Here is a 55470-nt window from a genome sequence, read left to right as displayed (position 1 = left end):
CGCAGTAGACCCAGCGTTCGTGTTCGGCGTCGTACAGCCACAGCGACGTCCCGTCCACGACCATCCCCACCCGCAGCCCCCGGGTCCGCCGGTGGAAGGACTCGATGTCGAGGGTGCCTTCGGCGAGTTCCCCGGCGGCGGCCCGGTAGCGGGCGACCGTCTCCTGGGCGCGGGCCAGCAGGGGTCGAGGGTCGGCCGTGTGGGTGGTGGGGCCGCCCGTGTCGGGAGGTTGCTGGGGCACGGCCACGAGGAGCCGGCCGTCGACCCAGGCGGTCCACCCGTTCGCGCACGCCACCCGGCCCCAGTCACCGAGCCGTTCGGTCAGCTGGACGGGCAGCAGCGCGTCCAGCGGTGCGGAGGGCCGGGCGGTGTCGGGAACCTCCCAGGTGGGCAGGCCACCGGGCGGAACGACATGGGTGGGGCGGAACTCGACGGTGGTCACGGGCGGCTCCCCTCGCGGTGCCTCACGGGTCCGGGGCGCCGCGGCGCCCCGACTGGATCACTTGCGCATCACGGCGGGTTCCTGGTGGCGCAGCAGCCGGGAGACGGCGAACAGGAAGACGAGGGACAGCACCACGAGCATCCCCATGTCGAGCAGCCAGGTCCCCGCCGTGTGCTGGAACAGCGCGTCGGCGCTCTGGTCGCCCGGCACGATCCGGGCGAGTCCGATGGTCGACGCCATCGCGGCGAACGCCCACCGGGCCGGCACCAGCCAGGAGAACTGTTGGATGCCCGGCACGGTGAGTTCGAGGAGGGCGCCGCAGAACACCACCTGCACGATGGCGACCAACACCAGGAGCGGCATCGTCACCTCCTCCTTGGGGACCACCGCGGAGATCAGCAGACCGAGCGTCATGGCGGTGAAGGCGAGCAGCGCGACGGCGAGGATGATCTCCACAAGTGGGGGGAGGAGCACTCCCGACCCGCCGGGCGCGTTGAGGTCGACGCCGAGCAGGGCGACCAGGGTCAGCACCACGGCCTGGAGCACGGTGATGGTGCCGAGCACGACGACCTTCGACATCAGGTACGCCGATCGGGACAGGCCGACCGCGCGTTCCCTGCGGTAGATGGCGCGTTCCTTCACGAGTTCCCGCACGGCGTTGGCGGCGCCGGTGAGGACGCCTCCGACGCACAGGATGAGGAGTGCGTCCATGGCGGACTGCGAGGTGAGGCGGCTCCCCGCGAGTGCGCGGGCCATCGCCCCCATGATGAAGGGCAGCGCGATCATGATCGCGAGGAAGGTCCGGTCCGCGCTGAGCGCGGCGCCGTAGCGGTGGACCAGGGTGCCCACCTGGGCCCGCCAGCTCTGCGGCTTGGGCGGCGGTGGAGCGGCGGGCCGGCTCCCGGTGGCGACCGGGGGGCGTGCGGTGGCCTCGGTGATGTAGCGACGGTGGAACGGCGAGGCCCGGTACTCGGTCGCCCAGTCGCGGGAGTGGTCGCTGTCGAACGCCTCGAACGCCTCCGGCCACTGTGTGTGACCGAAGAAGGGGAGGGCGTCGCCCGGTGGACCGAAGTACGCGATCCGGCCGCCGGGCGCGAGGATCAGGAGCCGGTCGCAGACGTCGAGGCTCAGCACGCTGTGGGTGACGACGACGACGGTCCTGCCGTCGTCCGCCAGCCCGCGCAGCATGTGCATCACCGAGCGGTCCATGCCGGGGTCGAGGCCGGAGGTGGGTTCGTCCAGGAACAGCAGGGAGGGTTTGGTGAGCAGTTCGAGGGCGACGCTGACGCGTTTGCGCTGGCCCCCGGAGAGGCTGTGGATGGGCTGACTCGCCCGCGCTTCGAGGCCGAGCTCGTGGAGGACCTCGTCCACCCGGGCCCGGCGTTCGGTTTCGGCGGTGTCCTGCGGGAACCTCAGCCGGGCGGCGTAGCCGAGGGCGCGGCGCACGGTGAGCTGGACGTGCAGGATGTCGTCCTGGGGGACGAGTCCGATGCGGCTGCGCAGTTCGGCGTAGTCCTGGTACAGGTCACGGCCGTCGTACAGCACGGTTCCGCGGTCGGCGGGGCGCAGCCCGGTCAGGGCGTTCAGCAGGGTGGACTTGCCCGCTCCGCTCGGCCCGACGACGGCCAGCAGGCACTTCTCGCCGACCGGGAAGGTCACGTCGTCGAGCAGGGTCTTGCGTCCGTGGTCCACGGTGACGCTCAGGTCCTGGGCGTCCAGGGAGACCTCGCCGGTGTCCACGTACACCTGGAGTTCGTCGCCCACCAGGCAGAACGCCGAGTGTCCGACACCGACGATGTCGCCGGGGAGCACGTCCGCCCGGGTCACCGGTCGACCGTTGAGGTAGGTGCCGTTGTGGCTGCCGAGGTCCACGATCTCGTACGTGGCGTCCGGCCCGGTGCGCAGTTCGGCGTGGTGACGGGAGACGACCAGGTCGTCCACCACGAGGTCGTTGTCCCGGCCGCGGCCGATGCGGACGGTGCGGGCGGGCAGCGGGCGGACGGTGGTGGGTTGTCGGAAGGTGCCGGTGGCGGCGGGACCGTGGACGCTCGAGGGCCGGTCGGGCGGGGCGGGCGCGGATCCGGTCGCGGGCGGTGGCCGACCGGTGTCGTGGTGGTCGGGCGGGGCGGGCGCGCGCGTGGTGCTCACCGGCGGCGCGGGAACCGAGGGCGCGGCGGCCGGGGGCGCGGTCCTGGGCGGGGTCGGAGCAGTGGGTGGGGGGCGGTCCCGGGCGACGAGCAGGGCCCGGGGGCCGTCGGCCGCGCCGCCGAAGCGCAGCACGCTGCCGGGGCCCACGCCCCATTCGTGGATCCGCCGGCCGTCCGCGTAGGTGCCGTTGGTGCTGTTCTCGTCGGCGACGGTCCAGCGGCCGGCTGCGGCGCGCAGGACCGCGTGGTGCCAGGAGACCCGGTCGTCATCGATGACGATGTCGCTCGTGGGGTCCCGTCCGACGTGATAGTCGCGATCGGGTGTCAGCACCGTGGAGCCCGTGTCCGTCTCCACGACGAGCGCGGGCGCAGTCGGCACTCCGGGCCGCTCTGCCATGTCTGAATTCTAGCGATGTACGGCGTTTGCCGCCCCGGCTGGCCCGCCCGGCCCGCCCCGTCCCGCACGCCACCCGCACCCCCGCCGGCCCACGGGCACCTGCACCACGCGTGCCGGCGGGCCACCCCGTGACCGCCTCAGTGTCGCCCGTACGCGGTCAGCCCGACGGGCACCCGGGCGTCCACCTCCTCGATGACGGCCTCCGCCACCTCCGGCCCCGACGCCCCGTAGATCTCGATGAGGGCCAGTCCGGGGCCGAGTTCGCCGGCGACCCGGGCCGCGGCCTTCGCATCGGGCACGGCGACGATCGTGATCGGCCCGCCGTCCGAGGGCTTCTCGTACCGCGCCCGGTCCTGCACGGGGTCAGCGCCCTCGTGGACGACCAGGAACGAGTCGGCCAACGCCTCGCCCGTCCCGAACCGCTCCTTGTAGGCGGCGATCGTGGTCAGCGACTCGAAGCCGTAGTAGACCGCCCCCACCCTGGCCCGGGCGCCCACCTCGCGGGCGATCCGTGCGTGCCAGACGGCACCGAAGCTGCCGCACAGTTCGATGAGGTCGGCGCCTTCGGCGACGAGTCGGGTGGCGAGTTCGACGGCCTGAGCCGGCTCGCCGACGGCACGGACCCGGGTCCGTCCGTGGGAGGTGCTGACCGACAGCAGGTCCACGGCCGGATCTCCGCCCTCCATCTCGTAGATGACGACCCGGTCCTGCGCGTCGATGATCTCGGACATGGCGTTCCCCTCCGTCCGACGGCGCCTGAGCGCGCCGTCGGAGCCATCCTGTGACCTCAACCAAGGTCGAGGTCAACCCGGTTGGGTGCACGGCCCGGGCGCGCACGGTCAGCGTCGCGCCGCCAGCCGCTCCAGTGTGCGCAGAACGGGCCGCACCCCGTCCTCCTCGGCCAGCCGACCGGCGAAGCTCCGGGCCGCCGCCGCGTACGGGGCTCCTTCGGCGGTCGCTCGGACGAGGGCCGCCGACAACTGCCCGGCGGTCAGCTTCCGCAGCGGCACGACGGCCGGGGCGACGCCCAGGGCGCTCAGGCGCGCGGACCAGAACCCGGCGTCGAACTGCACGGGCACCGGAACCGAGGGCACCCCCGAGCGGAGCGCCGCCGCCGTGGTGCCGGCACCCGCGTGGTGGACGATCGCCGCCGTCTGCGGGAAGAGGAGGGTGTGCGGAAGGTCGTCGACGGTGAGCATGTCGTCCCCGCTGACCGCCCCGTCCGCGCCCAGACCGCTCCAGCCGCGTTGGATCACGCCCCGCAGGCCCGCGGCGCGCAGGGCCCGGACCACCGTCGCGCTGAGCCGCACCGGGTCGGGCACGGTGGCGCTGCCGAGTCCCACGTAGACGGGTGGCGGGCCCGCGGCGAGGAACGCGCGCACGTCTTCGGGCAGTCGGGCGTCCGGTGGGTCACGGGGCCACCAGAAGCCGTCGACGGTCAGACCGGGGGGCCAGTCACGGGGGCGGGGCACGACGAGGGGGCTGAAGCCGTGGTGCACGGTCAGGCCGTTGCGCTCCCGGGCGCGCCGGGCGGCGTAGGCCCCCAGCGGCGGGGCCCCGAGTCGGGCCCGTAGGGCGCGGACGGCGTCGGCGAAGAGGTGGTCGAGCCCGGCGTTCATCGCCTGCCCCGCGAGGCGGTTGGCGAACGGCCCGAAGGAGCCGGCGGTGATCAGCGGCGGGGCGAAAACCCGTGTGGGGGCCTGTGGTTGGAGGTGCAGTTCCGCCGCGGGCAGGCCCAGGCCGTCAGCGACGGCGTGTCCGAGCGGGGCGACCGCCGGGGCCAGCAGGAGGACGTCACTGCGTTCGGCGACGTGCAGCAGGTCGTCGGCGAACTCCCCCACCCGGTCCCGCAACATCGCGAACAGTCGGTTCAGTCGGCGGATTCCACTGGTGGTGTGGTGCAGCTCCTGGCCGGCGGCGGAAGCGAGTTCGGCGCGCGGGTCGAACGGCAGTGCGTGGAAGCCGAGTCCGGCGCCGACCGCGAGCGGCGCGAAGCGTTGGTGGGTCACGAGGGTGACCTCGTGCCCGGCCAGCGCCAACCCGTGCCCGAGCCCGGTGAAGGGGGCGACGTCGCCCCGGGAACCCGCCGTCATCACCGCTACCCGCACGCGCCCAGTATGACGGAGCGGACGGCGGGTCACCAGCGGTTCACCGGGGCCGCGCCGGGATTCAGCGGGCGCGTGCGCCGGGATTCAGCGCGGGTAGCGCGCCGGGGCTCAACGCGGATCGTGCGCCGGGGTTCAGCGCGGATCGTGCGCCACGGCCGGCCCGGTCCGCTCCGGCGGCAGCACTCCGGGGAGCCAGAGGACCACGAGGGCGATGCCCGCGAGCGTCAGATTGCGGGCCGCGGCGTCCAGCCCGTTCCACTCGGACGACTGCCACATGGCGAACCACTCCCCACCGATCGCGAGGAACCCGAGGCCGAACAGGAGCAGCACCATCACCAGTCCGAGGGTGCCGGTGCGGCGGGCGCGGGCGACCGCGGCGGGGTCGGGGGCGCGTCGGGTCAGGGCGTGCGCCCACTGCCACCCGGACCACAGCAGGACGAGCGCGGCCAGCGTCTCCCACCCGATGACGGCGACGTACGCGAGGTCCGCGACGGTGTGCGACTCGATGGCGCGCCACATGAGGTCCTCGTCCTTGAACGTGGTGTCCATCGCGAGGACGTGCCGGACGAACTGCTGATTGGTCCCGAAGTCGGTGATGTTGCCGAAGGCGACGAGGGCCATGTAAACGGCGACGGTCACGGTCAACGCGGCTGCCGCCATCGGCAGCCCGCCGAGCCGGTCGATGCGGGCGGCTCCCCCGTCCCGCTCCGCACCCCCGCGGGTGTCAGTCCCCTTGCCCACGTCCGGCATGTCGCCCTCCCCCGTGCGTCCGCCTCCGGTGCGGGCGGTCTCCCTGTGACCATGGCCCGCCCGCGGCGCCGCCAACCGCGCGGCCGGCGGCGGAAGGTGACGGAACGGCGTGCGGTCGACCCGGTACCCGGGCGGCGGGGACACGGCCCACCGCGGAGGAGCGGGTGAAAATCGACCACCGATGGTGAATCCGGCCCACGCGCCCGCACGCCGGTGCGGGCTAGCGTTTTGGCCATGTCGCTACAGCCCTGGTTCCGTGACGCGAAGCTGGGCGTCTTCGTCCACTACGGCGTCTACGCCGTGGACTCGGTCGCCGAGTCGTGGTCCTTCTACACCGGAGAGGTCTCCCACGAGCGGTACATGAGCCAACTCGACCGCTTCACCGCCGTCCGGTACGACCCCGCGGCCTGGGCCGACCTGTTCGCCCGGGCGGGCGCCCGGTACGCCGTGCTGACCGCGCGCCACCACGACGGCGTCGCGCTGTGGGAGTCCGCGCAGGGCGGGCTGGACGTCGTCCGGCACACCCCGGCGGGGCGTGACCTGCTCGCCGGGTACGCGTCGGCGCTGCGCGAGCGCGGGCTCCGGGTGGGGCTCTACTACTCCCACTCGGACTGGAACCACCCCGACTACCCGACGCTGGTCCACCCCGATCCGCCCGCCCACGACGACGTCCTGGCCAGTGCCTACGTGACCCCGCAGGACGGGGTCGAGGACCCGGGGGCGTGGGACCGCTACCTCGCGTACCGGGACGGGCAGGTCGCCGAGCTGATCGACCGGTACCGGCCGGACCTGCTGTGGTTCGACGGGGAGTGGGAACGCACGCCCCGGCAGTGGCGGATGGCGGAACTGGCGACCCTGATCGGGGACGCCGCGCCGGACACCGTGGTCAACGCCCGTCTCACCGGTCACGGTGACTACGCGACGCCGGAGCAGGGGCTACCGGTGCGGGCGCCGGACGGGCCGTGGGAGCTGTGTCTGACGGTCAACGACTCCTGGGGCTACCGCCGCGACGACGACCGCCACAAGTCCGTGCGGCTGTTGGTGCGCTACCTCACGGAGACCGTCGGGATGGGCGGCAACCTGCTGCTGGCGGTGGGCCCGCGGGAGGACGGAACGTTCACCGCCGCGCAGACGGACCGGCTCACCGGGCTCGGCGACTGGGTACGGGTGCACCGGGAGGCGGTGTACGACACGGTGGCGGGGGCGCCGCCGGGGCACCACTACGGCCCGAGCACCCTCGCGGCGGACCGGCGCACGCTCTACCTGGTCTGCTTCGACGTGCCGCGCGAGGCGGTCACCGTCCGCGGGCTGCGCACCCCCGTGCGGCGGGTGACGGTGCTCGGTACGGGAACCGAGCTGGGACACCGGGTGGTCGGCGGACTGCACGAGGTGCCCGGCATGACGGTGATCGACGCACCGGACCCCCGGGACCTGGACCCGTACGCGACGGTCCTGGCGGTGGAGTTAGACGGGGAACTCGACCTCTACCGGGGAACCGGGTTGCGCTGACCCCCGGCCGGGGCCCGCACCGCGCCCGAGGCCGTGCGCAGCGCCCGTGGCGAGTGGCCGAACGCGCGCCGGCACGCCTTGTTGAACGCCTGGAGGTCCGCGATGCCGACGGCGGCGGCCACCGCCGTCACGCTCAGCGTCGACTCACGGAGCAGGTGCCGGGCGCGGGCCATCCGGCGTTCCCTGACGTAGCCGACGACGGTCGTCCCCGTCCGGGCGCGGAACAGCCGGGTCAGGTGGTTGTGCGAGACGCCCGCCACGCGGGCCAGTCGGGGCACGGTGAGCGGGTCGGCGAGGTGCGCTTCGACGTGCGCCATGGCGGCGGCGACCGGGTCGGGCGGCGTGGCGGGACCGCCGGGGAGGCCGAGTTCGGCGATCCGCCACAGGGCCGTCCACAGCTCGGCGGCGGCTCGGGCGGGGTTGCGCGGGGCCACGACGACGGCCCGGTGGAGGAGCGTGCCCAGGGCGGGGGCCTCCGCCCCGGCGTCCTGCATGAGCGGAACGTCAATGGCCTGGCCGGCCGGGCCGGAGCCGGGGAGGGCGAAGTGGGCGTACAGGTGCTCCGAGCGGCCCCGGTAGCGGAACCGCACCTCGGCGCCGGGCGGCACCAGACTGACCCGGCCGGGTCGGATCGCGTACACGGCGGAGTCGACGGTCAGTTCGGCACAGTAGCCGTAGAGGTGGAGCTGCCACAGGTCGGGGAGGCGGAAGACCTCGGTGGCCGCGCCGGTGCCGTGGACGCCGACACCGAGGCTGGCGACCCGGGGCGGGGCGTCGAGCCGGAGGGCCACGGTCGGCGACTGCTCCGGGGTGGTCATGGTGAGAACGTACCAGTGGGGGTGTGCGCAGATGCGGGACTGGCCCGGGCGGGTGAAGCTGAAGACGGAAGAACCCCTCTAGGAGGTGGGCCATGTCCATGATGGACAAGCTCAAGAACATGCTCAAGGGGCATGGGGACCAGACGTCCAAGGGCGTCGACAAGGCGGGTGACTACGTCGACGGCAAGACGCAGAACAAGTACCAGGGCCAGGTCGACAAGGGGCAGGACGCGCTCAAGGACCGGCTCGGCAACCCGGACCAGGGTCAGCAGCCGCCGCAGACCTGACCCGGCGGCGCCGGCCCGGCCGTCCGGGTCGGGCTCCGCCGAGGGGTCCACCTCCGGCGCGGCACCACCGCTCCGACCCGGCCCGCGCGGGCGCCCGGCACCCACGGGCAGCGTGCGGGAGCCGGGAAGGAGCCTGGTCGCGTCTACTTGACGATAAGACCCGACCCCCTTTACCGTCAGACAGACGAAAAGGGGGTTCATCATGGCCGACATCACCCGGCGCCTGGGCTGGCGACACCTGCGGAGCGCGCCCACCGCCCACGTCCGTCACCACCGGGGCGGAAGGCTGGCGCACGAGGGCGCGGGGCTCAGTTTCTGGTACCGCTCGCTGTCCGCCGCGCTCTCCGAGGTCCCGGTGGACGACCGCGAGCTGACCATGGCGTTCCACGCGACGACCGCGGACTTCCAGGACGTCACCGTGCAGGCCACGGTGACGTACCGGATCAGCGACCCGGAGACGGCCGCTGCCCGGATCGACTTCTCGATCGATCCGGACACCGGCCTGTGGCGGGGCGCCCCGCTGGAGCAGTTGTCGACCCTGCTCACCGAGACGGCACAGCAACACGCGCTGGACACGCTGGCGGGCAGCCCCCTGGACGAGGTGCTCCGCTCGGGGGTCGCCGCGGTCCGCGGGCGGATCGACGCCGGGCTGGCGGACGAACCGCGCCTGGCGGCGACCGGGCTCACCGTGGTCGCGGTGCGCGTCGTCGCGATCCGCCCCGAACCCGAGGTCGAACGGGCCCTGCGGACCCCGACCCGCGAACGCATCCAACAGGAGGCGGACCGGGCCACGTACGAACGCCGGGCCGTCGCCGTGGAACGCGAGCGGACGATCGCCGAGAACGAACTCGCCAGCAAGATCGAGTTGGCCCGGCGCGAGGAAGGGCTCGTCGAGCAGCGGGGCACCAACGCACGGCGGCAGGCCGAGGAGTCGGCCGCGGCCGATGCGGTCCGGGCGGAGGCGGAGGCCACGCGCACGGTGCGACTCGCCCGGGCCGAGGCCGAGGCGGCCCGTCAGGTCGGCGAGGGACGTGCCCAGGCGCAGGCGGCCTGGCTGCGGGTGCACGCCGATGCGGAGCCGGCGACCCTGCACGCCCTGGCCCTGACCCGGCTGGCCGAGAACGTGCCGAAGATCGACAGCGTCACCCTCTCCCCCGACGTCGTCACCGGGCTGCTGTCGCGGCTCGGCGGCCCGGCCGGCGGCCACGACCCGGCACCCCGGCCGTGATCCTGAGCCCGCGGGTGGTCCTCGTCCACCGCCGCACGGATTACGAGGAGTTGATCGCCCGTCACGGGACGCACGGCCAGGCGGAGTTCTTCCTCGCCGCGCGCGGGCACGATCTGCGGGAGACCGCCGAGCGACACGAGCGCAGCCGTGCCGCGCTGGCCGAGGCCACGGCCGCGGTGCCGCTGAACTGGCGCCAGGCCCGGGTGGAACGCACCGATCTCGACCGGTTCCTGTTCGGGCCCGAGGACGTGGTCGTGGTGGTCGGGCAGGACGGTTTGGTGGCCAATGCGGCGAAGTACCTGACGGGCCAGCCGGTCATCGGCGTGGACACCGACCCGGGGCGCAACCCCGGTGTGCTGGTGCGCCACCGGGCGGCCCAGGTGGCGAGGCTGTTGCGGGCGACGGCGGCGGACGGCGCCCGGGGCGAGGAACGCACCATGGTGGAGGCGGTCACGGACGACGCCCAGCGACTGCTCGCGCTCAACGAGATCTATGTGGGTCGTCCCGACCACCAGACCTCGCGCTACCGGTTGGGCGCCGACAGCGACTCCGACGCACCGGAGGCACAGGCGTCCTCCGGCCTGGTCGTCGGTACCGGGACCGGGGCGACGGGCTGGCTGCGCTCGCTGTGGTTGACCTCCCGGGCGTCGCTCGCCCTGCCGACCCCGGTGGACCCGGCACTCGCCTGGTTCGTCCGGGAGGCGTGGCCGTCCCCCGTCACCGGCACCGCGCGGGTGTCGGGCACCCTCACCAGTGACGCACGACTGCGGCTGACCGCCGAGTCGGAGCGCCTGGTGGCCTTCGGCGACGGCATGGAGTCCGACGCGCTGGAGGTCACGTACGGGCAGACGATCTGGATCGGGGTCGCCGACACCCGGCTGCGCCTCGCCGGGTGAGGGCGGCCCCGCAGCCGGTCGGGCTCACCAGGGGGACGTGCCCACGGGCACCGCGGGTCCGGCGCCGGTGCGCCGCATCCGGAGGGTGTCCACGGACTCGGCCATCAACTCGTACTCCGTGGTGTCGTCCTGGGCGGCGAACCGCAACAGCCGCCCCTGGGAGAGTTCCTCGGCGGCCCAGCCCTGTCGGTCGGGTTCGCGACACCACTCCCGCAGTGCGGACGGCACGTCCAGGGTGCCTTCGCCGACCGGGATCAGGGCGCCCGCGGGGTAGGCGGAGCCACCGGGGTGGGGGTCGAGGCGGTCCGCGATCCACAGGGCGCGGTCGCGCAGCCACCACAGGGCGAGCGGAAGGGTGGGGGCCCGGTAGGTGCCGAGCGGAACGCCGACCCACCGGCCTCCACAGACACCGTAGGCAGTGACGTGGCACAGGAACTCGTCGTGCACGGTCATCACCTCCGTGGTGACGCGCTTCGGGGGGCCGATGGGCGACGGCGGGAACGAGGGCACTGATGCACCCCCCTTCTCTAGTTCACTCCATGACTGAATGTCACCACGCCGATCCGGCCAGTGTGCGGTGTTTCGAGCCGCCCGTGTTGGCCGAAAGCGGCGCTGAGCCGCTTCGACCTGCCGGCACCCCGAGGCCCGCCCGACGGGAACGTGACGGGAAATCTTCGGTCGGGAACCACAGGAGCCCCGTGGGCCCCACCTCTCGGAGCCCACGGGTCGGGGTGGCGCGCCGGCGGCGAGCGCGCCCCACCCGTGACACCACTCCCGCCGGCGCGCGCCGGCCGCGTACCGTCGGACACGACGCGCCGCGCACACGGCGCGCGGAGCCCGCGCGAGGACGAGGGACTGGGGTAGATGACGACGGACGGCGACGGCTGGCGGCTCGATGCAGCGCAACGGCAACTCGACGCCGAGGTCATCCGGGTCGCACCGGGCGGGGAGTACACCTCGGCGGCCCCGGAGGCCGGCGACCTGTTGCTGTACGTGACGGCCGGGAGCGGGCACCTGGAGTGCGGAAGTCGTCTGGAGGCGGTCGACACGGGCTGTGTCACCTGGGTGCCGCCCGGGGCCCGGCACACCCTGACGGCCGGGGCGGAGGGCCTCGGCTTCCTCGCGGTCCGCGCGCAGCCGACACCGTCAGCGCCGCCGCCCGCGCCCGGGCGGGACGGGGCCGAGCCGCCCGGCGGGGAGCCCGCGTGCCTGCTCCACCGGGTGTGCGCCCGGTGCGGCCGGCTGGCCCCGGGACAGGCGGACCGGTACTGCGCCCAGTGCGGCGACCTACTGCCGTCCTGACCCGGGCCGCCGGGACCCGATCCGGCGAGGCCGCGCCGGCACGCGCCCGGTCGGGCCGCCCGGACCAGGCGCCTCGCATGCCCCGCCCGACGAACGGACATATGGTGCATTTGTGTCCACGGTCGCCGGTGACCGTGCGCTCACGCCGAGGAGGCACGCACCATGTCCGAACTCATCGTCATCGGATACGAGGACCCCACGGTCGCCCACCAGGCGTACGAGCGCGTCCAGACGCTCCAGAAGGACTTCGTCGTGGACCTCGCCGGGCTCGCGGTCGTCACCGTGGACCAGGAGGGCAAGAACCACGTCGAAACGCCCAGCAAGATCGTCGGAGTGTCCGCGGCCTCGGGAGCCCTCTGGGGAATGATCTTCGGGCTGCTCTTCCTCGTCCCCGGATTCGGATTGCTGGCGGGCGCGGCGTTCGGCGGGCTCTTCGGCAAGCTCAGCAAGTCGGGCATCAACGACGAGTTCCGGGGGCAGGTGCAGTCGCTGCTGACGCCCGGCTCGGCAGCCGTGGTGATCATGGCTGCGAAGATCACCGAGGACAAGTTCGCCGACGCCATGCAGCCGTTCGGCGGAACGCTCCTCAAGACCTCGCTGAGCACCGAGGACGAGAAGGAACTCGCCGAGCACCTGGGCACCGGACAGGCGCCGTGACGCCGGACCGCGCGGAGCGGCCGGCGGCGACGTCCTTCGCCCGGGCCACGGACGGACGGCACGGGCCGTACGGACGGCACCGCGCCGGCCGCCGGCCCGCGCCGACGGCCACCGTCCGGAAGCTACTGCCCGTCGTGCGCCCGGCGCAGCGCGGCGATGTCGAACTTCGTCATGGTGAGCATCGCCTCGGTGGTGCGGGCGGCCTTGTGCGGGTCCGGGTCACCGATCAGTGCGGGCAGCTCGGTGGGCACCACCTGCCAGGACACTCCGAACCGGTCCTTCAGCCATCCGCACTGCCCCGGTTCCCCGCCGTCTTGTGCCAACCGGCTCCAGTAGTAGTCGACCTCGTCCTGGTCGGCACAGTGGATCTGGAACGAGACGGCCTCGTTGAAGGTGAAGTACGGCCCCCCGTTCAGGGCGACGAACCGCTGCCCGTTCAAGGTGAAGTCCACCGTCATGGCCGTCCCCGCGGGACCCGGCCCGGCTTCGCCGTACCGCGTGATCGAACCCCGCTCCGAGTCCTTGAAGACGGATAGGTAATGAGTGGCGGCTTCCTCCGCCTTCCCGTCGAACCACAGGCAGGTGGTGAATGCTTCGCTGGTCATGGGTGACGCCTCCCGCTCACGCGATCGCTCCGACGAATGGATCTCACCCGTACGACCGATGCTCCACCGAAAACTCATCGCCCGCGCGCCAAAGGGCGACGGACTCCTCAGGGCGACCCCGGCCGCGTCCCCACCACCAACCGGAGGTACGGGCTGCCGTCCGGCCGTCGCTCCAGGCCCGGCAGGGGCAACGGGTACAGGGCCGTGGCGAACCCGGCCCGGTCCAGGTCAGCGAGCACCCCGGACAGCGGGAAGGTGCGGTAGTACATCACGAACGGCGGGTGCCACAGGGCGTTGCGGACCCGCATCGCCGCATCGAACCCGACCGTCTTCCAGTAGCCGCTCGACCCGGGCACCGGCGGCGCCGCGACCGGGAAGGCGAACCTGCCGCCGGGCCGCAGCACCCGGTACGCCTCGGCGAACAGGGCCGGCCGCTGACCCGGCAGGAAGTGCCCGAAGGCACCGAAGCTGACGGCCAGGTCGAACGCGTCCGTGAAGGGCAGGGCGAGTGCGTCCGCCCGCACCGCGCTCACCGCCGGTCCGCCCGGTGGCACCGCGGCCCGGCCCTCCCTCAACATGCCGGCGCTGACGTCCACCCCGACGACCCGCTCCCGGCACACCGCGCGCAGCACCCGCGTCCCGGCGCCCGTCCCGCAGCACAGGTCGAGCCCGTGGGAGAACGGACCGAGCGGACCGAGGACGCGTTGCGTCGCGTCGAGGACGTCGTCCGGGGTGCGGAAAGGGGTGCGGTCGAACTTCGGCGCCAGCAGGTCGTAACCGTGCTCGACGGAGGACAGCGCCTGGACGGCGAGTTCACGCAGCGTGGGACCTTCGGGACTGAACACCCCGCCCAGCATAGGTCGTGCGGCGCGGGGCCGGCGCGGACGGCGGCACGGTGAACACGGCGCCGCACCGGAAGGACGGGTGGCGCGCCCGGCTCGCCAGCGGTGTGGGCAAGTGGCGCGATCCGGTGGTCGTACAGATCCTGCGGTCCACCGCGGCGGCCACCATCTCGTACGCGGTCGCCCTCCAGCTGAGTGACGTCGCGGCCCCGCTCACCGCCCCGCTCACCGCACTGTTGGTGGTCCAGGTGACCCTCTACGCCACGATCACCACCGGGGTCCGCCGGGTGAACTCGGTGGTGATCGGCGTGCTGATCGCCGTGGGCTTCAGCTCGCTGGTGGGACTGAGCTGGTGGAGCCTCGGCCTCATCATCCTGGCCTCCCTGACGGTCGGCCAGTTCGTGCGGGTGGGCGAGTTCGTGCCCGAGGTGGCGATCAGCGCGATGCTGGTGCTCGGGGTCACCGAGGTGGGGGCCTCGGCCTGGGACCGGGTGCTGGAGACGCTGATCGGCGCCGTGGTGGGGCTCACCTTCAACTTCGTCCTGGCTCCGCCGGTCTGGGTCGACACCGCCGGGGAGTCCATCGAGGGTCTGGCCCGCCGGCTACGACAGCTGTTGCTGCGCGACGCCGAACAGTTGGTGACGCCCACCCCGCCGCGTCTCGCGGATCAACGGCTCCACGAGGCACGCCAGTTGGACGACGACGTGGCGGACGTGGACGCCGCGCTGCGCCAGGCGGAGGACAGCCTCCGGCTCAACCCCCGCGTCCGTGAGGGCCTGCTCAACCGTGTGGTGCTGCGCACCGGACTGGACACCCTGGAGATCTGCACGGTCGTCGTCCGGGTCCTGTCCCGCACGCTCAGCGACCTGAGCAGGGTGCGGGCCGGTGCGCCCCTGCTGCCGCCGGAGCCTGGGGCCGCCCTGCGGGAGACGCTCGTCCACGTCGCCGACGCCCTGGTCAGCTTCGCCGTGCTCGTGACCGCCCAGGCGAGCAGTAGTGCCGACGCGGCCGAGGGCCGGCTCGCGGAGCAGCTGAACGCCGCGACGACCGCCCGGGGCCGCGCCGCCCAACTGCTCCTGGACGACGTCCGGGACGATCCCCGCGGCTGGCAGCTCCAGGGTGCGCTGCTGACCGAGGTGGACCGGATGCTGGCCGAGCTGGACCTGGAGCACCGCACCCGTCGACTGATGGAGGAGCTCGACCGCAGCTCCCGCGAACAACACGAGCGCTTTCCGTGGCTGGCACGACTCCGTTCCCTGTTCCCGGGCGGTCGGACGGGGTCCTGAGGTCCGGCCGCGCTCCCCTCCCGAACGCGCGTGCCCCGCTGCGCGCCCTGCCCCGGCGATCACCGTTGATCTAATCTTCCGATCACACGACGGACCCGTGCGTGGACCGGGACGCCACACGGACCGGCGAGGTCCGGACGGGCCGGCACGGCACGCCAAGGCCCAGCAAGACACAGCAAGGCCCGGCAGGAGGAGCACGTCATGCGCCGAGTGGTGGACGCCCAACCCCTACCGGGGGAGCCCGAGGACCCGCACCTGGTCGACGTGCGCGCATGGCGGACGTACCCGCTCGACGCGCTCCGTTGGCGCGGCGACGACGGCGCCCCCCTGACCGTGTCCGGCCTGCCCGGGCTCACCCCCGCGGACCTCGACCGCACCGCACGCTCGTTGTGGCGCTACCGCGCCGCGCTGCCACCGGACATCGAGCGGCCGATCAGCCTGGGCGAGGGGATGACCCCCCTGGTGGCGGGCGAGTGGTCCGGGACCCCGGTCCGCTTCAAGTTGGAGTGGTTCAACCCGACCGGCAGCTTCAAGGACCGGGGCAGCAGCGTGATGGTCTCCGCGCTCGCCTCGCGCGGGGTGACGGAGGTGATCGAGGACAGTTCCGGCAACGGCGGCTCCTCGGTCGCCGCCTACTGCGCGGCGGCCGGACTGAGCGCCACCGTCCTGGTGCCGGAGGGCACGTCGACCGCCAAGGTCCTCCAGACCCGGGCGTACGGTGCGCGCATCACCCCGGTGCCCGGCGGTCGGGACGCCACCGCCGCCGAGGCCCTGCGCCGCGCGGAGCACATTCCGTACGCCGGTCACAACTGGCACCCGTACTTCCTCCAGGGGACCAAGACCCTGGCGTACGAGCTCTGGGAGGACCTGGGTTTCAGGGCCCCCGACGCGGTGGTCACCGTGGCGGGCGCGGGCAGCCTGGTCCTCGGCTGCGACCTCGGGTTCACGGAACTGTTGGGTGCCGGACTGATCGCCCGGCGGCCCCGGTTGCTGGTGGCCCAGCCCGCCGCCTGCGCTCCGATCGACGCCGCGTTCCACTCGGTCCCGACCCCGGCGTTCGGGCCCACCGTCGCGGAGGGCGCGGCGATCCGGGAACCGGTGCGGCTCGCCGAGGTGATCTCGGCCGTGCGCCGGTCCGGCGGCGACCTCGCCGCGATCCCGGAGGACGACATCGTCAGCGCGGTGCACCGGCTGGCCGCCCGCGGGCTGTACGCGGAGCCGACCAGTGCGGTGGCCGCCGCGGCGGTGGACGTGTTCCGGGCCCGGGGTGCCCTGCGGGACGACGAGACCACCGTCGTCGTCCTGACGGGTTCCGGGCTCAAGGCCACCGGGGCCATGGCCCGTCTGCTGCCGGCCGCCGCGGCCCCGGACAGGCCGCCCGCCGCGGCGCCGGACGCCGAGCCGGACGCGGCGGCCGACGCACCGTGAGAGGCGCCCTGCGCGGGGCCGGGGCGCTGACGGGCTTCACGGAGTCCCGTCCGCCAGCCCGAACAGGGGCAGCGCCGCGTCCAGCCCGGTGACCGCGACCCGGACGGCGCGGCGTTCGTCCCAGGTCCGACGGTCCAACCGCACCCGCCGCAAGGTGCGCGACTCACCGCGGACGGCAACGATCTCCGTGCCGTCGACTCGATTCGCCCGGCCGACCGCTCCGCGCCGCTCCTGCGTCCCGGCTCCACGCGATCCACGCGATCCACGCGATCCACGCGATCCACGCGATCCACGGGGTCTACGGGGTCTACGGGGTCTACGGAAAGCCTCGTGCGACCCGCCGGCAGGGTGTTAGGGTCCGGCCCGGTTTCGCAGATCCGACGAGGAGCGTCCATGGCCAAGGTCACCGTCAGCATCGACGCCGAACTCGTGGTGGAGGTCATGGTCCTCGCCGGCGTCGGATCGCCGCAGGACGCCGTGGAGCTGGTGGTGCGGGACTACATCGCCCGTGGGCACCGCACCGAGGAGCGGACGGAGTCGAAGGGCGAGAGTGCGCGCACCGCGCCCCCCGTCCGGATCGATCCCCAGCAGGGCTGAACCGGAGGCCCACCGTCGGCGCCCGTCTCCCCGCGCCGACCGCACGCCCGCCGCGCAGACGCCGTCGTCGTCGTCACCCCCGCGGTCATGAGCACGGGCCCCGGCCCGGGAGCCCATGGGCCCGCCGCCCTGCTGCGCCGATCCGGACCGTGCTGGGCGGGAGCCCCGTCCGGCACCCTCCAGATGGCGGGAGGGCCGGGCGTACCCGACTGTTGCCCACGCAACCACCCTTCCTCAAAGCCTTGTTGCGCGTGAGTCTGCTGTGCCAGGGTGTGCACCGTTCCCGCACGGACACGACCGGTCACCGAACGGTACGTCGTCTTCCGCCGGCCGCCGGAGGGTGCGTCCTTCCGTGCCCGAACGGCCCGGTGCGGGTCCGCGTACGCCCCGGAAGGAAGACCCTCTGTTGACCCTCCCCCTTCCGCCCCGACCGAACCGAAGACCACACGCGGTCACGGAACCCGACGGGTCCGACGTCGAGCTCATGGCCGCCGTGCGGTCGGCGGACGGCCACGGATCCCGCAGCCGCGCGGCCTTGTTGAGCCGCCACGGGGAAGCCGTCCACGACTACGCCGTCCTCTGCGCCGGGGCGACACCGGGCGGGGCTCCCGCCGTGGTGGCAGCCGCCTTCGACGCGGTGCTCGACGCACCGACCGCCCCCGGGACGTACCGGGCGCTGAGGCCCCGGCTGCTCCTCGCGGTGCGGGAATCGGCGGCCGGGGAACGACCTCACGACGAACCGGATCGACCACGGCCCCTCGCGGACCGGGCGTTCGGCGCCCTGTCGAGCACCGCCCAACACCTGCTCTGGCACACGGAGGTCGAGGGCGAACCGCTGTCCGTTCCGGCGGCCCTGCTGTCCCTCGACCCCGTCGGAGCGGCGCACGAACTGAACGGCGCCCGGCGGGACTTCATGGCGTCGGTCGCCCAGGCGCACCTCGCCCTCACCACCAGCAGGGAGTGCCGTCAGCACCTGCGCCTGCGCGACGTCCTGACCCGCCAGGGCGCCCCGCTCCCCCTGGAGGTCGACGCGCACCTGCGGGAGTGCGGGCACTGCCGGTCGGTCGACGCGCACCTGCGGCGGGCGGCCGAAGAACCCGGCACGCTCCTGGTGGAGTCCGTGCTCTTCGACCACGCCGCCGCCTATCTGTCCCTCCGTCACGGTCGGCACCACCAGCCCACCGCCCCGCCGTTGCCGCCCTCCCGCGCTCCCTTCCCCACCGAGGGGACGAGCGACGCGGCCACCGAGGGCGCACGACCACCGCGCGCGGGTCGCCACCGGGCGCGCGGCAGGGCGCCGAAGCCCGCGGACGGCGCACCGACGGGGGACGGTCCGCCCCCGGCCAGGAGCCTGCTCGCCGGCGCTGCGCTCGGCGGGGCGGTACTGACCGCCGCGCTCCTGACGGCGGCCCTGTGGCCCGGGGGCGGGGGCGGCGCGGTGGGCTCCGCGCTGCCCGGAGCGCCGCCCGCGCGTTCCGTCAGTCCCTCGACGTTGCCCGGGTCGTCCGGACACGGCACCACTCCCTCCACCGACACCGTCCGGCCGGTGGGGGCGTTGCGCGGGGAGCTCCGCAACGTCGCGGCCGGGCTCTGCCTCGACGTGGTCGGCCGGCATCCGCTCGTCGGTGCCCGGGCGACCCTGCTGCCGTGTGCGGACCGACGGACCCAACAGTGGTCGTACGAGGGCGACGGGCTGCTCCGCAGCGGAGCCGACCCGGGCCTGTGTCTCGACTCGCACGCGCAGGAAGGCGTGGCGGCCCTCGGCAACTGCGCCGGTCGCGATCCGGACCACAGCACGGACGTGCGCTACGACCTCACCGTCCAAGGGCAGTTGGTGCCGCGCTGGAAGGACGATCTGGCGCTCACGCCCACGACGCCCGAGGCGGGTGCCGATGTGGTGGTGAAGGTCCGCGACCGTTCGGCGGCCCAGCGCTGGACGGTCGAACCGGGGTCGGCCGAAGTCCGGATCTCGGCGGCCCTGGGAGTCGCTCCGGATTGACCCGACCGGGGGAACGGACGGGATCGTGGGGATGATCCGGTGGACGGACGATGTTGAGGGGGCGGGGGAACCGACCGCAGTCGACCGACAGGACACGGCATGCCGCTGACAGGTGAGTACCAGCCCACTCCGACCGCATGGGTGCGCGACCAGGTGGAGTTGTACGAGAGCTCGGGCGGGACCGAGGGCACGACGATCCAGGGCATGCCCGTGGTCGTGCTCACCACCGTGGGGGCGAAGAGCGGCAAGCTCCGCAAGTCGCCCGTGATGCGGGTGGAGCACGAGGGGCGGTACGCGGCGGTCGGGTCCTACGGCGGCTCCCCCAAGCATCCCGTCTGGTACCACAACCTCCTCGCCGACCCGCGGCTGGAGCTCCAGGACGGGCCCGTGCGCCAGGACATGACCGCCCGGGAGGTCACCGGCGAGGAGAAGGCCCTGTGGTGGGAGCGGGCCGTGGCCGTGTTCCCGCACTACGCCGTCTACCAGGAGCAGACGGAGCGGGACATCCCGGTGTTCGTCATCGAACCCGCCCCGCAGCCCCACTGAGCCCGACCGCCGCGGCCCGCCCGACGGGGGTTGCGCAGGGGACTCGGAGGGAGCCGGGACGGGTCAACTAATCGGATGCCCGTCCCGGCGGGCACTGCCTAGGCTCGACGCATGCACGATCTACCTGCCGATGTGAAGGAAGCCGAACTGCGGGAAGCACTGCTGAGGTGGGGGGTGCGGTCCGTCTCGTTGACGTATGCGCCGGTCGGCTTCGGCGACTACCACTGGAGTGCGCTGGACGACGGGGGACGACGCTGGTTCCTGACCGTGGCGGACCTGACGAACAAGCCGTACTGCGGGGAGGGAACCACCGCCGCCCACGAGGGGTTGCTCGCGGCGATGGACACGGCGGGCGCACTGAGCGCCGCGGGACTCGACCCGGTCCTCGCGCCGCTGCCGACCCTGGACGGTGCCCGCCTGCACCGGCTGGGGGAACGGTACGCCCTGAGCGTGCAGCCCTGGGTGGACGCGCCGTCGGGCGAGTTCGGTCAGCGGCTGACGGCGCAGGAACGGGTCGACGTCATACGGGTGTTGGCGTCCCTGCACCGGTCCGCCCCGCCCGCCCCGGCACCCGTCCTGCCCCCGGGGCTACCGGGGCGCCACCGTCTGGAGGCCGTGCTGCGCGGTGCGGACGACGACTGGGCGGACGGCCCGTTCGCGGACCCCGCCCGGGAGCTGCTTCGGGAGCGGGCGGCGGGACTGCGCGGCCGGTTGGAGGAGTTCGACCGCCGGGTGGCGACCCTTCCCACCGGTGCCGGCGCACTGGTCGTGACCCATGGCGAACCCCATCCGGGGAACCTCCTGTGGGGCCCGGACGGCGGCCTCCGCCTCGTCGACTGGGACACCTGCGGCCTCGCGGTCCCGGAACGCGACCTGTGGCACGTGGCCGTCCGGGAGGACGGCGACTTCGACGCCGCAGCGCTGTCCGTATGGACCGAGGAGAGCGGACGGACCCCCGTCCCGTCCGCCTTGGAGTTGTACCGGCTGCGCTGGGACCTGGACGACCTGTGCGCCTTCCTGGACCTGTTCCGTGCGCCGCACGGCCGTTCGGCCGACACCGAAGCCTCGTGGGGCTGGTTGCGCGACACCGTCGCCCGACTGGTGGACGGCGGGCGCTGATCGGGAGTCGGTGGACGGCGGGCGCTGACCGGGCTGCGCCTCAGGCCGCCAGCGGGCTTCGGGCGGGTTCCACGGCGGTCGCGCGGAGCTCCGGGGTCGTCGGCAGGAGGCGTCCGGGGCGGCGTCGGTTCGCTCCCAGGGCGGGCGTCGGCCCCGGTCGGACGAGCGGGAGGCCTTCCGCCGATTCCACCCTGCGCGAGAACCACACCACCTTGCCGCCGCCGGGGGTCCGCCAGCTGCCCCACCCGTCGCTCAGCGCGGCCACCTTCGCGAGGCCGCCGCGCCGCGCACCGAGCAGGCGTGGCCGGCGGTGGTCCCGGTCGGCCACCGAGGCGATCAGGTGCCGTCCGGTCCAGCAGAGTTCCACCATGGCGGTGGTGTCGTCGGTGTGCTCGACGACATTGGCGAACAGTTCACCGACGCCCCCGCACACCGGCTCCACCTGGTGGTCGAGCGCCCAGTGCGCGAGGTGGGCCGCGAGGATGCGCCGCACATGGGCGCCGCGCTCCGGGCTAGCTTCCACTTCCACGCAGTAGTAGCAGGGTCGGGGGACGGTCATGGTGTCGACTCCTCTACCCGCACCGCTCCCCCACCGTGCCCGTCGCCCGTTCGGCCGAGCACCGGACACGAAGCGTGAGCGGTGGTGTCTGCTGGGTTGCCTCCAGCCTGCGGGCGTTGCTCCACTCGTGCAACACGAGCACGTTCTCGCAGTTCGGAACGGGTGTCGGCGGCGGCGTCCGGGTGACGGCGAAGTCCTCGACGCGCAGGCGCCGGTGAGCTGGAGGAGCGAATCCTCCCCCCGCCCGACAGGAGGACCGCGCCGCCCCGGGTGAGGATGGGGCCACCGCACGACCGCGAGCGGCACGGGCCCAGTCTGGAGGTGGGAGACACGATGCTGCTGCCGGACAAGCCGCAGGTCGACACCCTGCTCAAGCGATACCGGGCGTGGGAACGCCTGATGCTCGCCAATCCGTCCAACGGAACCGTCCGAGGACGGTTCGAGGACACCGCGTACACCTTGTGCGTGTTGATGGGGCGGCGCAGCGCGCGTGAGGCGGCGCTCGCCGCCGAGCACTATCTACGACCGCGCGGAACTCGGTGTACCGCCTCGGAGCCGCTCGGGTAAAGTGCGCGTGTCCGCGTTGGCGCCCACCGGGGAGGTGAGACCCATTTCTGTCCGCTCAGGCAGGGTGCTCTCATCTGTCGGCCGCCCGGTACACCACCTCTAGCCCAGCGCCGGGTTCCGCACGAGCACCCTTTCGACGCCCGAAAGGTTCCTGTGCTCATGCCCGTTCCCCCTGTGTCCTCCGTTCCCTCCGCCACCGGCATCGACTCCGCGTCCGCCGAGGACCCCGCGTCGCCCGATGCACCGGTCCCCCCGCAGCTGGCGGTGCTCGCGGCCCGACTGCGCGCCGCGGGTTGTGTGTTCGCCGAGGACGAGGCGCGCCTCATCCTGGCCACCGCCCGTACGCCGGACGAGGCCACGGCGATGGCTGTCCGACGGGCGTCCGGCCCGCCCCTCGAACACGTCCTCGGTTGGGCCGGGTTCCTCGGTCTGCGGATCGCGGTGGGGCCCGGAGTGTTCGTACCGCGGCGCCGTACGGAGTTCCTGGCGTCCTCCGCGGTCGCCCTCGCCTCCCGACGTCTCCCCGCACCTCCCGTGGTGGTCGACCTGTGCTGCGGGTCGGGCGCGGTGGGGGCGGCGGTGCTCACCGCCGTGCCGGGAGCGGCACTCGTCGTGTCGGACATCGATCCGACGGCGGTGCGGTGCGCCCGGCGCAATGTGGAACCCCTCGGCGGGCGCGTCCTGACGGGCGACCTGTTCGACGCCCTGCCCACGGCACTGCGCGGCCGGGTCGACGTGCTGATCGCCAACGTCCCCTATGTGCCGAGCAACGAGGTGGCGTTGCTCCCGGGCGAGGCGCGCGACCACGAACCACTGGTCGCGCTGGACGGCGGCGCGGACGGACTCGACGTGCTGCGACGGGTGGCCGTCGGGGCACCGCACTGGTTGGGTCCGGGCGGGGTGCTGCTCGTGGAGACGAGCGAGACGCAGGCGCCGCATGCCGTGGCGGCGTTCCGGCAGGCGGGCCTCGGGGCGCAGGTGCGCGTGTGCGACGAGACGCAGGCGACGGTCGTCCTCGGCACCCGTTCGGCCGGGGCCGGGCGTCCGATCGGGTGACACACGACCGGCCGGACGGAGGTGGCTCCTCCATCCGGCCGGTCCCCCACTGGGACCCCCCACACGGGCGGTCGGACCCGCCCCCCACAGGCAGGTGTCGACCGCGCCAGGTCCCGGTCTAGTGGGTGAGGTCGCGCACCCCTCGGGCGCTCCTCACCCGGTCGTCGCCGAACGTGCGTTCCGCCGCGGCCGGTCCGACCCGTACGACCCTCGGAGCTCGCGCTCCGACGGCTCCGGGCCGCCTGACCCGCCCGCGGTTCGGTGCCGCCGCACCGCTCCGCGGGCGGACGCGCCCGGCACCGCCCGTGCCGGTCGCGCCTCGGGAACCGACGGGGTGGTCCGTTCCCGGGATGACCGCCTCGCACGTCCCGAGGGTGGTGTTGCGCGCACTGTCCACCATTGCGTGCATCCTTCCGCTCGGAGAGGCATGACCCGTGGATCGGCGGGGCATCCGTTCGGCGTCGGTGAGTCTGCCGAGTCCTGCGCCGAAGTTCACGTCGACCCCCTGCATTTCGGTAACCTTGCGTATTGAAACAGTGGCGAGAAGTAACGGACCTGCGCGGCTCACCCACCCGCACGACCCGGGAATCAGGCGGAATCCCCCTCCTTTTCCAGGCCCATTGGCCGAATAGGAGTGCCCGCGCAATCGGCCGGATTCCTTCCGCCCGGGGAAGCCCCACATCAGACCGGCAATGCCTTTCCCCGCGAGGTGCGAGCGATATCGCCCGCCGAGAATCCCAGCAACACGCGACGAACGGGGAGGAACATCCGTCCGCGAGAGGTACGGAGGAATTCCCCCACTTATGCCGCAAGCGATCCCCTCGACGGGCACGCCCCACCCGGATCCACACCCCGGACACCGGTCACGAAGAGCCATGAGGACGTCCTACGCCCACGGCCACCGCACCCTCCGCAGAGATCGGGGCGCACCCCGACCGCACCCGAACCGGTCTCGCACATCCGCGTGTCCGTGGACGACTTCCTCGGCGCGCCCGGTGGCCCTTCCCACCAGTTTCAGCTAGGTTAGGCAAGGCTTACCTAACACTGGAGGTACGAAATGGGTGTCCGCCCGGCTCGCACGACCGCACCCACCGCGGCGGAACGTGCCCGTTCGGTCCTGGCCGCCGCGTGGTCCTGCGCGGTGACGACGGACCACTGCCACGAGGAGCTGGTGGGCGCGCACTCCGTAGCCGCCGACGGTACCGTCCGACTCTGCGTGCCGGCGGACAGCGCCCTCACTGCGGCCGCGGTCTGCGCTCCACGGGGCGAGCCGACGGCCCTGCTGGAGTTCTCCGACCCGGCACCGGTGCCCGTCCGTGAGCGTATCCGCTCACGGCTGTGGATGTCCGGACGGTTCGTCCAGGACGGTGACCACCTCGTGTTCCAGCCCGCCTGCGCGGTGCTGCACGTCCCGTCCGGTCACATCGGCATCGACATCGCCGACTTCGCCCGGGCCGAGCCCGACCCGCTCGCCACCGCCGAGTCCCGGCTGTTGACCCATCTCGCGGACGCGCACGCGGACGCGGTGGAGTGGCTGACCCGTCTCCTCGACCCGGAGAGTCTGGCCGAGGTCGTTCGGGTGCAACCGCTCGCCCTGGACCGGCACGGTCTGACCCTGCGCCTCGAACGGCTGGGCAGCCAGGAGGACGTACGGCTGCCGTTCCACCGGCCGGCCGACGACCTCGCCCAGGTCACCGAGCGCATGCACGTCCTGCTGTCGTCCGCGCGGGCCACCCGGCGCCCCACCCTCAGGTCGGTGGCGCCGAAGGAGTAGAGCGCTCGTCCGGTGAAACCGCGGGCGGCGTACGGCAGTCTTACCGACCATGTCTGCACTGCCCATCCACACTCCCCCCACCGCGGCCGAGCACATGGTCGTTTGCGGGGACGACGCCCTGGCCCGACGGCTCGCCGCCGAACTGCGGGGCGTGTACGGCGAACAGGTCACGCTCGTGGTCCCGCCCGCCGGACAGGCCCCCGGCCCGCCGGTCGTGGGCCGGGCCCGGGCGTCCGCGCTGTTCGGGCGGGTGTCCGCCGCGGTGCAACGCGCCACCGGGAGCAACGGGAACAACAACGGGAGCAACAACGGGGACGGTGAACCCGCTTCCCCCGCACCCCAGTTGGAAGCAGCCGAACTCACGGACGAGGTGCTCGCGGAAGCCGGCGTCGAACGCGCCGCCGCACTCGCCCTGGTTCACGACGACGACGAGACCAACATCCGCGCCGCCCTCGCCGCCCGGCGCCTCAACCCACGGCTGCGGCTGGTGATCCGGCTGTACAACCGCCGGCTGGGCCAGTACCTGGAGGACGTGCTCGACCAGGCCGCCGCCCTCGCCTCCCCGGGCGTCGACCCGCATGCGTTCGACGCGTCGACCACGATCCTGTCCGACGCCGACACGGCCGCGCCCGCGCTCACGGCGGCGGCCGTCGCGGGAAGCAGCAAGGTCGTCCAGGCGCACGGGGTGTTGTTGCGGGCCGCGGAACGTTCGGCGGCCGATCCCGGCGACTCCGCACTGTGCACCCTGGCCCTGCTCAGCGACGCCGCGACCGACACCCAGGGGCCCGGCACCGCACTGCCCCAACTGCTGCCGGACGAAGCGAGCGCCACGGCGGCGGACGGGCGCGGCAGGATCGTGCTGGAGACCGTGTCGTACTCCGGCCCCGCCCAGCCCGTCAGCCGGAGCCGACCGCTCGGCTCGCTGCTCTCTCCGCGACTGCGCTGGTCGTTCGTCGGGATCGTCCTCGCAGTGGTCGCCCTCGCGGTCACCGCCATGTTCACCACCGGGGAACACCCCTTGCGCGCGGTGTACTTGACCCTGCTGGACCTGTTCTCCATCAACGAGCCCGCGATAGGGGAGTCGACGTTCCGTCAGGTCCTCCAACTACTGTCCGGGTTCGTCGGGTTGCTCCTGCTGCCGGTGCTGCTCGCCGCGGTCCTCGAAGCCCTCGGAACCTTCCGCAGCGGGGTGGTGACCCGTCGTCCGCCGCGTGGCCTTTCGGGACACGTCGTCCTGCTGGGTCTCGGCAAGATCGGCACCCGGGTCCTGGCCCGGCTGCGGGAACTCGACATCCCCGTGGTCTGCGTCGAGTCCGACCCGGAGGCGCGCGGGATGGCGCTGGCCCGACGGCTGCGGGTGCCCGTGGTCCTCGGTGACGTGACCGAGGAGGGCGTTCTGGAGGCCGCGAAGATCCACCGGGCCCATTCGCTCCTCGCGCTCACCAGCGGGGACACCACGAACTTGGAAGCGGCCCTGTACGCCCGCTCGGTCCACCCGGAACTGCGGGTCGTGATGCGCCTGTACGACGACGACTTCGCGACCGCCGTGTACCGCACCCTGCGGGCCGCCCATCCGCGCGCCCTCACCCGCAGCCGCAGCGTGTCCTACCTCGCCGCGCCCGCGTTCGCCGGGGCGATGATGGGCCGACAGATCCTCGGGGCGGTGCCGGTGGAGCGCAAGGTGCTGTTGATCGCCGCCGTGACCGTCGCGGGTCTCGCCCCACTGGAGGGTCGCACCGTCACCGAAACGTTTCGCCCGGGCGCCTGGCGGGTGCTCGCCCTGGACACCTCGGCGGGAGGCCCGGAGCAGCGTCCGGACGGACGGGAACGGTCGGAGGGCATCGCTCCCCACCGTTGGGGCGACCCCTCCCCCGGACTCGTATGGGACCTGCATCCCGGATACGTGCTCCGCCCCGAGGACCGGGTGGTGCTCGCGGCCACCGGGCTCGGCCTCGCGGAGCTGCTGGGCCGTGGCCCGCGAACGGGCGCCCCGGTGCCCGACGGCGGGGGCTGAGCGGAGCCGCGCCCGACTCCCGGGCGACGAGCCGTCAGATCAGGCATCAAGGATGCATAAAGATTGCCGTAATCCGGAAATGAACGAAGGCGCACACTCGTGCGAACATGGTGCAGGCCACAGCGCGTCGCACAAGGGGGAGGCCAAGGCATGCAGTGGTTCCTCGGTCTGGGTATCGCCGGTCTCGTCCTGCTGGCGTTCGCGCTGGTCTTCGACGGGTTCCTGGAAGGGCTCTTCGACTCGTTCAGCGCGCTGGACGGGGTCTTCGACGGTCTGCTGTCCCTACCGGTGATCGCCGGATTCGTGTCGATGCTCGGCTTCAGCGGGGCGATCGTCCTCGGCACCACCGGTCTGGGGGTCGTACCCGCCACCGTCGTGGGCGCGGCGGCCGGAGCCGGAGCTGGGTGGCTGACCGCCCGGTTCAGTCGGGCCCTGATGCGGGAGCACACCCCGCCCGCGCCCCGCGCCGAGGACCTGCTCGGCAGCACGGGCCAGGTGGTCACGGCGATCCCCGTCGGCGGCTACGGCGAGGTCCTGGTCCGGCTGGCCGGCCAGCCCACGAAGTACGCGGCCCGCAGCGCGGTCGCCGTCGAGCGGGGCGCCGAGGTCTGGGTCGAGGCAGCGCCCACCGCCACCTCCGTGGTGGTCCGTCCGGTCCGCGAGGGCGAGGACTGAGCCGCTGCGCGGCCCCCGCTCGGACTCCTTCCGTCACCACCTGCACCACCCTCGTCCCCTTCACCGTTCTTCATCTGAGCCATCCGAGTTATCCGAGTCAACTGCTTCACCTACTCCATCTGCTTCACCGCCTTCACCGGCGTCCCATTCGCGCGAACTGCCGTCCCCGGAGGGCAGGGGGGATCTTCCATGAGCCCAGTAGTCATCGCCGTCATCGGAGTCGTCGTACTCCTCGTTCTGCTCGGCCTGGTGGTCATCACCCGGTACAAGGTCGCCGGGCCCAGCGAGGCGTTCATCGTCACCGGGCGGCGCGGCAAGCAGTCCACCGACCCGAGCACCGGTCAGGTCTTCACCGACAACAGCGGCCAGAAGGTCGTGGTCGGCGGCGGCGTGTTCGTGGTGCCGTTCGTCCAGCAGAAGTTCACCCTCGACCTGTCCAGCAGGCACATCCCGATCTCGGTGCGCGGCGCGGTGACGCTGCGCGGGGTGAAGGCCAATCTGGAAGGGGTCGCGATCGTCAAGGTCGGCGGCACCGAGGACTCGATCCGCGCCGCAGCCCAGCGGTTCCTCGCCCAGCAGGACGGCATCGTCGGCTTCACCCAGGAGGTGTTGTCGGGCGCGCTGCGCTCCATCGTGGGCCGGATGTCGGTGGAGGACATCATCCGGGACCGGGCCGCGTTCGCCGGGCAGGTCGCCGAGGAGGCCGAGGCGAGCCTGTCCGGACAGGGCCTGGTGCTGGACGCGTTCCAGATCCAGGACATCACCACCGAGGGCTCCTACCTGGAGGACCTGGGTCGCCCCGAGGCCGCCCGCGCCAAGCAGGAGGCCGACATCGCCGAGGCCGTCGCCCGACGGGCCGCCGAACAGGCGCGGCTCAAGGCGGAGGAGGAGATCGCGGTGGCCCAGCGGACCCTGTACCTGAAGCAGGCCGAGATCAAGGCGCAGACGGACGAGGCCTCCGCGCAGGCCAATGCGGCCGGTCCGCTCGCCGAGGCGGCACGCCGTCAGGAAGTCCTCGCGGAGCAGGAGAAGGTCGCCGCTCGACAGGCCGCGCTCACCGACCGTGAACTCGACACCCAGATCCGCAAGCCCGCCGACGCCGCCCGGTACCAGGCGGAGCAGGAGGCGGAAGCCCGACGGATCGGCCTCGTCAAGGAGGCGGAGGCCGCGGCCGACCGGGCGCGGCTGACCGGTGAGGGCGAGAAGGCGCAGCGTGCGGCGCTGGCCGAGGCGGTGCGGATCGAGGGGCAGGCGGAGGCCGACGCGATCACCGCCAGGGGGACCGCCGAGGCCGACGCCATGCGCAAGAAGGCGGATGCGTTCGCCCAGTACGGTGAGGCGGCCGTCCTCCAGATGCTGGTCCAGGTGCTGCCGGAGGTCGTCGGCAAGGCGTCCGAGCCGCTGAGCGCGGTGGAGAAGATGACCGTCATCTCCACGGACGGCGCCGGGCAGCTGTCGCGGACCGTGGCCGACAACGTCGCCCAGGGCGTGGAACTGCTCAGCGCCACGACCGGCGTCGACCTCGGGGCGCTGCTGAAGAACGCTGCGCGGAACGCCTCGCAGAACACCGGGGGCGGCAACGCCTCGGACGGCAACGGGAAGATCCCGGTCACCGACTGACCGGTGGACAAGGACCGTCCGGGCCGACACGGGGGTGGGCCCGGACCCCTGCGGCGCCCTTCGCGGCGCCGAACAGGGTACGGGGGCGGTCACCGCAGGGTGCGGTGACCGCCCCCGTACGCGTGTCCGGGTGGGCTACAGACGCCAACCGCGGTGGGTGTTGACCGTCTTGGTGTTGTCCCAGCGGAAGCGGAGCTGTTCGGCCGAGGCGCCGTCCGGGAGGGCGAACACCGCCCATGCGGTGACCTGTTCGCCGAGGAGCAGTTCTCCGTCGGCGTCCAGGGCCTCCCCCACGGTCAGTTTCTTGACGTCGGTCAGGGCCTTGTGCGCGCGGCCCGCGGAGTCCAGCACCGACAGGGACCTGGCCAGGATGCCGTCGTAGGTGTCCCAGCCGGTGTTGGCGATGGACACCTTCACGGCCTCCCAGTGTTGTCCGGCGGCGGGGGCCGTACCGCCGCCCTTGGCGGGCAGGGCCCCGACGACCACGGACTTGGGGGTGACGGTGAGTTGGTACTGCGGCTCGTCGCCGTCGCCCTCGTCCGACCCGGGGGCGCTGAACCGGCGTCCGTCGCCCAGGTAGGCGGCACCGTACGCACCCGCCTGTTCCCGGACGCCCGCCGACACCGCGGCGTCGGCGCCCGAGAGGGGGCCCGCAGCCGGGGCGGCGGCGCTGCGGGAGCCGGGGCCCCCCTCTCGGGCGGGTGCGGCGGTGTCCGTGCCGCCCTTCCCGCACCCCGTGCAGGCGAGAGCGATCAGGACGGCGGAGGCGCCCAATGCGCTGAGTGATCGATACACCACCGCATCATGACCCACGCCCCTGGTGTGACGGCCTAGGCACGGCTCGCCCGTTCGAGTGACTTTTCTGATGGAATCACCTGAGGTTCACTCTTTCCAGGTACCCCGTGCAGCGGCGTCCCGTGCGTAAGCGGAGAAATCGCGTGCCGGGCGGCCGAGCGCCTCCTCGACCCCGTGCACCACATGGGCGTTGCGCCCGCCGGTCATCAGGTCGATCAGTTCCAGGAAGTCCAGGGGCATCCCGGCGCCCTCCAGTACGGCGCGGAAGTCGTCCCGGGTCACGGGGATGTACCGGACCTCGCGGCCGACGGCCCGGGTGAGTTCCGCCGCGACCTCGGTGAGGCTCAGCAGCCGGGGTCCGGACAGCTCGTAGGTGCGCCCGATGTGCCGGTCGTCGGTCAGGGCCGCCACGGCCACGTCGGCGATGTCTTCGACGTCCACGAACGGCTCCACCGAGTCCCCGACGGGGAGGGCGATCTCACCGGCGCGCACCGAGTCGACGAACATGCCCTCGTCGAAGTTCTGGGCGAACCAGCTGGACCGGACCACCGTCAGGTCGGCGCCGGAAGCGCGCACCGCGTCCTCGCTGCGGCGCGCCCCTTCCTCCCCGCGGCCCGACAGCAGCACCAGGCGTCGCACGCCCCGCTCGACGGCCGTCCGGGCGAAGGCTCCGACCGTTTCGGCGGCCCCGGGGAAGCCGAGGTCCGGGTAGTAGGTGAGGTACACCGCGCCCACCCCGTCCAGGGCGGCGTCCCAGGTGGCCGGCGACTCCCACTGGAAGGCCGGCTGGGCGGACCGCGACCCGATCCGTACCGGCAGCCCTCGTGCGGTGAGTCGCTCGGCGACCCGGCGTCCGGTCTTGCCCGTCCCGCCGATGACCAGGGTGGTCCGGGCGTCCGGGGTGGTGGGGGCGCCGTGCGTCCGTTGCTCGCTGCTCATGTTCGTCGTCCTGTCTCCGTAGGGGTTTCCCCGGCGGACCGTCCACCGGGGTGGTCCCGGGAGGGGGCTCCTCGGGCCTGTGTCCAGCCAACCCCGCCGGCCCCGGGCGGACCATGGCCGGGGAACTCACGCCCATGCGCGAGCGTCCAGCCCCGGCACTTCCCCCACCGTCGTGGGGCCGGCGTCACCGGTTCGGCCCACCCCCTCCTCCGCTGCGCCCCGTCCCGGCGGGGGCGTACGCCTATCCGGATCAAGCCGATCTGCGCGGCGCCCGGTCCCTTCCTACGGTGACTGAATGGTCATCAGATGTATCTCGCGCGCGGCCCTGGCCCGTTCCGTGGCACTCGCGCTCGGTGCCGCGCTGTTGTTGCCGGGGCCCGTGGCGGCGGCCAGGTCCCGGGAACCCGAGCCGCCGAAACCACGGCCGATGCCCGGGCGGACCCTGCTGGAACGTCCGGGCACCCAGGCCAACCCGGGCGGGCCGGGCACCCCCGCCCCACCGGCCGGGCTGTCCGCGCTCTCGTGGCTCGTCGCGGACGCCCGTACCGGTGAGGTCCTCGCGGCCCGGGACGCGCACCGGAAGCTGCCGCCCGCCTCGACCCTCAAGGCCCTCTTCGCCGTGACGGTGCTGCCGCACGTCAAGGGCGGCTCCGCGCACACGGTCACGGACGCGGAACTCGCCGACATCGGCTCGGGCAGCTCGCTGGTGGGGGTGGAGGCGGGGTACCGGTACCGGGTCGAGGACCTGTGGCGGGGGGTGTTCCTGAGCTCCGGCAACGACGCCGTACGGGTGCTCTCGTCGCTGAACGGGGGCGTCGACGAGACGGTGCGCCAGATGCAGGCCAAGGCCCGTGACCTGGGCGCGATGGACACCCGGGTCGTCTCCCCTGACGGGTACGACGCCGAGGGGCAGGTGTCCTCCGCGTACGACCTCGCCGTCATCGGGCGGGAAGGACTCACCGACCCCGACTTCATCCGGTACGCCTCCACCAAGCTCGCGGACTTCCCCGGTGGCCGGGTCACCTTCCCCATCCAGAACACCAACCGCCTGCTCACCGGCGAGGACGGGGTCTTGGCGTACCGAGGACTGATCGGGGTGAAGAACGGCTACACCACCCATGCGGGCTACACGCTCATCGCGGCGGCCGAGCGCGACGGACGGACCGTCATCACCACGGTGATGAACCCCCAGGACGGCGGCCACGCCGTGTACGAGGAGGCGCGGCAACTGCTCGACTGGGGGTTCGCGGCGATCGGCCGGGTGCGTCCGGTCGGTTCGCTGCTGCCCCCGCCGCCGCGGCCCGCGCCGGCTGCGGCCACCCAACCCGCGGCGGCCACGCCCCGGCCGCTGGCGGTGCCGGTGGCCGGCGAGGAGGCCGCCGACCCCAAGTGGTCGACGGCGTCGTGGCTCGGCGGCAGCGCCCTGGTGCTGCTGACCGGTCTGACCGTCGTACGGGCCCGCCGACGCGGCCGGGCCGAGCAGGAGTTCTGAGCCGGCAGGGCTCGGGAGCGGAGAGGAACGCGTCTGCAACCGTCCCGGGACGCCGCTCGTCTCAGGAGCACACAGGGGGGACCGTCCTGGCGCAGTGCGCCGGGCGCACGGGGCACCGCAGCACGGGCGCGTCCGCACCCCCACCGGGCACCGCACGACGAACAGGGGAACCAGCAATGCGCGTTCGTTCCGTACTCGCGGCCTCGGCCGTCGCCACCTCCTTCGCCCTCCTCCTGCCCGCGACGCTCGCCGTCGCGGCACCGCAGGACGCCCGGGCGACCCCCACCTGCCGCGAGGCCGGGGTGAAGGTGAAGGCGACCAAGACCGACCAGCGCACCATCGTCCGGATCACCGTCGAGAACACCACCCGCCGCAGCTGTGTGGTCGACCACGTCCCGACGGTGACCTTCGGCAACCTGGACGGGGCCGCCCAACCGGTCCCGGCCACCACCAGCAGGCCGTACACGCTCCGCGGCGGGGCGAAGGCGCACGCCAAGATCCGCACCGTCAAGCGGCTGAGCGATCCGTCCGCCCGCACCGTGCAGACGGTGCACGTCGCCGCCGACCCGAGCCACCGGGGTGCGTCCTTCGGCGCCAGGGCCCTCGGCTCGCCGAACGGCGTCAAGGTCTACGAGCCGGTGACGACCTGGTGGCACGCGACGCAGGCCCTGGCCGACCGCGCGCTCCGTCGGGCCGGCTGACCCGGGTCGGGACGCCGCACCCGTCCGGGCACCCCGCTAGCGCCCGGCGCCCGGACGGGTCACCCTGGTCGCAGCCGCCCGCCGAGGACGGCTGCGTACCGGGCGACCACCAGGAAGGGCCACACCACATGAGCCAGCCGCGCGAGACCGTCACCGTCACCGACGTACCGGGTGAGCAGCGCTACGAGGCCCGCCTCGGTGACACCCTCGCGGGTTTCGCGCAGTACATCCGCACCTCCGAACTGATCGCCTTCGTCCACACGGAGGTGGACCCCGCGTTCGAGGGCCGCGGCGTCGGCGGGGCGTTGGTGCGGGAATCGTTGGACGCGGCGCGGGCGGCCGGCACCTCGGTACTCGCGGTGTGTCCGTTCTACTCGGGTTGGATCGCCCGGCACCCCGAGTACCGGGACCTGCTCTACACCCAGCAGAGCAAGGTCAGCGACTGACGGCCCGGCGGGAGCGGAGCGAACGCCGTGAGCGGGGATGCGAAGGACGGCCGGGAGCGGGACGACGGCCCCGGGGTGCGGCTGTCGTCGGCCCGCGGGCGTTGGGTGCTCGCCTGCGTGGTGCTCGCCTCCGGGATGGCGATGCTGGACGGCACGGTCGTCACGGTGGCGCTGCCGCGGATGGGACGCGACCTGAACGCTTCGCTGTCGGGTCTGCAATGGGTGGTCAACGCCTACATGCTGACGCTGTCGGCCCTGCTCCTGCTGGGCGGCGCCCTCGGTGACCGGATCGGCCGCAAGCGGACCCTGGTCATCGGCGTGGTGTGGTTCGCGGTGGCGTCCGCGCTGTGCGGAATCGCCCCCGACGACGCCACCCTCATCGTCGCCCGCGCCCTCCAGGGAGTGGGCGGCGCGCTGCTGACCCCCGGGTCACTGGCCCTGGTCCGTTCGACGTTCCACCCGGACGACCAGTCGCGTGCCGTCGGTGCGTGGTCGGGGCTGACCGGGGTCGCGGGCGCGCTCGGTCCGTTCCTCGGGGGGTGGTTGATCGACGGGCCCGGCTGGCGCTGGATCTTCCTGATCAACGTGCCGCTGGCCGCCGTGGTCGTCGCGGTCGCCGTGTGGCACGTCCCGGAGAGTCGTGACCCCGAGGCCGCCGGGCAGCGCTTCGACCTGCTGGGCGCCTGTCTGGGCGCCCTCTGCCTCGCCGGCGTCAGCTACGCCCTCATCGGTGCGTCCGGGGGCCTGTCCGCGGCGGCGGTCACCCTGTCCGCCGCGGGGGGCGTGCTGGCCGGGATCGTGTTCCTCGTGGTGGAGCGGCGCACGGCGGCGCCCATGCTGCCCCTGTCGATCTTCCGGTCCCGGCTGTTCTCGGCCACCAATGCGATGACCCTGTGCCTGTACGCGGCGATCGGCGGCATCCTGTTCCTGCTGCCCGTGCAGTTGCAGACGGCGCTGGGCTGGAACGCGTTGGAAGCGGGAACGGCGACCCTGCCGATCACCGTGCTGATGCTGTTGTTGTCGGCGCGTGCCGGTGAGTTGACCCGACGGGTGGGGCCGACGCTGCCCCTGGTCACGGGCCCGCTGGTCGCCGCGATCGGGGTGCTGCTGATGGTGCGGGTGCGCCCCGGGTCGTCGTACGTGGCGGACGTGCTGCCCGCTGTGGTGGTGCTCGGCGTGGGCATGAGCCTGTTCGTCGCACCGCTGACGGCGACCGTGCTGGCGTCCGTGGACGCGACGCGCGCGGGGCTCGCGAGCGGGGTCAACAACACCGCTGCGCGGATCGCGCAGTTCCTCGTGGTCGCCGCGCTGCCGCTCGCGGTGGGACTCTCCGGGGACGCCTACACCTCGGCGAACGCCGTGAACACGTCGTTCCACCGGGCGGTGTTCGGCTGTGCGGGGCTCTTCTCCCTGGGGTCGCTCACCGCCGCGCTCCTGATCCGGCCGGTGTCACCCCGGCTCCAGGACGCCCCCGCGCCGCTGTGCCGGTCGAACATGGCGGCGAACTGCCCGCCGTTGGAGCCGGGCCCGCGCGCTCCGCAGCCGCAACGACGGGCGCCGGACCCGGAACCCTGACCCCGGAAGGCCACCCCGGAAGGCCCCGGAAGATCCGGGCCCGGTCCGGCGCCCGGCCCGGGCCAGGGACGAACGAACAGGCCACGGGCCCCACCGCTCGGGAAGGAGCGGTGGGGCCCGTGGCCGGCGGGGAGCGGATCAAGGAGGGGGGATCCGCCCATCACCCGTCAGGGGGGTGACTCAGTCACCGCGCTTGCGGGAGGCCCGGAAGCGGCGGCGCAGGAGCGCGCCTCCGAGCAGGGCGAGCCCGGCGGGCGCCACCAGGGCCAACGGGTCGTCGGCCCCGGTCTGTGCGAGCGTCGCCGGACCCTCGGGGGCCTCGGTGCGCTCCTCCTCTACCCGTTCCTGCTCCGGTACCACGGTCGCCGGAGGCTTGACCTCCTGCTCCGGGGCGTGCTTCACCGGCTCCTTGACGGGCGGCTTCTCGGGCTTCGGCGCGACCGGGGGCTCCGGACGCACGGGAGGCTCCGGCGGCTTGGGCCCGGACACGTTCTCGGAGTGGTTGCCGAAGACCGGGTTCCCGACGCCCACGACGTTCACCGAGTTGCCGCTGACGTTGACGGGGAGGTCGATCGGCAACTGGACGCCGTTGCCGGAGATCACCCCCGGTGAGCCCACTGCGGCGCCCTCGGCCGTCGACCCACCGCCGTTCGAGGTACCGGACCCGACCTGTCCGCCGGGCGCCGCCGGGTCTCCGTACCCCCCAGGTGCCGCCTCACTTCCTCCCCGGTTGGCGCACGTGTTGCCCGCCGCCGGGTTGAGGAGACCGACCACGTTCACCGTGTTCCCGCACGCATTGACGGGGACGTGTACCGGCAGCTGGATCGTGTTCCCGGACACCGCACCGGGGGAGCCGACCGCCGCGCCGTCAGCCGCCGCGTCCGCGAACGCCGGTGCCGCACCGACGACGGCGCCTGAGGCGACGGCCGCGGCGATCAAGCCATTCCGGGCAACCCGCTTCATAGGTTCCCTGCCTTCCAGATCGTCTGCGGGCACTCACCCGCACTGGAGGAAACGCGAGAGAACGGTCCGAGTTATGGCCAATCAGGCTTTCACCCCATTGGGCTATCAGACGGTCGAACTGACCCACGTCGCCCTCACGAGCGATCACCTGTGCGACGGCCGAACCTGCCCGTGAGGCGCGAAGTGCCGACGAACCGGTGGGTGCTCCCCCCGAAAAGGCGCTGCGGATCGGCCAGGCCGAACACCCGTCCCACGCCGTGGGACGGGTGCGGTACCTGCCTCAGCTCGGGTCGGCGCCGCCGTGCGCCGGGATCAGCCCACCGCCCCGCGGACGACGCGCGCCAACGCCATCGCCGCGTCCTCCTCGACGCCGGTGCGGAACTCCCGTTCGTAGCTCTCGTCACCCAGTGCCTCACGCGCCGCGCGTTCGCACTCCTCGCGGATCGGGCCCAGTTCCGGGGTGCCGCGCTGTGCATGGCCCACCCCCCGCCAGAACGCGAGCCCGGTGCCGGCGAGCCGGGCGGCAGAATCGTTCTCGCCCCCGGCCGCCAGCGCGGCGGCCAACAGATCGAGGCCGAGCGCGATGCCGAAGCTGTCACCGAGCCGGCGCTTGCCGTCGAGCATCGCCCGGGCGTGCTCCGCGGCCTCCCGGGGCCGGTCCTGGAACAGGGCGATCAACGACAGTTGGTAGTACGTGTAGTTGCGGGCCCAGTACTCGCCGCGCGCCACGCACCCCCGGCGCAGCCGCTCCGCCTCCTGCGCCGCACGGTCCAACTCCCCGCCACCGGTCAGGGCGAAGATCCGCACCAGGTGGCAGCGGAGCACCGACGCCGAGGCGAACGGACCGTCCGGCGCGGTGGCCAGGGCCCGGTCGGCGACCTCTTCCGCGGCCGTCGGACGGCCGGACAGCAGATGGGTGATGCCCAGGAGGTAGGCGGCCGAGCGGCGGCCCTCCAGGTCGTCGTCGCGATCGGCCTCCCGGGCGCACGACTCCCCCAGCATCCTCGCCTTGTCGTGCTCGCCCTGGAGCAACGCACAGCAGCCGAGTGCCCACTGGGCCCGGGTGCGCGTCGGACCGGGCACTGCGTACTGGGCGAGTGCGGACTCCAGGTAACCGCGGGCCTCGTGGAGATGGCCGCAGCAGGCCCAGAAGAAGCCGACCCGGGAGGCCATCTCGGTGGCGGCGTGCGGATCGTTGGCCAACAGGTGGTCGAGCGCCGCGCACACGTCCGGGTGCGCGGCGGCGAGCCTGCGGTACCAGCCCGCCTGGCCGGGGCCGAGCCACCCGTCGTCGGCCCGGCGGACCAGGTTCAGGAAGGCCCGGGCGTGCCGTCCCTCGGCGGCCTTCTCCTCGCCGAGTTCGGCCAACCACATCCGGCCGTACTCACGGACGGTGTCCAACATCCTGAAGCCGTTGCCCCGCCGGGACACCACCGACTTGGCGACCAGTCCCGCCAGCGCGGGCGCCACCGCGTCGGCGTCCAGCGGCCCACCCGCGCAGACGGCCCGGGCCGCGGACTCGTCGAAGGTGCCGCGCAGCACCGACAGCCGGGCCCACAACAGCCGTTCGAGCGGGGCGCACAGTTCGTGGCTCCAGCCGATGGCGGTGCGCAGGGACTGGTGCCGGGCGGGGCGCACCGGCTCCGCGGTGTCGAGGGCGGAGAGCGCGGTGCGCAGTTGTTCGGCGACCTCCTCGACGGTTCCGTTGCGCAGTTGGGCGCCGGCGAGTTCCAGGGCGAGCGGGATGCCGTCGAGCCGTCGGCAGATGGCCGCGACCGCCCTGGACGGTCCGGGTCCTTCGAGGCGGATGGTGGGGTTGGCGGCGCGCGCCCGGTCGACGAACAGGGTGAGCGCGTCGCCGTCCCGGGGCAGCGGGCCCACCTCGAAGCGCAGTTCCCCGGGGATGCCGACGGGTTGGCGGCTGGTCGCCAGGATGGTCACGTCCGGACAGGCCGTCAGTAGGTCGCCGACGAGGTCACGACAGGCGTCGACCAGGTGTTCGCAGGAATCCAGGACCAGCAGCATGCGTTTGTCGGCGAGCCATGCGCACAGGGCGTCGGCCGGCATCCGCGGGGTGTGGTCCGCGAGCCCGGAGGCGTCGGAGACCGTGGCCGCGAGCAGCCGTTCGTCCTGGAGCGGCGACAGGTCGGCCCAGGCGACCGCTTCGGGCGGACCGAGGATCCCGGTGGTGACGGCGTGCAGGGCGAGCCTGGACTTGCCGACACCTCCGGGACCGGTCAGCGTCACCATGCGGTGTCCCGCGAACGCATCGACCAGCCGGGCCAGCTCGGACTTGCGTCCGACGAAGCTCGTGGACTCATCAGGAGTGCTTCCCACCACGGGGAACAGTGTGGACCAGCTCACAGCGCTGTGCACCGTCCGTCGGGAAAAGCAGCCGGAAACGGTCACGGCGTGCCCAGAGTTGACCGATACCTGTTCTGGCCGGGTACGGGCTTGCCGATCGCCGTATGAGGGAAAGTGACCGGTTGCGGACGGACGGGATCTCCACGCCCGGTGCGGGGAGGGTGTCCGCCGTCCCACGGGCCACCGGTCATCCGGGCCAACCGGGCCCCTGCGAGAGGAGTGGTCAGCATGCACGTGCAGTGGCGCAGCAGCGGTCGTGCGACCCGTGCCGAATTCGTCCTGCCCAAGGGGCGGGCCTCCCCGAGACGCGCCCGGTGGTTCACCCGTGCGGTGCTCGCCCAGGGGCCGGACCGTACTCCGGGGCAGCTCCAGGACGCCCAGCTCGTCGTCTCGGAGCTCGTTGCCAACGCGACCAGGGGGGCCCGGCGCCCGTGCCGGCTGAGCCTGCACGTGAACGACCGCGAGCTCACCGTCCAGGTGCAGGACGACAGTCCGGGCCGGCCGGTGCTCCGCCCGCCGTCCGCGTCCGCCGAGTCCGGGCGGGGTCTCGCCCTGGTGCACGCGCTGTCCCGGCACCTGAGCGTGGCGGACGACCGGCGGGGCGGCAAGACGGTGCGGGCGGTGCTGGCGCTGGACTGACCGTCCGCCGGGTCACGGACAGGGGCGGTCCTCCCGGAAGTACGCCCGGCGGTCAGGCTTCCACGGACACGGAGGTCGGGGTCCGGTCGGCCCGGTGGCGCACGACCGGCCAGTAGCCGTCCAGGAAGTAGTCGCCCGAGGTGTCGTCGAAGTGCACCTCGAAGTCGCCCGACCGGTAGACGACCAGGGCGCCCGGGCGCAGCGCGCCCTGGTACCGGTGCTCGTCGTCGGCGGTCTCGGTGCCGTCGCTTCCCCAGGACCACAGGAACTGCCGGCCGGCCGCCTCGACCGGGGCGAAGCCGGCGACCAGGTCCCGGACGTGCGGGAGGAGTTCCATGACCTTCTCGACGTCCGCGCCGTCGAAGGTCAAGCGGACGTCCTGGTCGCCGAGCACGAGGTCGGTCCCGTACCCGCCGGTGCCCTGGGCGTAAGTGATCGTGCCGAGCACCGCGTCGTGCACCGCGGGTGTGCGGTCGGGCGTCCAGGAACGGTCGGGCAGGAGCGCGGTGGCGAGGAACGCCTCGGTCAACCGGACCTCGTACCGCGGGTCGTCGCCGGGCGGCAGCAGCAGGACGTGCGTGCCGAACTGTTCGGGGGTGGCGCGCACGGTGCGACCGTCCGCGACGCGGAGGGTGAAGTGGGTCGCGTCATGGGTGATGTGCTCCACCCGGAACGCCCGCGGCAGCGCGACCCGCGCGACGGTTCCGCCGCCGGAGGGCCCCACGGTGGCCAGTACGGCGTGCTGCTCGCCGTCGGAGCCGGTGCCCACCCGGAAGACGGCGGACAGTTCCGTTCCCACGCACAGCGCCCGGGCGCTGTGTCGCAGGGAGTCCAGGCTGATCCCGTCCCCCCGCAGCGCCCCGGCGAAGGTTGTCAGTTCGTGCACCACGACCTCCCCGGGCCGCAGCATAACCGCCCCGCTGCCGGGCCCGGGGAGCGCTGGCCCATGCGCCCGGCCGGGCCCGGGGGCGGCTCAGTGCCCGCGCCGGAGCCATTCGTCGAGGTGCGGGGCCTCTGCGCCGATCGTGGTGGAGTCACCGTGGCCGGTGCGCACCACCGTGTCGGCGGGCAGGGTGAGCAGACGGTCCCTGATCGAGGCGACGATCGTCGGGAAGTCGCTGAAGGACCGGCCGGTGGCCCCGGGCCCGCCCGCGAAGAGGGTGTCCCCGGTGAACACGGTGCCCAGCTGGGGTGCGTGGAGACTGACGGCGCCCCGGCAGTGCCCGGGGGTGTGCAGCACCCGCAGGACGGTGCCCGCGACCGTGATCTCCTGTCCGTCGGTCAGCTCGCCGTCGGGCGCCCGGTCGGGGTGGGTGAGCCGCCACAGTTCGCTGTCGTCGGGGTGCAGCAGGACCGGCGCGCCGGTGCGGTCGGCGAGTGCAGGGGCCGCGTCGACGTGGTCGTCGTGGGCGTGGGTGCAGACGATCGCGACGAGTCGACGGTCGCCGACCGCCTCGGCGATCGCGTCGGCGTCGTGGGCCGCGTCGATGACCAGGGCCTCCGTGTCGTCGCCGATGATCCAGACGTTGTTGTCGACGTCCCAGGTCCCGCCGTCCAGCGAGAACGTGCCGGAGGTGACGAGGTGTTCGATGCGCGCGGTCATCACAGCACCACCACCGAGCGCAGCACGTCGCCCTGGCTCATCCGGGTGAACGCGGCTTCCACGTCGTCGAGTGCGATGGTCTCGGTGACGAACGCGTCGAGGTCGAGCCGGCCCTGGAGGTACAGGTCGATCAGGATCGGGAAGTCCCGGGAGGGGAGGCAGTCCCCGTACCAGGAGGACTTGAGGGAGCCGCCGCGGCCGAAGACGTCGAGCAGCGGGAGGTCGATGCGCATCTCGGGGGTGGGGACGCCGACCAGGACGACGGTGCCCGCGAGGTCACGGGCGTAGAAGGCCTGTTCGTAGGTCTCCGGACGGCCGACGGCGTCGATCACCACATCGGCGCCGTGACCGCCGGTGAGTTCCCGTACGGCTTCGACGGGGTCGGTGGTGCGGGAGTTGACGGTGTGGGTGGCGCCCAGGTTGCGTGCCGTCTCCAGTTTGCGGTCGTCGATGTCCACGGCGACGATCCGGGCGGCTCCGGCGAGCCGGGCGCCGAGGACGGCCGCCGCACCGACCCCGCCGCAGCCGATGACGGCGACCGAGTCGCCCCGGCCCACTGCTCCGGTGTTGATGGCGGCGCCGATGCCGGCCATCACTCCGCAGCCGAGCAGGCCGGCGGCGGCCGGCGAGGCGGCCGGGTCGACCTTGGTGCACTGGCCGGCGGCGACCAGGGTCTTCTCGGCGAACGCGCCGATGCCGAGGGCCGGGGAGAGTTCGGTGCCGTCGGTGAGGGTCATCCGCTGGTGGGCGTTGTGGGTGTCGAAGCAGTACCAGGGGCGTCCGCGTCGACAGGCGCGGCACTGACCGCACACGGCGCGCCAGTTGAGGACGACGAAGTCCCCGGGGGCGATCTCGGTGACGCCCTCGCCGACGGACTCGACGGTTCCGGCGGCCTCGTGGCCGAGGAGGAAGGGGAAGTCGTCGTTGATGCCGCCCTCCTGGTAGTGCAGGTCCGTGTGGCAGACCCCGCTGGTCTGCACCTTGACCACCGCTTCACCGGGGCCCGGGTCGGGCACGTTGATCGTCTCGATGCGGACCGGCTCGCCCTTCGCCCGTGCGACGACGCCCCGCACCTGTTGCGTACCCATGTCCGTCCCCAATCCGTTCCGTGAGGTGCGCGCCGCCCGGTCCTCGGGGGCCGCCCCGTCCGGCCCCCTCGGGCCCGACCCCTGGAGCGTACGTTCCCGCAGGCGGGGGCGGCACCCGGGGGCAGGCGGGGCGGGCCGTCGGGCTTCCGGCGCGGATCTAGGGTGGGCGGATGCGTGATCCTTCGATGGGCTCCCCCGGTACCGGTCGCCGTCCGGCGGCGCTGGCCGCCGACACCCTGCTTCCGGTCAACGGAGGGCTGGCGGCGGCCCTGGTGCTGCTCCTGGTGGTGGCCGCGGCGGTGGCGGCGGTGTACCGGCTGGCGCCCGACGGGTCGCGGTCGCGGGCCCGGGAGGTCGCGGTCGCGGGGGGACGGGCCGCCGCGCAACTCGCGGCCGTGTCGCTGGTGATCGGCTGGGTGGTGCAGTACCTGGCGGCGACGACCGCGTTCCTGCTGCTGATGTGCGCGGTCGCCACCCGTACCGCGGGGCGGCGGCTCACCGCGGGCCGCGGCTGGTGGTGGACGGCGGTGCCCGTCGTGGCGCCGGTGGCACCGCTGGTCCTGCTGCTCCTCGTGACCGGGCTGCTGCCCGCCCGCGGCATCGCGATGATCCCGGTGACGGGCATCCTGATCGGGGGCGCGCTGACCGCGACGGTCCTGGCGGGGCGGCGGGCGCTCGCCGAGTTGACGGCCCGCGCCGGGGAGGTCGAGGCGTGTCTGGCCCTGGGCTTCCTGGAGCGCGAGGCACGGTTGGAGATCGCCCGGCCGGCCGCGTCCGACGCCCTGCTGCCCGGACTCGACCAGACCCGGACCGTGGGTCTGGTCACCTTGCCGGGCGCGTTCGTGGGGATGCTGTTGGGCGGGGCGTCCCCGGTCCTCGCGGGGGCGGTGCAACTGTTCGTGCTCATCGCGCTGATGGCGGTCCAGGCGCTGGCCGTGGCGTTCACCGTGGAACTCGTGGCCCGGGGGCGGCTGCGTCGGCCCGCAGCGCACGGAACCGCACCGTCCGCCCGTTCGTGATACCAGCGGGGACCCCGTCCGCCGGACGGGCGGCGGGGCCGACGCAGCAGACGCGCCAACAGAGGGGAGCCGGCATGGTCACGAGCGCCGCCCGGATCGACGGGGACGCAACTGTACTGGGAGGGGTCCGGGTGCGGTTCGTCCGTACCCTCAGGCTGCCGGAGACGGGGACGCACCCGCTCCCGCCCGGCCTCGGCACCTTTCCGATCCGACGGGTGGAGGACTACGCCGGGTCGGTGCCGCCCGAGTGGCTGGCCAAGGGCGGGGTGATGCTGCCGGTGTACCTGCGCGAGGCGATGTGGCTGAGTTTCTCGGGCACGGTGGAGCCGTCCGCCCTCCAGGTGGGGGTGGGCAAGGTCTGCGCGGTCTCCGGGGAGCCGTGGAGCGGCACCCTGGGACGGCGTCCGCAGAACTACCTGGTGCTGCCGCGGCAGCCGTGGCTCGACGGGATCAACTCCGGTAGGGGAACGGTGCGTCAGTTCGTCGCGGTGCCGCTGGGCCTGGGGGCGACGGTCGAGGGCCAGGTCACCGGCGAGGAGACGGTGGGCGGCGTGCAGCTCCAGGCGTTCGGGCTCGGTGACGCGGCCCGGCGCGCGTGGGAAGCGGAGCGCGCGGCGGCCCGGCAGCGGACCGCCGTGGCGTACGGGGCCGTGGGGTCGGCCCTGCCCGCGCCGGGCGGCCCGCCGCCCCCTGCGGCTGCCTCGCAGACCCGGGGCGGACCGCCGCAGCGGGCCGCGGCGATGGGCCTCGGCGCGGGCGGGTCGATGCGGCAACAGGTGTTCCGGGACGACCGGCCGCCCACCGACTGGGCCCAGGAGCCCTCGGCCCGCACGTTCGTGCATCTGGTGACGGCACCCCAGTGGCGACGGATCACCGGTGAACGGCCTCCCGCGTCCCCGGTGGACCGGGCCGCGTACACGGCCGCCGGACTGCCCTGGTTCGACTACTACGACGAAGACGCGACGGCGGTGGACCTGGCGCCCGCGAACCCCCTCCGGGCGGTCAGGCCGGTCGGTGACTGGATCGGCGACGACCACGCGCCCTGGCAGGCGCCGGGTGCCCCTCAGGTCAAGCCGCTCGGCGATCCCCGGCCGGGCCGTCCGGTGGCGGACGGCGACTGGTGAGCCCGGGCCCCTGAGCCGCGGGCGCCGCCGCCCCCCTGCCGGAGGTGACGGCTCGCGCGGAGCCCGGTCCCGTCGCAGGATGGCCGCATGCTGCTCGCCCGACTCGCCCAGGTGTCCCGGGACGTCGGCGCCACCTCGGCCCGGACCCGGAAGGTCGCGCTGCTCGCGGAGCTGTTCCGGGAGACGGAGCCGCAGGACGCGCCGGTGGTCGTCACGTACCTCGCGGGGCGGCTGCCGCAGGGGCGGATCGGCGTGGGCTGGAGCGTGCTGCGGGACCGGGTGGAGCCCGCCGCGCAGCCGCTGCTGACCGTGCGGGCGGTGGACTCCGCGCTGTCCTCGCTGGCCGCCGTGTCCGGGACGGGGGCCCGGGCCACTCGGGTGCGGCTGGTCGGGGAGTTGTTCGGCGCGGCCACCGAGGAGGAGCAGCGGTTCCTGCGCGGACTGCTGAGCGGTGAGGTCCGGCAGGGGTCGCTGGACGCGCTCGCCGTGGAGGGCCTGGCCGGCGCCACGGCGACGCCCCCTCAGGCGGTGCGCCGCGCGGTGATGCTCGCGGGTTCCCTGCCGGACGTGGCGGGGGCGCTGCTCGCCGACGGCCCCGAGGCGCTGGACGCGTTCCGGCTCACGGTGGGTCGGCCGGTGCTGCCGATGCTCGCCGGGAGCGCGCCCTCGGCGGGTGCGGCGGTGGACCGGCTCGGCGGGCCGTGCGCGGTGGAGGAGAAGCTGGACGGCATCCGGGTGCAGGTGCACCGGGACACGGACACGGTACGGGTGTTCACCCGGACCCTCGACGAGATCACCGACCGGCTTCCCGAACTCGTCTCCCTGGTACTGGAGTTGCCCGGTGAGCGGTTCATCCTGGACGGTGAGGTGCTCGCCCTGGGCGCCGACGGACGGCCCCGGTCGTTCCAGGAGACGGCGGGCCGGGTGGGCTCCCGGGCGGACGTGGCGTCGGCGGCGCGGTCGGTTCCGCTGTCGCCGGTCTTCTTCGACGTCCTGGCGGTCGACGGCCGTGAGCTGGTGGACCTGCCGCTGGAACGCCGGCACGAGGAGTTGGCCCGACTGGTGCCGGCCGCCGCGCGGGTCCGGCGCACGGTGGTGGACCCGGGCCCGGACGGGGGCGCACCGGCCAAGGCCGCCGCGGAGGCCTTCCTGACGGCGGCCTTGGACCGCGGCCAGGAGGGCGTGGTCGTCAAGGCGCTCTCCGCCCCGTACAGCGCGGGCCGTCGGGGAGCGTCCTGGCTGAAGGTGAAACCGGTGCACACCCTGGACCTGGTGGTGCTGGCGGCGGAGTGGGGACACGGCAGGCGGACCGGGAAGCTGTCGAACCTGCACCTGGGCGCGCGGCGACCCGACGGCACCTTCGCGATGTTGGGCAAGACGTTCAAGGGGCTCACCGACGAGATGTTGGCCTGGCAGACCGCACACCTGTCGGGGATCGCCGTCAGCGACGACGGGTTCGTGGTGACGGTCCGGCCCGAGACCGTGGTGGAGGTCGCCTTCGACGGGCTCCAGCGGTCGAGCCGCTACCCGGCCGGGGTGACCCTGCGGTTCGCGCGGGTGGTGCGGTACCGGGAGGACAAGTCGGCCGACCAGGCCGACACGGTGGAGTCGGTGTTCGCGGTCGCCGGGAGGCCGGCGGGCAGGGGGCCGGCGGCATGACGGTCAGGCGCAGCGCGGGCCTGTTGCTCTTCCGGCACCGCCCGGGCGGCCCGGAGGTGTTGCTCGGGCACATGGGCGGGCCCCTGTGGGCGCGCCGGGACGCCGGGGCGTGGAGCGTGCCGAAGGGCGAGTACGTTCCGCCGGAGGAGGCGTGGGACGCGGCCCGGCGGGAGTTCCAGGAGGAGCTGGGACTCCCGCCGCCGTCCGGTGCGGCGGTCCCGCTCGGCGAGAACACCCAGGCGAACGGGAAGGTCGTCACCGTCTGGGCCGTCGAAGCGGACCTGGACCCGGCGGATGTGGTGCCCGGCACGTTCACCATGCAATGGCCACCCCGGTCCGGCCGTACCGGTACCTTCCCGGAGCTGGACCGGGTCGCCTGGTTCGGCATCGACGCCGCACGCGAGGCGCTGGTGAAGGGACAGCGGGTGTTCCTCGACCGGTTGACCGCATCGTCGGGGCCCTGACGACGGGCACCGCGTTGCGGTGCGGTCCGCGCCGGGTGAGGGTCGAAGAACCGCGCACCAGGAGGTACCCGATGTCCCCCGCTCCCCCGTCTCTCACGACCGTCAACCCCGCCACCGGCGAACAGGTCGCCGCCTTCGACGCCCTGGACGCCGACGGCGTCGAACGCAAGCTCGCGACCGCGGCGGCGGCCTTCGAGGGGTTCCGGCTGCTGCCGCCGTACGAGCGGGCCCGGCTCATGCACAGCGCCGCCGACCTGTTGGACCACGACGGGCCCCAGATCGCGCGGGTCATGACGGTCGAGATGGGCAAGCCGATCGCGCAGGCCCGCGCCGAGGCCGCCAAGTGCGCCAAGGCGATGCGCTGGTACGCGGAGCACGCCGATGCCCTGCTCGCGGACGAGGTCCCGGACCCCGTCGACGTGACCGACTCCGGTGCGGTGGGCGTCCGGGTGGTGTACCGGCCGCTGGGCGTGGTGCTGGCGGTGATGCCGTGGAACTTCCCGCTGTGGCAGGTGGTGCGGTTCGCGGCTCCGGCCCTGATGGTGGGCAACGTGGGGTTGTTGAAGCACGCCTCAAACGTGCCGCAGACGGCGCTGTACCTGGAGGACCTGTTCCGGCGCGCGGGCTATCCAGAAGGGTGCTTCCAGACGCTGTTGATCGGTTCCGGCGCGGTGGAGGGTCTGCTGCGGGACCCGAGGGTGGCGGCGGCGACCCTGACCGGGAGCGAGTCGGCGGGACGTTCCGTGGCGGCGATCGCCGGGGACGAGGTCAAGAAGACGGTGCTGGAGCTGGGCGGCAGCGACCCGTTCGTCGTCATGCCCTCCTCCGATGTGGAGCGGGCGGCCCGGGTCGCGGTCACGGCACGGGTGCAGAACAACGGTCAGTCGTGCATCGCGGCCAAGCGGTTCGTCGTCCACGAGGACGTGTACGACGAGTTCAGCGACCGGTTCACCGAGGCGATGCGCGTGCTGAGGGTGGGCGATCCGCTGGACGAGGCGACGGAGGTCGGGCCGCTGGCGACGGAGCGGGGGCGGGCCGATCTGGAGGAACTGGTGGACGAGGCGGTGGAGAGCGGCGCGACCGTGCTGTGCGGCGGACGCCGGCCACCGGGTTTCCCCGACGGCTGGTACTACGAACCCACCGTCCTGGCCGATGTCACTGCGCAGATGCGCATCCACCACGAGGAGGCGTTCGGTCCGGTCGCCACCCTGTACCGGGTGGCGAACGTCGACGAGGCGGTGGCGGTGGCGAACGACACGCCGTTCGGGCTGAGCTCCAACGTGTGGACGAGGGACGCCTCGGAGATCGAACGGTTCACCCGCGACCTGCGGGTCGGTGGGGTCTTCGTCAACGGGATGACGGCCTCGCACCCCGCCTTCCCGTTCGGGGGCGTCAAGCGCTCCGGCTACGGGCGGGAGCTGTCCGGGCACGGCCTGCACGAGTTCTGCAACATCACCACGGTGTGGCAGGGCCCCTGACCGGAGCAATCCGAGGGCCCTCGGCGCGGGACGGCCGCGGCGGGCCCCCCGGCGGATACGATCCAGTCCGTCGTCGTCCCCGGGAGGAACCAGTGGGCCGGGAAGTCACGCCCCCTGTGATCATCGACAGTCACGGCAGCCTGCATGTGGCCGCGGCGGATGTCAGCAAGCTGCTGCGCGGGATCGGAGCCCACTGGCTCCATCTCGTGGAGCGGGAACGGCCCGGTCTGGACGAGGACACGGTGGCCACCCTGGCCATCGAGCTGGCCAAACTCGCCGACCGCATCGACGTGGCCTGCATCGCCCACCAGACGACCGCGACGTCCTGACCCCGTAGGCGGCCCGGACGGACCCGCGAGGGTGTGCTCCGGGCCCGTACGGGCCTGCGGAGGGCTGCGCCCGCACGGGGGGTTCGCGGCATCCGGGAGCGGGGTCGCGATGGCGTCCGGGATGGGCGAGGGGACGGTGCGGAGGTCATCGCACCCCGGGAGGCCGTCTTGCGTCCGAGCACCCGCAGCACCCTCGGTCGGGTCCTCACCACGAGCGCCGCACTGGCCGCGCTGAGTGCCGGGGTCCCCGCGGTCAGCTCCGCGTGGGAGGGGTCCGGTGGGGCGACGGGCACCGCACGGCCCGCCGTGCCCCTGCGCGGCTCCGCGTACGTCGAGACGCGGCTGTTCTTCGGTACCGAGCGCCCGGACGGCGGCCCGGCGGTGACCGACCGGGAGTTCAGCCGGTTCGTCGACCAGGAGGTCACTCCCGGGTTCCCGGACGGGCTCACCGTGCAGGAGGGCCGCGGACAGTGGCGGGACCGGCACGGCACCATCGAGCGGGAGCGCAGCTACGAACTGATCCTGCTGTACCCGGTCGGGGAGGCCCGCTCGCGCGACGCCCTGATCGAACGGATCAGGGACGCGTACGAGCGCCGGTACGGCCAGGAGTCGGTGGGACGGCTGGAGATACGGACCCGGGCCGACTTCGGCTGACCCGCGGTGCGACCGGTGCCGCCGCGCCCCGCACCCCCGGTCTGGAGTAGTCCGACGCGATATCCCCGCCGACGCGGGTCATCGTGGGTGGACCACCCTTCGTCCGGGGGGCGAGAGAAGGCACGTACATGGCGACACTGTGCAGACCCGCTGTATCCGTTCCGGAGCACATCATCACGATGGAGGACACGCTGGCGCTGGCGAGCAGTCGCCACGCCGACCACCCCCAGCTGCCGCTGGCACTGCGTCTCATCAGGAACACGGGCGTCAGGACCCGGCACATCGTGCAACCCATCGAGGAGACCCTGAAGCACCCGGGCTTCGCGGACCGCAACAAGCTGTACGAGGCGGAGGCCAAGGCCCGGGTGCCGGCCGTGGTGCGGCGCGCCCTGGAGGACGCCGAGCTCCGGGCCGCAGACGTCGACGTCATCATCTACGTCTCGTGCACGGGCTTCATGATGCCGTCACTGACCGCCTGGCTGATCAACGCGATGGAGTTCTCCAGCGACACCCGGCAGATACCCATCGCCCAGCTCGGCTGCGCGGCGGGGGGTGCCGCCATCAACCGTGCGCACGACTTCTGCACCGCCTATCCGGAGGCGAACGCGCTGATCGTGGCGTGCGAGTTCTGCTCCCTGTGCTACCAGCCGACCGACCTCGGGATCGGGTCGCTGCTCTCCAACGGCCTGTTCGGGGACGGGGTCGCCGCGGCCGTGGTGCGCGGGCAGGGCGGCACCGGCGTCACGCTGGAGCGCAACGGTTCGTACCTGATCCCGAAGACCGAGGACTGGATCGCGTACGACGTCCGGGCGACCGGGTTCCACTTCCTGCTGGACAAGCGGGTTCCCGCGACGATGGAACCCTTGGCCCCGGCGCTCAAGCAGCTCGCGAACGTCCACGGCTGGGACGCCACCGACCTGGACTTCTACATCGTCCACGCGGGCGGCCCGCGCATCCTGGACGATCTGAGCAAGTTCCTCCAGGTCCCCGGGGAGGCGTTCCGCTTCAGCCGCGCCACCCTCACCGAGTACGGCAACATCGCGAGCGCCGTGGTGCTCGACGCCCTGCGCAGGCTGTTCGACGAGGGCGGCGCCACGCACCGCGCGCGGGGGCTGCTCGCGGGGTTCGGCCCCGGGATCACCGCCGAGATGGCGCTCGGGCGTTGGGTGAACGCGGACGAGCCGCTGACGTCCTCGGTGCAGGCGCCCCGTCAGGCCCTCGCCTGAGGGCGCGGGCCCGCGCGCACCGGCGCGTCCTGTCCGTCCCGGGGCCCGTTCCCCGGTCCGGCGCGTGCCCCTGGCGCGCCGGACCGGGGTGCGGACCCGGCCGCGAGTCGTCGCCCGCTCCCCTCCGTCCCGATCCCCGCTTCCCGACGCGCTCCGCTGACCGGTTCCACCGACGACGAAGGCCATCGGCATGACCAACGAGACGACCCGTACGACCGCTCCTTTGCCCGTGCGGTTCTGGCCCGCCCTGGACCTGACCGCAGTCGACTTCGATCCGGTGCTCGCCGAGTTGATGCGGGAGGGCCCCGTCAACCGCGTCCAGTTGCCCAACGGGGAGGGCTGGGCCTGGCTGGTGACCCGTTACGACGACGTACGGGCCGTGACGAACGACCCGCGGTTCAGTCGAGCGGCGGTGATGGGCCGCCAGGTGACCCGGCTGGCACCGCACTTCATCCCGGTGCCGGGCGCGGTCGGCTTCGCCGATCCGCCGGACCACACCCGGTTGCGGCGCGCCGTCGCGGCGGCGTTCACCGCGCGGGGCGTGCAGCGCATCCGGGAGCGCTCGCAGGAGATGTTGGACGAGTTGGTGGACGGTCTCCTGCGGGACGGACCCCCCGCGGACCTGACCGAACGGGTGCTCGCCCCGTTCCCGATCTCCGTGATCTGCGAGCTGATGGGCGTGCCGGCCGCGGACCGGCAACGCATGCACACCTGGACCCAGCTCATCCTGTCCTCCTCGAACGGCGCCGAGGTCAGCGAGCGCGCGAAGGACGAGATGGTGGCGTACTTCACGGATCTGGTGCGCTCGGGACGGGACGGGGTGTCTGAGGACGTCGTCGGGCTGCTGGGGGCCGCGGTGGGCCGGGGGGAGGTGAGCGAGGAGGAGGCCGTGGGGCTGGCGGTGCTGGTGCAGATCGGCGGCGAGGCGGTCACCAACAACACCGGTCAGTTGATCTACCTGCTGCTGACCCGGCCGCAGTTGTGGGAGCGCTTGCGGACCGACCCCGGGGTGCGTTCGCAGGCGATCGACGAGTTGATCCGGTACATCCCCCACCGCAGCGCGGTCGGACTCTCCCGGATCGCGATGGAGGACGTGGACGTCCGGGGCGTGCGGATCAGTGCCGGGGACCCGGTGTACGTGTCGTACCTCGCCGCGAACCGCGATCCGGACGTGTTCCCCGAACCGGACCGCATCGACTTCGACCGCAGCCCCAATCCGCACGTGTCCTTCGGGCACGGACCGCACTACTGCGTGGGCGGCATCCTCGCGAAGATGGAGGCCGAGCTGATGGTGTCCACACTGGTCGACCGGCTGCCCGGACTGCGGCTCGCCGTGCCGCCGCAGGAGGTGCCGTGGCGCAAGGGCGCGCTGATCCGGGGGCCCGAAGCCCTGCCGGTGACCTGGTGACCCGGCGGGAGGGCCGCGGATGACCGCATTGATCCCGCCCGAGGGGGTCCGCTCGGTGGGCGAGGGGCTGCTGGTGCCACCGGGGCACGGCAAGCGGGTGCTGACCCCGGCCCAGGACGTCACGTTCAAGGTGACGGGCGAGCACTCCCAGGTGGCGTCGAGCTTCGAGGTGGTGGTGCCGCCCGGCTTCGACGTGGGCGCCCATGTGCACACGCGCAGCGAGGAGTTGTTCTACGTGCTGGAGGGCGAGTTGGACGTGCTCGCGTTCGAGCCGAAGGTGCGCACCGCGGAGCGCTGGCAGCGTTGGGAGTCCCCGGGCGGGCGGCAGGTGGTACGGGCCACCCCGGGGACCGTGATCGTGGTTCCGCCGGGCTGTCCGCACGCCTTCGCCAATCCCACGGACTCCCCGGCGAGGATGTTCTTCCAGTCGTCCCCGCCCCCCGACCACGAACGCTACTTCAACGAACTGTTGGAGATCCTCTCGGCGGGCGGCGCCCCCGACCACACGGCGATCGCGGAACTGCGCGCCCGCTACGACATCGAACAGCTCACACCGCTGCGCCACGGCCGCCACGCCCTGCCCGGCCAGTGACGGGCCGGGCCCGGAGCCGGTGCGCACCCCGTCCGGCGTACCCGCCGGGCCGGTCCGACGCGCCCACGACCGTGCCGCGTCGTCGCCGGCGGGCGGGCGCCGCCAACACCCGGTCGGGCACCCGCCGAAGGGGGGCTCGCAGCCCGGGGTGCCCCGGCCCGGGGTGTTAGTTTTCGCTGGCGTCATCGAGATTCATTCGGGGTGGGGAGAGACCATGGAGACCACACAGCGGGGCGATCAGAAACGGTCCGCCGACCGGCGCCGGCGCGAGCTGCTCGAAGCCGCGGACCGGGTGGTGCTCCGGGACGGCCCGGGTGCCTCGATGAACGCCATCGCCGCCGAGGCCGGCATCACCAAACCCATCCTGTACCGCCACTTCGGCGACAAGAGCGGGTTGTACGCGGCCCTGGCCCAGCGGCACACCGATGCGCTCCTCAGCTCGCTGCGGAGCGCCCTGGACGCCCCGGCCGAACGGCGCGAACGGGTCGAGGCGACCCTCGACACCTATCTCGCCGCGATCGAGGCCAGGCCCCAGGTCTACCGGTTCCTGATGCACCCCGCGGAGGGCGGGGCACCCGCGGACGGCGCGTTCGACGCGGGACAGCACTCCGCGCCCCTGCTGCGGCACCTCGGAGAGGAACTCGCCCGGGTCATCGAGGAACGGCTCGACCTCGGCCCCGACGGGGACCGGCTGGCGCGGGTCTGGGGCCACGGAATCATCGGCATGATGCACGCCGCCGGTGACTGGTGGCTGGGTGAACGACCCTGTTCGCGGGCGGAGTTGGTACGCAGCCTCGCGGATCTGCTGTGGGGCCGGCTGGCCGCCGCGGGGGACCGCGCGGGCAGCCCCGGCTTCTGACCCGGCGCCAGGGGAGGCCGTCGGTCGCGTTAGCCCTGCCGGTCCCGCTCCAGCGTGCGCCGCACCCGCCGGGCCCGCCATCCGGTCGCCCGGTCCACGTACAGCCCGCCGTCGAGGTGGTCGGTCTCGTGCTGGAGACAACGCGCGAAGAACCCCGTCCCGTCGAGGTGCACCGGCTCGCCCCGCACGTCCACCCCCGTCACCACGGCGTGGTCGAAGCGTTCGGTGCCCGCTTCGAGCCCGGGCAGGGACAGACACCCCTCGGGGCCCCGGATCACGATGCCGTCGGCGCTGAGGAGCGTGGGGTTGACCACATGACCGAGGTGGCGCTCGTCCTCGTCGTCGGGACAGTCGAACACGAACACCCTCAGGGCCTCGCCGATCTGGTTGGCGGCCAGCCCCACCCCCCGGGCCGCGTACATCGTCGCGAACATGTCCTCGACCAAACGCTCCAACGGCGGCCCGAACGCGGTGACCTCGGCGCAGGGCCCGCGGAGCACCGGATCGCCGTGCGGGACAAGGGGTCGTACGTGTCCGGAGGCTCCCGGGATGGTGCTGTGCGGCATGGGGGTAAGGGTACGTTCACCGGACCCACGCAATCGGGGACGGTGCCGTGGTTCGGGCAGGTGACCGTATCTCGATAGGCTGAGGGCTATCGAGGCCGGTGCAGGCGCGGCGCCGTACGCAAGGAGGACGCACAACGATGGCAGCAAACCCGGACCCGCTGTCGCCACGAGCCAAGCTGGCCGTGACGGCGGGCAAGGCGGCCGCGGCGGTCTCGCGCGCGGCGGGCCGCGGCAGTGGATCGGTGATCGGCGGCCGGGTGGCGCTCAAACTCGACCCGGAACTGCTCGGACGTCTCGCGCAGCACCTGGACGTGGTACTGGTCTCCGCCACCAACGGCAAGACGACGACGACCCGACTGATCGCGGAGGCACTGCGCGCCGCCGGACCCGTGGTGTCGAACGCGCTCGGCGCGAACATGCCCGCCGGGATCACCTCGGCGCTCGCGGGCGGCTCGGACTCCCGCTACGGCGTGATCGAGGTCGACGAGAAGTACCTGTCCGGAGTGGCCCGTGACGTGGAGCCGAAGGCGATCGCGCTGCTGAACCTCTCCCGGGACCAACTCGACCGGGCCGCCGAGACCCGGATGCTGGCCGAGCACTGGCGTGAGGGCCTCGCCGGCACCAAGGCCGTGGTGATCGCCAACGCCGACGATCCGCTGGTCGTGTGGGCGGCGTCCTCGTCGCCGAACGTGATCTGGGTGGCGGCGGGCCAGATGTGGAAGGACGACGCCTGGTCGTGCCCGTCCTGCGGCGGTGTGATGCAGCGCCCCGGCGACGACTGGTACTGCGGCGAGTGCGGCTTCCGCCGTCCCGCGCCCAGCTGGGCCCTCCAGGGCGACTACGTCCTCGACCCGCACGGCTCGGTCTGGCCGATCCACCTCCAGCTGCCGGGCCGCGCCAACAAGGCCAATGCGGCGACCTCCGCCGCGGTGGCCGCCGTGTTCGGGGTGCCGCCGCAGGTCGCCCTGGAGCGGATGTACCAGGTGCAGGCGGTCGCGGGCCGCTACGACGTGGTCCAGTTCATGGGACGTGACCTGCGGCTGTTGCTGGCCAAGAACCCGGCCGGCTGGCTGGAGACGTTCTCGTTGATCGACCCGGCGCCGGCGCCGGTGATCCTCTCGGTGAACGCGCGCGGTGCCGACGGCACCGACACCTCGTGGCTGTGGGACGTGGACTACACGCGGCTGACCGGGCACCCGATCTTCGTGGTCGGTGACCGCAAGTTGGACCTCGCGGTCCGGCTGGAGGTGGCCAACCAGAGCTTCCAGGTCTGCGACTCGGTCGACCAGGCGGTGCAGTTGGCCCCGCCGGGGCGCATCGAGGTGATCGCGAACTACACCGCGTTCCAGGACCTGCGCCGCCGCATCGGCAACTGACCCGGCCGACCGAGCCGCGTTCCCGCACGCCCGCCCCGCACGATGGGCCTTTGAGCCAAGGATTTTGAGGATGAGCGAAAGCAGTCTGCGTCTGGTGTGGATCTACCCGGACCTGCTCAGCACGTACGGCGACCAGGGCAATGCCCTGGTCGTGGAGCGCCGGGCCCGCCAGCGGCGCCTGGACGTCACCCGGATCGACGTCCGCAGTGACCAGCCGATCCCGACCTCGGGTGACATCTACCTGATCGGCGGCGGTGAGGACCGTCCGCAGCGGCTGGCCGCCGAGCGGCTGCGTCGGGACGCCGGGCTGCCGCGGGCCGTGGAGAACGGCGCGATCGTCTTCGCGGTGTGCGCCGGGTACCAGATCCTCGGCCACGAGTTCATCAACGACCTCGGCCAGCGCGAGCCGGGCCTCGGGCTGCTCGACGTCAAGACGGTCCGCGGCGAGGGCGAGCGGTGCGTGGGCGACGTCCTCGGGGACATCGACCCGCGGCTCGGGCTGCCCCCGCTCACCGGCTTCGAGAACCACCAGGGCGTCACCTACCTGGGCCCGACGGCACGGCCGTTCGCCCGGGTGCGGATCGGTCGGGGCAACGGCAGCGGGGACGGCACGGAGGGCGCGTACAACGACACCGTGTTCGGTACGTACATGCACGGGCCGGTCCTCGCCCGCAATCCGTTGGTCGCGGACCTGCTGCTGAAGCTCGCGCTCGATGTGAACGCGCTGCCGCCGACCGACGACCGCTGGTACGAGGCGCTGCGCAACGAGCGGATCTCCGCCGCGCAACAGCCCGCCTGAGCAAGCCGCGCGCCCGCCCGTGCGGAGCGTCGCACACCTGAGCGGAGCCCCCGTCTGACGGGGGCTCCGCTCAGGTGGGCGGGG

The 55470-nt window shown here is 73.3% G+C and carries 53 protein-coding genes and 1 pseudogene (1 of these 54 only partly in view); 36 read left to right on the top strand and 18 right to left on the bottom strand.

The annotated features are described in order from the left end of the window. From ACFV88_RS30950 to ACFV88_RS30930, 5 genes are all read right to left on the bottom strand, one after another. On the bottom strand, nt 1-442 hold the 5' portion of the coding sequence (locus ACFV88_RS30950) for a hypothetical protein (RefSeq protein ID WP_385495374.1). 482 nt of this gene lie to the left of the window's left edge; 442 of the gene's 924 nt are visible here — the first part of the coding sequence; it begins with the start codon at nt 440-442; its stop codon lies beyond the left edge, outside the window. 57 nt (nt 443-499) lie between these two features. Further along, nucleotides 500-2986, bottom strand: coding sequence for an FHA domain-containing protein (locus ACFV88_RS30945; protein WP_385495373.1), 2487 nt, complete (start codon nt 2984-2986; stop codon nt 500-502). A 137-nt stretch (nt 2987-3123) separates the two neighbouring features. After that, nucleotides 3124-3717 carry a DUF6506 family protein gene (locus tag ACFV88_RS30940; RefSeq protein WP_385495372.1) on the bottom strand — a complete coding sequence of 198 codons (594 nt, stop codon included), beginning with the start codon at nt 3715-3717 and terminating at the stop codon, nt 3124-3126. A 108-nt stretch (nt 3718-3825) separates the two neighbouring features. After that, a complete protein-coding gene (locus ACFV88_RS30935) occupies nt 3826-5079 on the bottom strand; it encodes a glycosyltransferase (protein ID WP_385495413.1) in 1254 nt (417 codons plus the stop codon). Between the two features lie 147 nt (nt 5080-5226). Beyond that, nucleotides 5227-5754 carry a DUF2165 domain-containing protein gene (locus tag ACFV88_RS30930; RefSeq protein ID WP_385495412.1) on the bottom strand — a complete coding sequence of 176 codons (528 nt, stop codon included), beginning with the start codon at nt 5752-5754 and terminating at the stop codon, nt 5227-5229. A 303-nt stretch (nt 5755-6057) separates the two neighbouring features. Between ACFV88_RS30930 and ACFV88_RS30925 the strand changes: the two genes are divergently transcribed. Then, nucleotides 6058-7353 carry an alpha-L-fucosidase gene (locus ACFV88_RS30925; RefSeq protein ID WP_385495371.1) on the top strand — a complete coding sequence of 432 codons (1296 nt, stop codon included), beginning with the start codon at nt 6058-6060 and terminating at the stop codon, nt 7351-7353. Here the strand turns inward: ACFV88_RS30925 and ACFV88_RS30920 are convergent. Continuing rightward, a complete protein-coding gene (locus ACFV88_RS30920; protein WP_385495370.1) occupies nt 7329-8171 on the bottom strand; it encodes a helix-turn-helix domain-containing protein in 843 nt (280 codons plus the stop codon). The two genes, ACFV88_RS30925 and ACFV88_RS30920, sit on opposite strands and share 25 nt — an antisense overlap. 92 nt (nt 8172-8263) lie before the next feature. Here ACFV88_RS30920 and ACFV88_RS30915 point away from each other — a divergent pair, with 92 nt between their 5' ends. From ACFV88_RS30915 to ACFV88_RS30905, 3 genes are all read left to right on the top strand, one after another. Next, the gene (locus ACFV88_RS30915) at nt 8264-8458 is read left to right on the top strand and encodes an antitoxin (protein WP_385495369.1); all 195 of its coding nucleotides are present in this window, start codon (nt 8264-8266) and stop codon (nt 8456-8458) included. A 202-nt stretch (nt 8459-8660) separates the two neighbouring features. Beyond that, nucleotides 8661-9686, top strand: a complete 1026-nt coding sequence (locus ACFV88_RS30910; protein ID WP_385495367.1) for an SPFH domain-containing protein — start codon at nt 8661-8663, stop codon at nt 9684-9686. After that, nucleotides 9683-10582: a hypothetical protein gene (locus tag ACFV88_RS30905; protein WP_385495366.1), complete on the top strand. Its 900-nt coding sequence runs from the start codon at nt 9683-9685 to the stop codon at nt 10580-10582. Before ACFV88_RS30910 ends, ACFV88_RS30905 begins: the two co-directional genes overlap by 4 nt. Nucleotides 10583-10606: 24 nt before the next feature. On the opposite strand, the gene ACFV88_RS30900 is transcribed toward ACFV88_RS30905, so the two are convergent. Next, nucleotides 10607-11029, bottom strand: coding sequence for a hypothetical protein (locus tag ACFV88_RS30900; RefSeq protein WP_385495411.1), 423 nt, complete (start codon nt 11027-11029; stop codon nt 10607-10609). A gap of 417 nt (nt 11030-11446) precedes the next feature. On the opposite strand from ACFV88_RS30900, the gene ACFV88_RS30895 reads away from it, so the two are divergent. Beyond that, nucleotides 11447-11884, top strand: coding sequence for a cupin domain-containing protein (locus ACFV88_RS30895; RefSeq protein WP_385495364.1), 438 nt, complete (start codon nt 11447-11449; stop codon nt 11882-11884). Nucleotides 11885-12046: 162 nt separating this feature from the next. Next, nucleotides 12047-12541 (top strand): DUF1269 domain-containing protein, encoded by a 495-nt coding sequence (locus ACFV88_RS30890; RefSeq protein ID WP_385495363.1) that lies wholly within the window; start codon nt 12047-12049, stop codon nt 12539-12541. Between the two features lie 122 nt (nt 12542-12663). Here the strand turns inward: ACFV88_RS30890 and ACFV88_RS30885 are convergent, their stop codons facing one another. Together ACFV88_RS30885 and ACFV88_RS30880 are read right to left on the bottom strand one after the other, a co-directional pair. Then, nucleotides 12664-13146, bottom strand: a complete 483-nt coding sequence (locus tag ACFV88_RS30885; RefSeq protein WP_385495361.1) for a VOC family protein — start codon at nt 13144-13146, stop codon at nt 12664-12666. Nucleotides 13147-13253: 107 nt separating this feature from the next. Then, a complete protein-coding gene (locus tag ACFV88_RS30880; RefSeq protein WP_385495360.1) occupies nt 13254-13991 on the bottom strand; it encodes a class I SAM-dependent methyltransferase in 738 nt (245 codons plus the stop codon). A 50-nt stretch (nt 13992-14041) separates the two neighbouring features. Here ACFV88_RS30880 and ACFV88_RS30875 point away from each other — a divergent pair, with 50 nt between their 5' ends. From ACFV88_RS30875 to ACFV88_RS30850, 6 genes are all read left to right on the top strand, one after another. Then, on the top strand, nt 14042-15274 hold the full coding sequence (locus ACFV88_RS30875; RefSeq protein WP_385495358.1) for an aromatic acid exporter family protein: 1233 nt from the start codon (nt 14042-14044) through the stop codon (nt 15272-15274). 201 nt (nt 15275-15475) lie between these two features. Next, nucleotides 15476-16702, top strand: coding sequence for a threonine synthase (locus ACFV88_RS30870; RefSeq protein ID WP_385495357.1), 1227 nt, complete (start codon nt 15476-15478; stop codon nt 16700-16702). Nucleotides 16703-17095: 393 nt separating this feature from the next. Further along, nucleotides 17096-17299, top strand: a complete 204-nt coding sequence (locus tag ACFV88_RS30865) for a type II toxin-antitoxin system VapB family antitoxin (RefSeq protein WP_385495356.1) — start codon at nt 17096-17098, stop codon at nt 17297-17299. Nucleotides 17300-17705: 406 nt separating this feature from the next. Continuing rightward, nucleotides 17706-19298: an RICIN domain-containing protein gene (locus ACFV88_RS30860; RefSeq protein ID WP_385495355.1), complete on the top strand. Its 1593-nt coding sequence runs from the start codon at nt 17706-17708 to the stop codon at nt 19296-19298. Between the two features lie 99 nt (nt 19299-19397). Next, nucleotides 19398-19844, top strand: coding sequence for a nitroreductase family deazaflavin-dependent oxidoreductase (locus ACFV88_RS30855; RefSeq protein ID WP_385495354.1), 447 nt, complete (start codon nt 19398-19400; stop codon nt 19842-19844). 111 nt (nt 19845-19955) lie between these two features. Then, entirely contained in the window at nt 19956-20963 is a 1008-nt protein-coding gene (locus tag ACFV88_RS30850; protein ID WP_385495352.1) for a phosphotransferase enzyme family protein, read from the top strand. A gap of 40 nt (nt 20964-21003) precedes the next feature. Here ACFV88_RS30850 and ACFV88_RS30845 read toward each other — a convergent pair whose 3' ends face one another. Continuing rightward, nucleotides 21004-21522: an ATP-binding protein gene (locus ACFV88_RS30845; RefSeq protein WP_385495351.1), complete on the bottom strand. Its 519-nt coding sequence runs from the start codon at nt 21520-21522 to the stop codon at nt 21004-21006. A gap of 333 nt (nt 21523-21855) precedes the next feature. Between ACFV88_RS30845 and ACFV88_RS30840 the strand changes: the two are divergent. The 6 genes and pseudogenes from ACFV88_RS30840 to ACFV88_RS30815 form a co-directional block, all read left to right on the top strand. Continuing rightward, nucleotides 21856-22047, top strand: a pseudogene (locus tag ACFV88_RS30840) (DUF5133 domain-containing protein); the annotation flags it as partial. A gap of 201 nt (nt 22048-22248) precedes the next feature. Continuing rightward, nucleotides 22249-23145: a putative protein N(5)-glutamine methyltransferase gene (locus ACFV88_RS30835; RefSeq protein ID WP_385495350.1), complete on the top strand. Its 897-nt coding sequence runs from the start codon at nt 22249-22251 to the stop codon at nt 23143-23145. A gap of 1057 nt (nt 23146-24202) precedes the next feature. Beyond that, nucleotides 24203-24919: a DUF2470 domain-containing protein gene (locus ACFV88_RS30830; protein ID WP_385495349.1), complete on the top strand. Its 717-nt coding sequence runs from the start codon at nt 24203-24205 to the stop codon at nt 24917-24919. A 94-nt stretch (nt 24920-25013) separates the two neighbouring features. After that, nucleotides 25014-26933 (top strand): NAD-binding protein, encoded by a 1920-nt coding sequence (locus ACFV88_RS30825; RefSeq protein WP_385495410.1) that lies wholly within the window; start codon nt 25014-25016, stop codon nt 26931-26933. A gap of 150 nt (nt 26934-27083) precedes the next feature. Beyond that, the gene (locus tag ACFV88_RS30820; RefSeq protein WP_385495348.1) at nt 27084-27608 is read left to right on the top strand and encodes a hypothetical protein; all 525 of its coding nucleotides are present in this window, start codon (nt 27084-27086) and stop codon (nt 27606-27608) included. 189 nt (nt 27609-27797) lie between these two features. After that, nucleotides 27798-29228 carry a flotillin family protein gene (locus ACFV88_RS30815; protein WP_385495346.1) on the top strand — a complete coding sequence of 477 codons (1431 nt, stop codon included), beginning with the start codon at nt 27798-27800 and terminating at the stop codon, nt 29226-29228. A 135-nt stretch (nt 29229-29363) separates the two neighbouring features. Here ACFV88_RS30815 and ACFV88_RS30810 read toward each other — a convergent pair whose 3' ends face one another. Beyond that, entirely contained in the window at nt 29364-30023 is a 660-nt protein-coding gene (locus ACFV88_RS30810) for a hypothetical protein (protein WP_385495345.1), read from the bottom strand. 87 nt (nt 30024-30110) lie between these two features. Next, nucleotides 30111-30962 carry an NAD(P)H-binding protein gene (locus tag ACFV88_RS30805; protein ID WP_385495344.1) on the bottom strand — a complete coding sequence of 284 codons (852 nt, stop codon included), beginning with the start codon at nt 30960-30962 and terminating at the stop codon, nt 30111-30113. Nucleotides 30963-31257: 295 nt separating this feature from the next. Between ACFV88_RS30805 and ACFV88_RS30800 the strand changes: the two genes are divergently transcribed. The 4 genes from ACFV88_RS30800 to ACFV88_RS30785 all read left to right on the top strand — a co-directional run bounded on the left by ACFV88_RS30800 (nt 31258) and on the right by ACFV88_RS30785 (nt 35176). After that, nucleotides 31258-32454 (top strand): D-alanyl-D-alanine carboxypeptidase family protein, encoded by a 1197-nt coding sequence (locus tag ACFV88_RS30800; protein ID WP_385495343.1) that lies wholly within the window; start codon nt 31258-31260, stop codon nt 32452-32454. Between the two features lie 176 nt (nt 32455-32630). Beyond that, nucleotides 32631-33155: a DUF4232 domain-containing protein gene (locus ACFV88_RS30795; protein WP_385495342.1), complete on the top strand. Its 525-nt coding sequence runs from the start codon at nt 32631-32633 to the stop codon at nt 33153-33155. Between the two features lie 128 nt (nt 33156-33283). Beyond that, the gene (locus tag ACFV88_RS30790) at nt 33284-33601 is read left to right on the top strand and encodes a GNAT family N-acetyltransferase (protein WP_385495341.1); all 318 of its coding nucleotides are present in this window, start codon (nt 33284-33286) and stop codon (nt 33599-33601) included. Between the two features lie 135 nt (nt 33602-33736). Further along, on the top strand, nt 33737-35176 hold the full coding sequence (locus ACFV88_RS30785) for an MFS transporter (RefSeq protein ID WP_385495409.1): 1440 nt from the start codon (nt 33737-33739) through the stop codon (nt 35174-35176). 180 nt (nt 35177-35356) lie between these two features. On the opposite strand, the gene ACFV88_RS30780 is transcribed toward ACFV88_RS30785, so the two are convergent. Together ACFV88_RS30780 and ACFV88_RS30775 are read right to left on the bottom strand one after the other, a co-directional pair. After that, nucleotides 35357-36139, bottom strand: a complete 783-nt coding sequence (locus ACFV88_RS30780) for a chaplin (RefSeq protein WP_385495339.1) — start codon at nt 36137-36139, stop codon at nt 35357-35359. Nucleotides 36140-36451: 312 nt separating this feature from the next. Next, a complete protein-coding gene (locus tag ACFV88_RS30775; protein ID WP_385495338.1) occupies nt 36452-38479 on the bottom strand; it encodes an ATP-binding protein in 2028 nt (675 codons plus the stop codon). Nucleotides 38480-38731: 252 nt separating this feature from the next. Here ACFV88_RS30775 and ACFV88_RS30770 point away from each other — a divergent pair, with 252 nt between their 5' ends. Further along, complete coding sequence (locus ACFV88_RS30770; RefSeq protein WP_385495336.1) at nt 38732-39142, top strand: ATP-binding protein; 411 nt, start codon at nt 38732-38734, stop codon at nt 39140-39142. 52 nt (nt 39143-39194) lie between these two features. Here ACFV88_RS30770 and ACFV88_RS30765 read toward each other — a convergent pair whose 3' ends face one another. The 3 genes from ACFV88_RS30765 to ACFV88_RS30755 form a co-directional block, all read right to left on the bottom strand. Next, nucleotides 39195-40028 (bottom strand): hypothetical protein, encoded by an 834-nt coding sequence (locus tag ACFV88_RS30765; protein ID WP_385495335.1) that lies wholly within the window; start codon nt 40026-40028, stop codon nt 39195-39197. An 87-nt stretch (nt 40029-40115) separates the two neighbouring features. Continuing rightward, nucleotides 40116-40745, bottom strand: a complete 630-nt coding sequence (locus tag ACFV88_RS30760) for an MBL fold metallo-hydrolase (protein WP_385495334.1) — start codon at nt 40743-40745, stop codon at nt 40116-40118. Then, nucleotides 40745-41833: an S-(hydroxymethyl)mycothiol dehydrogenase gene (locus tag ACFV88_RS30755; protein ID WP_385495333.1), complete on the bottom strand. Its 1089-nt coding sequence runs from the start codon at nt 41831-41833 to the stop codon at nt 40745-40747. Before ACFV88_RS30755 ends, ACFV88_RS30760 begins: the two co-directional genes overlap by 1 nt. A gap of 170 nt (nt 41834-42003) precedes the next feature. Here ACFV88_RS30755 and ACFV88_RS30750 point away from each other — a divergent pair, with 170 nt between their 5' ends. From ACFV88_RS30750 to ACFV88_RS30700, 11 genes are all read left to right on the top strand, one after another. After that, nucleotides 42004-42852 carry an ABC transporter permease gene (locus tag ACFV88_RS30750; protein ID WP_385495332.1) on the top strand — a complete coding sequence of 283 codons (849 nt, stop codon included), beginning with the start codon at nt 42004-42006 and terminating at the stop codon, nt 42850-42852. 74 nt (nt 42853-42926) lie between these two features. Further along, on the top strand, nt 42927-43976 hold the full coding sequence (locus ACFV88_RS30745; RefSeq protein WP_385495331.1) for a hypothetical protein: 1050 nt from the start codon (nt 42927-42929) through the stop codon (nt 43974-43976). Nucleotides 43977-44063: 87 nt separating this feature from the next. Next, a complete protein-coding gene (locus ACFV88_RS30740) occupies nt 44064-45635 on the top strand; it encodes an ATP-dependent DNA ligase (RefSeq protein WP_385495329.1) in 1572 nt (523 codons plus the stop codon). After that, nucleotides 45632-46099: an NUDIX domain-containing protein gene (locus tag ACFV88_RS30735; protein ID WP_385495328.1), complete on the top strand. Its 468-nt coding sequence runs from the start codon at nt 45632-45634 to the stop codon at nt 46097-46099. Before ACFV88_RS30740 ends, ACFV88_RS30735 begins: the two co-directional genes overlap by 4 nt. A gap of 71 nt (nt 46100-46170) precedes the next feature. Further along, nucleotides 46171-47577, top strand: a complete 1407-nt coding sequence (locus ACFV88_RS30730; protein WP_385495327.1) for an NADP-dependent succinic semialdehyde dehydrogenase — start codon at nt 46171-46173, stop codon at nt 47575-47577. Between the two features lie 92 nt (nt 47578-47669). Then, nucleotides 47670-47906: a DUF6213 family protein gene (locus tag ACFV88_RS30725; protein WP_385495326.1), complete on the top strand. Its 237-nt coding sequence runs from the start codon at nt 47670-47672 to the stop codon at nt 47904-47906. 168 nt (nt 47907-48074) lie between these two features. Then, nucleotides 48075-48560, top strand: coding sequence for a DUF3574 domain-containing protein (locus tag ACFV88_RS30720; protein WP_385495325.1), 486 nt, complete (start codon nt 48075-48077; stop codon nt 48558-48560). Between the two features lie 128 nt (nt 48561-48688). Continuing rightward, nucleotides 48689-49786, top strand: a complete 1098-nt coding sequence (locus ACFV88_RS30715) for a type III polyketide synthase (RefSeq protein ID WP_385495323.1) — start codon at nt 48689-48691, stop codon at nt 49784-49786. A gap of 190 nt (nt 49787-49976) precedes the next feature. Next, the gene (locus ACFV88_RS30710) at nt 49977-51194 is read left to right on the top strand and encodes a cytochrome P450 (protein ID WP_385495322.1); all 1218 of its coding nucleotides are present in this window, start codon (nt 49977-49979) and stop codon (nt 51192-51194) included. 19 nt (nt 51195-51213) lie between these two features. Beyond that, a complete protein-coding gene (locus ACFV88_RS30705; protein WP_385495321.1) occupies nt 51214-51786 on the top strand; it encodes a cupin domain-containing protein in 573 nt (190 codons plus the stop codon). 214 nt (nt 51787-52000) lie between these two features. Continuing rightward, nucleotides 52001-52645, top strand: coding sequence for a TetR family transcriptional regulator (locus tag ACFV88_RS30700; RefSeq protein WP_385495320.1), 645 nt, complete (start codon nt 52001-52003; stop codon nt 52643-52645). 29 nt (nt 52646-52674) lie between these two features. Here the strand turns inward: ACFV88_RS30700 and def are convergent, their stop codons facing one another. Beyond that, the gene (gene def / locus ACFV88_RS30695; protein WP_385495319.1) at nt 52675-53211 is read right to left on the bottom strand and encodes a peptide deformylase; all 537 of its coding nucleotides are present in this window, start codon (nt 53209-53211) and stop codon (nt 52675-52677) included. 137 nt (nt 53212-53348) lie between these two features. Here def and ACFV88_RS30690 point away from each other — a divergent pair, with 137 nt between their 5' ends. Further along, entirely contained in the window at nt 53349-54587 is a 1239-nt protein-coding gene (locus ACFV88_RS30690) for a MurT ligase domain-containing protein (protein ID WP_385495317.1), read from the top strand. Between the two features lie 70 nt (nt 54588-54657). Beyond that, entirely contained in the window at nt 54658-55386 is a 729-nt protein-coding gene (locus ACFV88_RS30685) for a type 1 glutamine amidotransferase (protein ID WP_385495316.1), read from the top strand. The last annotated feature ends 84 nt before the right edge of the window (nt 55387-55470 follow it).

Origin of the sequence: Streptomyces sp. NPDC059816, from assembly GCF_042732055.1 — a bacterium.
Classification (GTDB): Bacteria; Actinomycetota; Actinomycetes; order Streptomycetales; family Streptomycetaceae; genus Streptomyces.
The sequence above is the reverse complement of the archived record's forward strand: the minus strand, read 5'-3'. Positions and strand labels throughout refer to the sequence as shown.

What these genes read in the sequence shown, in the direction of transcription:
- ACFV88_RS30945 (WP_385495373.1), bottom strand. Translation starts at nt 2,986, where the DNA reads ATGGCAGAGCGGCCCGGAGTGCCGACTGCGCCCGCGCTCGTCGTGGAG.
- ACFV88_RS30940 (WP_385495372.1), bottom strand. Translation starts at nt 3,717, where the DNA reads ATGTCCGAGATCATCGACGCGCAGGACCGGGTCGTCATCTACGAGATG.
- ACFV88_RS30935 (WP_385495413.1), bottom strand. Translation starts at nt 5,079, where the DNA reads ATGACGGCGGGTTCCCGGGGCGACGTCGCCCCCTTCACCGGGCTCGGG.
- ACFV88_RS30930 (WP_385495412.1), bottom strand. Translation starts at nt 5,754, where the DNA reads ATGGCGGCAGCCGCGTTGACCGTGACCGTCGCCGTTTACATGGCCCTC.
- ACFV88_RS30920 (WP_385495370.1), bottom strand. Translation starts at nt 8,171, where the DNA reads ATGACCACCCCGGAGCAGTCGCCGACCGTGGCCCTCCGGCTCGACGCC.
- ACFV88_RS30915 (WP_385495369.1), top strand. Translation starts at nt 8,264, where the DNA reads ATGTCCATGATGGACAAGCTCAAGAACATGCTCAAGGGGCATGGGGAC.
- ACFV88_RS30910 (WP_385495367.1), top strand. Translation starts at nt 8,661, where the DNA reads ATGGCCGACATCACCCGGCGCCTGGGCTGGCGACACCTGCGGAGCGCG.
- ACFV88_RS30895 (WP_385495364.1), top strand. Translation starts at nt 11,447, where the DNA reads ATGACGACGGACGGCGACGGCTGGCGGCTCGATGCAGCGCAACGGCAA.
- ACFV88_RS30890 (WP_385495363.1), top strand. Translation starts at nt 12,047, where the DNA reads ATGTCCGAACTCATCGTCATCGGATACGAGGACCCCACGGTCGCCCAC.
- ACFV88_RS30885 (WP_385495361.1), bottom strand. Translation starts at nt 13,146, where the DNA reads ATGACCAGCGAAGCATTCACCACCTGCCTGTGGTTCGACGGGAAGGCG.
- ACFV88_RS30870 (WP_385495357.1), top strand. Translation starts at nt 15,476, where the DNA reads ATGCGCCGAGTGGTGGACGCCCAACCCCTACCGGGGGAGCCCGAGGAC.
- ACFV88_RS30865 (WP_385495356.1), top strand. Translation starts at nt 17,096, where the DNA reads ATGGCCAAGGTCACCGTCAGCATCGACGCCGAACTCGTGGTGGAGGTC.
- ACFV88_RS30855 (WP_385495354.1), top strand. Translation starts at nt 19,398, where the DNA reads ATGCCGCTGACAGGTGAGTACCAGCCCACTCCGACCGCATGGGTGCGC.
- ACFV88_RS30850 (WP_385495352.1), top strand. Translation starts at nt 19,956, where the DNA reads ATGCACGATCTACCTGCCGATGTGAAGGAAGCCGAACTGCGGGAAGCA.
- ACFV88_RS30845 (WP_385495351.1), bottom strand. Translation starts at nt 21,522, where the DNA reads ATGACCGTCCCCCGACCCTGCTACTACTGCGTGGAAGTGGAAGCTAGC.
- ACFV88_RS30835 (WP_385495350.1), top strand. Translation starts at nt 22,249, where the DNA reads ATGCCCGTTCCCCCTGTGTCCTCCGTTCCCTCCGCCACCGGCATCGAC.
- ACFV88_RS30830 (WP_385495349.1), top strand. Translation starts at nt 24,203, where the DNA reads ATGGGTGTCCGCCCGGCTCGCACGACCGCACCCACCGCGGCGGAACGT.
- ACFV88_RS30825 (WP_385495410.1), top strand. Translation starts at nt 25,014, where the DNA reads ATGGTCGTTTGCGGGGACGACGCCCTGGCCCGACGGCTCGCCGCCGAA.
- ACFV88_RS30820 (WP_385495348.1), top strand. Translation starts at nt 27,084, where the DNA reads ATGCAGTGGTTCCTCGGTCTGGGTATCGCCGGTCTCGTCCTGCTGGCG.
- ACFV88_RS30815 (WP_385495346.1), top strand. Translation starts at nt 27,798, where the DNA reads ATGAGCCCAGTAGTCATCGCCGTCATCGGAGTCGTCGTACTCCTCGTT.
- ACFV88_RS30805 (WP_385495344.1), bottom strand. Translation starts at nt 30,962, where the DNA reads ATGAGCAGCGAGCAACGGACGCACGGCGCCCCCACCACCCCGGACGCC.
- ACFV88_RS30800 (WP_385495343.1), top strand. Translation starts at nt 31,258, where the DNA reads ATGGTCATCAGATGTATCTCGCGCGCGGCCCTGGCCCGTTCCGTGGCA.
- ACFV88_RS30795 (WP_385495342.1), top strand. Translation starts at nt 32,631, where the DNA reads ATGCGCGTTCGTTCCGTACTCGCGGCCTCGGCCGTCGCCACCTCCTTC.
- ACFV88_RS30790 (WP_385495341.1), top strand. Translation starts at nt 33,284, where the DNA reads ATGAGCCAGCCGCGCGAGACCGTCACCGTCACCGACGTACCGGGTGAG.
- ACFV88_RS30785 (WP_385495409.1), top strand. Translation starts at nt 33,737, where the DNA reads ATGGCGATGCTGGACGGCACGGTCGTCACGGTGGCGCTGCCGCGGATG.
- ACFV88_RS30780 (WP_385495339.1), bottom strand. Translation starts at nt 36,139, where the DNA reads ATGAAGCGGGTTGCCCGGAATGGCTTGATCGCCGCGGCCGTCGCCTCA.
- ACFV88_RS30770 (WP_385495336.1), top strand. Translation starts at nt 38,732, where the DNA reads ATGCACGTGCAGTGGCGCAGCAGCGGTCGTGCGACCCGTGCCGAATTC.
- ACFV88_RS30760 (WP_385495334.1), bottom strand. Translation starts at nt 40,745, where the DNA reads ATGACCGCGCGCATCGAACACCTCGTCACCTCCGGCACGTTCTCGCTG.
- ACFV88_RS30755 (WP_385495333.1), bottom strand. Translation starts at nt 41,833, where the DNA reads ATGGGTACGCAACAGGTGCGGGGCGTCGTCGCACGGGCGAAGGGCGAG.
- ACFV88_RS30750 (WP_385495332.1), top strand. Translation starts at nt 42,004, where the DNA reads ATGCGTGATCCTTCGATGGGCTCCCCCGGTACCGGTCGCCGTCCGGCG.
- ACFV88_RS30745 (WP_385495331.1), top strand. Translation starts at nt 42,927, where the DNA reads ATGGTCACGAGCGCCGCCCGGATCGACGGGGACGCAACTGTACTGGGA.
- ACFV88_RS30740 (WP_385495329.1), top strand. Translation starts at nt 44,064, where the DNA reads ATGCTGCTCGCCCGACTCGCCCAGGTGTCCCGGGACGTCGGCGCCACC.
- ACFV88_RS30735 (WP_385495328.1), top strand. Translation starts at nt 45,632, where the DNA reads ATGACGGTCAGGCGCAGCGCGGGCCTGTTGCTCTTCCGGCACCGCCCG.
- ACFV88_RS30730 (WP_385495327.1), top strand. Translation starts at nt 46,171, where the DNA reads ATGTCCCCCGCTCCCCCGTCTCTCACGACCGTCAACCCCGCCACCGGC.
- ACFV88_RS30715 (WP_385495323.1), top strand. Translation starts at nt 48,689, where the DNA reads ATGGCGACACTGTGCAGACCCGCTGTATCCGTTCCGGAGCACATCATC.
- ACFV88_RS30710 (WP_385495322.1), top strand. Translation starts at nt 49,977, where the DNA reads ATGACCAACGAGACGACCCGTACGACCGCTCCTTTGCCCGTGCGGTTC.
- ACFV88_RS30705 (WP_385495321.1), top strand. Translation starts at nt 51,214, where the DNA reads ATGACCGCATTGATCCCGCCCGAGGGGGTCCGCTCGGTGGGCGAGGGG.
- ACFV88_RS30700 (WP_385495320.1), top strand. Translation starts at nt 52,001, where the DNA reads ATGGAGACCACACAGCGGGGCGATCAGAAACGGTCCGCCGACCGGCGC.
- def (WP_385495319.1), bottom strand. Translation starts at nt 53,211, where the DNA reads ATGCCGCACAGCACCATCCCGGGAGCCTCCGGACACGTACGACCCCTT.
- ACFV88_RS30690 (WP_385495317.1), top strand. Translation starts at nt 53,349, where the DNA reads ATGGCAGCAAACCCGGACCCGCTGTCGCCACGAGCCAAGCTGGCCGTG.
- ACFV88_RS30685 (WP_385495316.1), top strand. Translation starts at nt 54,658, where the DNA reads ATGAGCGAAAGCAGTCTGCGTCTGGTGTGGATCTACCCGGACCTGCTC.